General features: G+C 43.8%; 38 protein-coding genes. 14 read left to right on the top strand and 24 right to left on the bottom strand.

Going from position 1 to position 41,845, the window contains the following annotated elements:
- The first annotated feature begins 751 nt into the window (after positions 1-751).
- Positions 752-2,509 carry a bifunctional ornithine lipid synthase OlsF gene (locus BM021_RS09855; protein WP_090720872.1) on the top strand — a complete coding sequence of 586 codons (1,758 nt, stop codon included), beginning with the start codon at positions 752-754 and terminating at the stop codon, positions 2,507-2,509.
- 23 nt (positions 2,510-2,532) lie between these two features.
- Here the strand turns inward: BM021_RS09855 and BM021_RS09850 are convergent, their stop codons facing one another.
- From BM021_RS09850 to BM021_RS09835, 4 genes are all read right to left on the bottom strand, one after another.
- The gene (locus BM021_RS09850) at positions 2,533-3,816 is read right to left on the bottom strand and encodes a diguanylate cyclase (RefSeq protein WP_090720871.1); all 1,284 of its coding nucleotides are present in this window, start codon (positions 3,814-3,816) and stop codon (positions 2,533-2,535) included.
- A gap of 223 nt (positions 3,817-4,039) precedes the next feature.
- The gene (locus BM021_RS09845) at positions 4,040-4,870 is read right to left on the bottom strand and encodes a metal ABC transporter permease (protein WP_090720870.1); all 831 of its coding nucleotides are present in this window, start codon (positions 4,868-4,870) and stop codon (positions 4,040-4,042) included.
- Positions 4,870-5,688 (bottom strand): metal ABC transporter ATP-binding protein, encoded by an 819-nt coding sequence (locus BM021_RS09840; protein WP_256207866.1) that lies wholly within the window; start codon positions 5,686-5,688, stop codon positions 4,870-4,872. Before BM021_RS09840 ends, BM021_RS09845 begins: the two co-directional genes overlap by 1 nt.
- The gene (locus BM021_RS09835; protein WP_256207865.1) at positions 5,666-6,529 is read right to left on the bottom strand and encodes a metal ABC transporter substrate-binding protein; all 864 of its coding nucleotides are present in this window, start codon (positions 6,527-6,529) and stop codon (positions 5,666-5,668) included. The genes BM021_RS09840 and BM021_RS09835 overlap by 23 nt, the downstream gene beginning before the upstream one ends.
- Before the next feature lie 292 nt (positions 6,530-6,821).
- Here BM021_RS09835 and BM021_RS09830 point away from each other — a divergent pair, with 292 nt between their 5' ends.
- Complete coding sequence (locus tag BM021_RS09830; protein WP_090720867.1) at positions 6,822-8,900, top strand: TonB-dependent receptor; 2,079 nt, start codon at positions 6,822-6,824, stop codon at positions 8,898-8,900.
- A gap of 93 nt (positions 8,901-8,993) precedes the next feature.
- The gene (gene nikR, locus BM021_RS09825; protein WP_090720866.1) at positions 8,994-9,455 is read left to right on the top strand and encodes a nickel-responsive transcriptional regulator NikR; all 462 of its coding nucleotides are present in this window, start codon (positions 8,994-8,996) and stop codon (positions 9,453-9,455) included.
- Between the two features lie 144 nt (positions 9,456-9,599).
- Here nikR and ureG read toward each other — a convergent pair whose 3' ends face one another.
- From ureG to BM021_RS09790, 7 genes are all read right to left on the bottom strand, one after another.
- Positions 9,600-10,235 carry an urease accessory protein UreG gene (ureG, locus tag BM021_RS09820; protein ID WP_090720865.1) on the bottom strand — a complete coding sequence of 212 codons (636 nt, stop codon included), beginning with the start codon at positions 10,233-10,235 and terminating at the stop codon, positions 9,600-9,602.
- 17 nt (positions 10,236-10,252) lie between these two features.
- Positions 10,253-10,930 (bottom strand): urease accessory protein UreF, encoded by a 678-nt coding sequence (locus BM021_RS09815; RefSeq protein ID WP_090720864.1) that lies wholly within the window; start codon positions 10,928-10,930, stop codon positions 10,253-10,255.
- Positions 10,931-10,932: 2 nt separating this feature from the next.
- Positions 10,933-11,463 (bottom strand): urease accessory protein UreE, encoded by a 531-nt coding sequence (gene ureE, locus BM021_RS09810; RefSeq protein ID WP_090720863.1) that lies wholly within the window; start codon positions 11,461-11,463, stop codon positions 10,933-10,935.
- A 13-nt stretch (positions 11,464-11,476) separates the two neighbouring features.
- A complete protein-coding gene (ureC, locus tag BM021_RS09805) occupies positions 11,477-13,183 on the bottom strand; it encodes an urease subunit alpha (RefSeq protein WP_090720862.1) in 1,707 nt (568 codons plus the stop codon).
- A gap of 32 nt (positions 13,184-13,215) precedes the next feature.
- The gene (locus BM021_RS09800; protein ID WP_090720861.1) at positions 13,216-13,536 is read right to left on the bottom strand and encodes an urease subunit beta; all 321 of its coding nucleotides are present in this window, start codon (positions 13,534-13,536) and stop codon (positions 13,216-13,218) included.
- Positions 13,537-13,561: 25 nt separating this feature from the next.
- Complete coding sequence (locus BM021_RS09795; protein ID WP_090720860.1) at positions 13,562-13,864, bottom strand: urease subunit gamma; 303 nt, start codon at positions 13,862-13,864, stop codon at positions 13,562-13,564.
- A 95-nt stretch (positions 13,865-13,959) separates the two neighbouring features.
- Positions 13,960-14,784 (bottom strand): urease accessory protein UreD, encoded by an 825-nt coding sequence (locus tag BM021_RS09790; protein ID WP_090720859.1) that lies wholly within the window; start codon positions 14,782-14,784, stop codon positions 13,960-13,962.
- 380 nt (positions 14,785-15,164) lie between these two features.
- Here BM021_RS09790 and BM021_RS09785 point away from each other — a divergent pair, with 380 nt between their 5' ends.
- The gene (locus tag BM021_RS09785; protein WP_090720858.1) at positions 15,165-15,509 is read left to right on the top strand and encodes an exosortase system-associated protein, TIGR04073 family; all 345 of its coding nucleotides are present in this window, start codon (positions 15,165-15,167) and stop codon (positions 15,507-15,509) included.
- 152 nt (positions 15,510-15,661) lie between these two features.
- On the opposite strand, the gene htpX is transcribed toward BM021_RS09785, so the two are convergent.
- From htpX to argH, 6 genes are all read right to left on the bottom strand, one after another.
- Positions 15,662-16,546 carry a protease HtpX gene (gene htpX, locus BM021_RS09780; RefSeq protein ID WP_090720857.1) on the bottom strand — a complete coding sequence of 295 codons (885 nt, stop codon included), beginning with the start codon at positions 16,544-16,546 and terminating at the stop codon, positions 15,662-15,664.
- A 209-nt stretch (positions 16,547-16,755) separates the two neighbouring features.
- Positions 16,756-17,070 carry a cell division protein FtsB gene (gene ftsB / locus BM021_RS09775; protein WP_090720856.1) on the bottom strand — a complete coding sequence of 105 codons (315 nt, stop codon included), beginning with the start codon at positions 17,068-17,070 and terminating at the stop codon, positions 16,756-16,758.
- Positions 17,070-18,353, bottom strand: a complete 1,284-nt coding sequence (gene eno, locus BM021_RS09770) for a phosphopyruvate hydratase (RefSeq protein ID WP_090720855.1) — start codon at positions 18,351-18,353, stop codon at positions 17,070-17,072. The genes ftsB and eno overlap by 1 nt, the downstream gene beginning before the upstream one ends.
- A gap of 115 nt (positions 18,354-18,468) precedes the next feature.
- Complete coding sequence (locus BM021_RS09765) at positions 18,469-20,145, bottom strand: CTP synthase (protein ID WP_090720854.1); 1,677 nt, start codon at positions 20,143-20,145, stop codon at positions 18,469-18,471.
- Between the two features lie 93 nt (positions 20,146-20,238).
- The gene (locus tag BM021_RS09760) at positions 20,239-21,123 is read right to left on the bottom strand and encodes a fructosamine kinase family protein (RefSeq protein ID WP_090720853.1); all 885 of its coding nucleotides are present in this window, start codon (positions 21,121-21,123) and stop codon (positions 20,239-20,241) included.
- A complete protein-coding gene (argH, locus tag BM021_RS09755; protein WP_090720852.1) occupies positions 21,107-22,537 on the bottom strand; it encodes an argininosuccinate lyase in 1,431 nt (476 codons plus the stop codon). Before argH ends, BM021_RS09760 begins: the two co-directional genes overlap by 17 nt.
- A 232-nt stretch (positions 22,538-22,769) precedes the next feature.
- Here argH and BM021_RS09750 point away from each other — a divergent pair, with 232 nt between their 5' ends.
- Positions 22,770-23,432 (top strand): hypothetical protein, encoded by a 663-nt coding sequence (locus tag BM021_RS09750; protein WP_256207864.1) that lies wholly within the window; start codon positions 22,770-22,772, stop codon positions 23,430-23,432.
- Between the two features lie 68 nt (positions 23,433-23,500).
- On the opposite strand, the gene murA is transcribed toward BM021_RS09750, so the two are convergent.
- Positions 23,501-24,754, bottom strand: a complete 1,254-nt coding sequence (murA, locus tag BM021_RS09745; RefSeq protein WP_090720850.1) for a UDP-N-acetylglucosamine 1-carboxyvinyltransferase — start codon at positions 24,752-24,754, stop codon at positions 23,501-23,503.
- A 162-nt stretch (positions 24,755-24,916) separates the two neighbouring features.
- Between murA and BM021_RS09740 the strand changes: the two genes are divergently transcribed.
- From BM021_RS09740 to BM021_RS09710, 7 genes are all read left to right on the top strand, one after another.
- Complete coding sequence (locus BM021_RS09740) at positions 24,917-25,303, top strand: RidA family protein (RefSeq protein WP_090720849.1); 387 nt, start codon at positions 24,917-24,919, stop codon at positions 25,301-25,303.
- 45 nt (positions 25,304-25,348) lie between these two features.
- Positions 25,349-27,388, top strand: a complete 2,040-nt coding sequence (gene recG / locus BM021_RS09735; RefSeq protein ID WP_090720848.1) for an ATP-dependent DNA helicase RecG — start codon at positions 25,349-25,351, stop codon at positions 27,386-27,388.
- A gap of 93 nt (positions 27,389-27,481) precedes the next feature.
- A complete protein-coding gene (locus BM021_RS09730) occupies positions 27,482-28,414 on the top strand; it encodes a bestrophin family protein (RefSeq protein ID WP_090720847.1) in 933 nt (310 codons plus the stop codon).
- A 166-nt stretch (positions 28,415-28,580) separates the two neighbouring features.
- A complete protein-coding gene (locus BM021_RS09725) occupies positions 28,581-29,123 on the top strand; it encodes a chorismate--pyruvate lyase family protein (RefSeq protein WP_090720846.1) in 543 nt (180 codons plus the stop codon).
- Positions 29,120-29,989 carry a 4-hydroxybenzoate octaprenyltransferase gene (gene ubiA / locus BM021_RS09720; RefSeq protein ID WP_090720845.1) on the top strand — a complete coding sequence of 290 codons (870 nt, stop codon included), beginning with the start codon at positions 29,120-29,122 and terminating at the stop codon, positions 29,987-29,989. Before BM021_RS09725 ends, ubiA begins: the two co-directional genes overlap by 4 nt.
- A 12-nt stretch (positions 29,990-30,001) precedes the next feature.
- Positions 30,002-31,465 (top strand): 4-hydroxy-3-polyprenylbenzoate decarboxylase, encoded by a 1,464-nt coding sequence (gene ubiD / locus BM021_RS09715; RefSeq protein WP_090720844.1) that lies wholly within the window; start codon positions 30,002-30,004, stop codon positions 31,463-31,465.
- A 3-nt stretch (positions 31,466-31,468) separates the two neighbouring features.
- Positions 31,469-31,813 (top strand): DMT family protein, encoded by a 345-nt coding sequence (locus BM021_RS09710; protein WP_090720843.1) that lies wholly within the window; start codon positions 31,469-31,471, stop codon positions 31,811-31,813.
- Positions 31,814-31,816: 3 nt separating this feature from the next.
- Here the strand turns inward: BM021_RS09710 and truB are convergent, their stop codons facing one another.
- The 5 genes from truB to rimP all read right to left on the bottom strand — a co-directional run bounded on the left by truB (position 31,817) and on the right by rimP (position 37,855).
- A complete protein-coding gene (truB, locus tag BM021_RS09705) occupies positions 31,817-32,767 on the bottom strand; it encodes a tRNA pseudouridine(55) synthase TruB (RefSeq protein ID WP_090720842.1) in 951 nt (316 codons plus the stop codon).
- A gap of 14 nt (positions 32,768-32,781) precedes the next feature.
- A complete protein-coding gene (rbfA, locus tag BM021_RS09700) occupies positions 32,782-33,165 on the bottom strand; it encodes a 30S ribosome-binding factor RbfA (protein WP_090720841.1) in 384 nt (127 codons plus the stop codon).
- A gap of 27 nt (positions 33,166-33,192) precedes the next feature.
- Positions 33,193-35,838 (bottom strand): translation initiation factor IF-2, encoded by a 2,646-nt coding sequence (gene infB / locus BM021_RS09695; RefSeq protein ID WP_090720840.1) that lies wholly within the window; start codon positions 35,836-35,838, stop codon positions 33,193-33,195.
- An 89-nt stretch (positions 35,839-35,927) separates the two neighbouring features.
- Entirely contained in the window at positions 35,928-37,400 is a 1,473-nt protein-coding gene (gene nusA / locus BM021_RS09690; RefSeq protein WP_090720839.1) for a transcription termination factor NusA, read from the bottom strand.
- 26 nt (positions 37,401-37,426) lie between these two features.
- Positions 37,427-37,855, bottom strand: a complete 429-nt coding sequence (rimP, locus tag BM021_RS09685) for a ribosome maturation factor RimP (protein ID WP_090720838.1) — start codon at positions 37,853-37,855, stop codon at positions 37,427-37,429.
- 295 nt (positions 37,856-38,150) lie between these two features.
- On the opposite strand from rimP, the gene acs reads away from it, so the two are divergent.
- Both acs and BM021_RS09675 read left to right on the top strand, forming a co-directional pair.
- Entirely contained in the window at positions 38,151-40,121 is a 1,971-nt protein-coding gene (acs, locus tag BM021_RS09680; RefSeq protein WP_090720837.1) for an acetate--CoA ligase, read from the top strand.
- Positions 40,122-40,168: 47 nt separating this feature from the next.
- The gene (locus BM021_RS09675) at positions 40,169-41,137 is read left to right on the top strand and encodes an MBL fold metallo-hydrolase (RefSeq protein WP_090720836.1); all 969 of its coding nucleotides are present in this window, start codon (positions 40,169-40,171) and stop codon (positions 41,135-41,137) included.
- 110 nt (positions 41,138-41,247) lie between these two features.
- Here BM021_RS09675 and BM021_RS09670 read toward each other — a convergent pair whose 3' ends face one another.
- A complete protein-coding gene (locus BM021_RS09670; protein WP_090720835.1) occupies positions 41,248-41,466 on the bottom strand; it encodes a C4-dicarboxylate ABC transporter in 219 nt (72 codons plus the stop codon).
- Between the last annotated feature and the right edge of the window lie 379 nt (positions 41,467-41,845).

Genomic DNA, 41,845 nt, shown 5'->3' with positions numbered 1-41,845 from the left:
ACCGCCTTGATCAGACGCTTCCTGAGATCATTCGATAAGGGTTTTGGCATATGTCACCTCCTCATAGCAAGATCATCAACTATATCTCATCCTTTGAGAATCCTTATCGACTCTATTTAAGTGCAGAATGCTCTAGTACTTTCTCTGCCATTTGGTAGAAGTCTGGGTTTGATTGCTTTAGGGATCATCATAGGGCAAATCATCTGGATTTATCCCAATATAGTCTGGCTCCGGCGTTTTTATGAACTGTACCGCCATAATGTGAGATTGATTTTGTAGCATAGCTTTAACAACACGATGCATTCCATCCATAACTCGGCCATCTGCGGAAAGAATGATGGGATAAATCAGGTCTGTCTTTTACAAGTCTCATGTGCTCAATCAAGTCACGACAAGTCGGTAATGAGTCTTTCGCATCAAACTAATATGGTTCGTCAATCTCTCGAATGGAAGAAAGTGCAACCGGATAGGGTATAAGCACATGCGCTAGCTTAACGAGAGGATGCACATCCCATGCCAGGAGTCCTCTGGTGCTTTTCCAGAAGTGATATTGCTTACGCATGCTTAGTGTGTTAAGTCTGTCTGCGCGAAGAATAGATTAGAGTTGCGTAGCTGTATGCGAATATGCCACTCAGATGTTTCTATTAATTCATCTTATTTTAGAAAAACAAGGAAATACTTAACGTCATTTTTTTGTCATATTAATCCTATATCTTGACCGCATTCAATTTGCAGGATGGAGTACAGCGTTATGCTTGATGTGGATGCTTTGCTGAAAGATTATTTTCAGCATACGGATGAGAACAGTGATAAGCCTTTGATGAAGACCGCTTCTTCGTTATTAAAGAAGCTGCTGCATCAGGAAGAGATTAATTCTTTTATTGAAACGCATCGGCATCTGGAAGGATTGGAATTTAACGATGCCGTGCTGGAGCATTTTAATTTTACTTTTCAAGTTTCCAGTAAAGACCGGGCACGCATTCCAGATCAGCGTCGTGTATTGATTGTTGCTAATCATCCGCTGGGTTCGCTGGATGGGTTGGCGCTTCTTAAGTTGATATCAGAGATCAGGAGCGATGTGAAGATTGTCGCAACGACGATGTTGAATTGTATTGATCCACTGCAAAGCTTGCTTTTATCGGTCGATAATTTGTCAAAATCGGCCAATCATCGCGGCAGCATGAATCAAATCATCGAAGCACTGGAAGCAGATCAGGCGGTTATTCTGTTTCCAACCGGAGAAGTTTCACGGATTTCTCCGATGGGTATTCGCGATGGTAAATGGAAAACCGGTTTCTTATCTTTGGCTAAGAAAACCAAGACACCCATTGTTCCAGTCTATATTGGCGGTAAGAATTCAACACTGTTTTATGGCCTTTCAAGTATTTACAAGCCCTTGGGAACGATGATGCTGATCAATGAAATGTTCAATAAAAAAGGCAGCGAAATTTTATTCAGGATCGGCAAACCGATTCCATGGGAATCTATCGCAGCCATGGATTTATCCAAAAAAGCCGTGGCAAAATTAATGCGCAAGCAGGTCTATTTATTAGGCAAGAAAAAGAAAAAAGAACTGTTCAAGCCGATTGAAAATATTATCCATCCAGTTCGTACCCAATCAATCCGCAAGGAAATGAAAGCCTCGCAATTGATCGGTAAAACCCAGGATGGAAAGCATATCTATCTGTTTGACTATCTGCCAAATTCCAGTGTAATGCGTGAAATAGGGCGGCTGCGCGAATTATCCTTCCGGCAGGTGCAGGAAGGAACAGGCAATGCCCTGGATATCGATAGCTATGATCGCTATTACCGTCACCTGATTCTCTGGGACGAAGACGAACTGGAGATTATCGGCTCTTATCGAATCGGAGAAGCCTCTAGAATCCTTAAGGAATATGGGGAAACAGGTTTATACACCAATAGCTTATTTACCTTCAACAAGACATTTATGCCTTATCTTGAACATGCGATTGAGTTAGGGCGCAGCTTTATTCAACCCAGATATCAGGGAAAGCGCAGCCTGGATTATCTCTGGTATGGGATTGGTGCTTATCTTTATCAGCATCCAGAGGTACGCTACTTGTTTGGTCCGGTTTCACTGAGTACTTCCTGGCCTGAACCCGCTCAAAAAGTGATCGCAAGTTTTTACACAACGCTTTTTGGCAATGACAGATCGATTGCTAAACCTAGAATGCCTTTTAATTTTGATCAGATTAAAGATTTTGTACCATTCAGGCATGTTACAGATGAAGTTGAATATAAGAAGGCTTTTAGCATTTTTAAGGAAAAAATGGATGATCTGAATGTCAAAGTGCCTGTTCTGTATAAGCAATATGTAGAATTATGTCAGCCGGGAGGCTGCGAATTTTTCGGTTTTAATGTTGACCCCAAATTTTCAAATTGTATTGATGGCTTGATTCTGGTGCATATCAATACTATTAAAGAAAAGAAATATCAGCGCTACATTGAAAGCCATGCAACCGCTATGCGGAATTTGAATACCGCATAGTCTCATGTCTTATAAATATTTTATCAACGATAACGGGTAATGACTTTATTGCCGCCATCTGATTTTGCTTCATAGACGGTTTCTGTAACAACTCTTAATAATCCGGAAAAATCACCTTGCCAATCTCGGCGGAATTCAGTAACTCCCACACTTGCGGTGACATCCAAGTCTGCGAGTCGCAAGCTTTCAATTAATAGGCGTATTTTTTCCGCAATAGCTGTTGCATTGGATATATCGCAGTGAGACATCAGCAGTACGAATTTCTCCTCGCCATAACGGACAAGGATATCTTCTTTACGGGTAGATCTGGTCATTACAGAAGCAATTTCCTTTAGCACAATGTCACCGCTTGCATGACCATAATGATCATTGATTGATTTGAACCGGTCTATATCGACCATGATCAGGCTGCATGGAATGCTATGCCGAAACGCTTCACTTAATTTTGACGGTGCAATCTCCATGAGATAATAGCGATTATATAAACCGGTCAATGGATCTTTAATTGCTAGCTCTTGTAACAGGTCTTGTTGTGCGATTGCCTTGTCTATTAATTTTTTGCTGGTAATCAGGTTACTGACTCTGACAAGCAATTCTTCTTGAATTAATGGCTTGGTAACATAATCACTGGCTCCCAGGCGCAGCAATTCGATCTTGTGCGCAGTATCATTCAGGACCGAGAACACCAGTAGGGGTACAAATCTTTTATTGTCATCCTCTAAATGACGTATTGCTTTTACAGTGCCATGGCCATTTAATTTGCCTTTGAGCAATATGTTCGTGAGCACTAAATCGTAAGTATTTTTCTGAAACGCTTCTATACCTTCCTCGCCAGTTGCGAAGTGATCGACTGTATAGCCGTTGTCTCTTAGTACTGCTGAGGTCAAGCTTGCAGCTGATGGGCTATCTTCAATATACAAGATATGCCCAGATATCGTTTTACTGCCTTTTTTTCTGAAAAATTGTGCAGTATAGCTTGTGATTTTATCCAATTCATGTTTGGCAAATATTTCAGTTACGCCTGCTGAGAATGCCTCATCAAGTAATTTTTTATCTTCATTTGAAGTAACCATAATGACTGGTATTTGCCGAGTGCGCAAATCAGCTCGAAGATGCGATGAAAACTTGGGTGCATCCATATCTTGCAAATGCATCGCCACAAACACAACGTCAAAAGATTGTTTTTGCAGCAGCATCAATGCTTCACTGCCAGTTGAAGCTTGTTTGGTTTCAAGTCCTCCCAATTCAATCGCAGACGATAAAAGTTTTTGATACATTCTGGATGGTTCAACAATAAGTCCTTCCATATTTCTCCTTTAATTGCCAAAATTTGGCTGTCCGTAAGATCAAACGTTTCGCTGCAAAAACTCATGTTTTGATAGCGACATAACGATTGAATTTTTTAGGGAAATTTTTTCGGAAATGATGAAGAAAACAGAAGAAGTCTTACAAATTATCAGATAACTTTATGAACTAACAGGATATTTATTAAAAGCCCTGCTATGCAGCAGAAACGTTGTAGTGCCAGATTTATTCGGTACCTTTTTGGCAATTACGAAGCGGTTTTGCGAATAGGGATAGACTGAATAACAATGCGCCAAACAAAACGATGGTTGCACCAGAAGCTACATTAAAAATATAGCTTAAATACATACCGGTCATACCTGTTACAGAACCTATCAGTGCTGAATAAATGATCATTTTGCTAAAACTGTCTGTCAGCATTCTCGCAGTCATGGCAGGCGCAATGAGTGTCGCAGCAACCATGGTGACACCAGCTACGTTTAGGGACGCGATAACGAAGAGAGTAAGTAAAAACAAGAATAGCAGTTGTACCGACTCGGTTCTGATTCCAAATATGTGGGCAGCTTCGCTATCAAATGTAGAAAAAAGCAGCGCCCGATACAAAAAAAACATTGTGATCAGTGTGAGGGTTGTGACAAGCCCGATAACCACCAAATCTTGCTCAGTGATTCCAAGGATATTGCCGAACAGGGCAGCCTCGAAGTTTTGTCTAAAATTTCGCAGCTTGCTTACGATTGCCACACCCAACGCAAACATGGCGGTTGTGACAATCCCGATTGCGGCATCCAATTTAATCTTGTTATTTTTAGTAATTCTGTCGATCGCCAGGGCAGCGAGTAAACCTATCGTGCATGCACCGGCATAGAAATTGAGGTTCAGCGCGAAGCCTAGCACGGCTCCGCCAATTGCCGCGTGAGATAAACCATGACCGACATAGCTCATGCCACGCAGCACTACATAGACACCGATCAAGCCGCCTGAAGCGCCAACCATCAGTGCTGCAAGCAAGCCACGACGAAAGAATTCATACTCGAATGGTTCGAGAAGAAATTCCATTATTGATTTTGATTCTCAAAGTTGAGAGGGGTGCTATTGGCGATCAAAAGATGCCCTTCGTGTTTAACGATGACAATGTTACCGCCATAGGTCTGAGTTAGGATTTCATTGGTAAAAATGTCATAAGGCCGGCCTTGCGCGACAACGCCTCTATTAAAGCAGATAACCCAGGGCAGGTGAGAAGCGACCGCATTGAGGTCATGAGTGGTCAATAAAATGGTGATCCCTTCATTGTTGATATCACTCAATAGCTGCAATACCTCATGCTGGGTTTTGATATCGACTCCCGAAGTGGGCTCATCAAGTATCAGAAGTTTGGGATTGCTGATTAGGGCACGTGCAAGGAATGCACGCTGCCGCTGGCCGCCTGATATATTGCTAATATGCTGTTTCAGGCAGTCATCAACGCCCAATCGATCAGCCAGATCATGAACACTTCTGCGCTCCTCTTTGCTGAGCCAAGGCCAGATACGCCTACTGATGTAGAGTCCCATCATGATCACTTCTTCTACAGTCACCGGAAAATTCCAGTCGACACTGCTAAGTTGCGGCACATAACCAACAGTCCCTGGCTTTGCTTTTATTGGATGATCTTGGTGCAATTGTACTTGACCGGAAATAACAGGGTGTACACCTAAGATAGTTTTGAGAAGAGTAGTTTTGCCACAGGCAGTAGGGCCTACGATACCGGCAAATTGACCTGCGGTGATTTCCAGGAAGAGATTTGTAAATACCACATTTTGCTCATAAGCGGCAGTAACATTGCTTAAATTGACGACAGAATGCAATTGCAAATCAGAAGGCGCTATTGCTTGCATCAACATTGGCCATACAGGTTGGGTTGCCGCTGAGCGCCTCTGTCATGACAGTCATGTTGCTGACCATCATGCCAATGAAAGAATGATTGGGTGGGGCAGGTAACTCATCATCAGAGAGTTGATCAATGAATTTGACATTCGCTTCGCGCGCAATTTGTTCCATTACTTTACTGGGAAAGACATCGGAACCGAATATTGCCGGCACGCCTGTTTTTCTGATTTGCTTAATGATACTAATGACTTCCTGCGGACCAGGTTCGGAGAAATCAGCAGGCTGCACGGCCGCAATCACTGTCATGCCATACCGGGGAGCGAAATAAGCGAAGGAATCATGATAGGTAATCAGTTTTCGATTGCTCTCGGGAATTGTTGCAACACATTTAAAAATTGCTTGATCCAGTTTCTGCAGCTTGGCGAGATAAGTTGCCGTATTTGCCAGATATCCTTGCTTGTTCGCCGGATCAAGCGCAATAAGATTTTCCTTGATTATTTCAGCATACCGCATGACCAGTTCGATGTTTAACCATAAATGAGGATTGGGATGCCCGTGTTCGCGCGGAAAACTAAAATCGTACTGCCAGTCTTCTTCCTTGAGTACACGGTTTCCCAGTTGCAGGATTGGAGTTCCGGCTTTTTTTATTTTCTTTGCCAATATTAAAGTGGGTAGCTCCAGATCAAGGCCATTAACAATAATCATGTCGGCTGCTCGCAGCGTTTTTACATCGGAAGGAGCAGGTTCATATGTATGAGAATCGGTTCCAGCGGGCACAAGGCCGGTTACATTAATATAAGTTCCGCCAATATTTTGCACCATATTGGTGATGGGAGAAACGGTGGTCACGATTTCGAGCTTCTTATGCTTATTCGATGCAGAAACTGCAGTTTGAAAGGAGAAAGTTATTAAGAATAATAAGAAAATTGCAATATAGTTAATGGGCATTCTCATCACGGTTCCCTGATTTCTCTCTTCAAAAATATATATTGCAAGTCGTGTGCTGAGTGAGAAATCCCTATTCACAGTTCACAGAGGCTTATTTCAGAATGTATGAAAATAAATAAATTTATCATACATTCTGGGCTAATATAAAGATTCACGCAGCTTTAAAAATATCTGAATTGACGGGAGAATAAGCGTGAAAGAAGCGACAGGATTTGCTACAGCACTATTTCGAACGATAATTTTATGCAGTGTTCTTGCGCTGGTCGAAGTGCCTTCTTTAGTTAATGCTGCGGGCGTACCGGCACTTAGAGAGGTAACGGTACGTGCCAATGCGAAAGAGTTGATAGGCAGTGCAAATTCTGCCAATGAAGGCACTGTTCTGAAGCAGCAACTCGATCTGCGCACAGTTTATCGGCCAGGAGAATTGCTGGAAAGTGTGCCCGGCCTAATCGTTACCCAGCATAGCGGTGAAGGGAAGGCTAATCAGTATTTCTTGCGTGGGTTTAATCTTGATCATGGCACCGATTTGCGCATTACCGTCGATGGCATGCTGGTCAATCAGCGTTCGCATGGCCATGGGCAGGGCTGGGCAGATACTAATTTTATTATTCCGGAACTGGCCGGCAATATGCAGTATTTGAAGGGACCGTATTATGCGGATCAAGGCGATTTCTCCTCAGCCGGCGCCGTCAGCATGAATTACGTTGATAAGCTGCCAAAGGGCATTGCCAGTTATGGCCTAGGACAGCAGGGATTCATGCGGGGTTTAGTGGCAAAATCACATGCAGTGGGAAGTGGCAATGTTCTGTATGCTATGGAACTGTTCACTAAAGATGGCCCTTGGGTCAAGCATGAGGATTTCAAGAAGTTTAACGCGGTATTACGCTATAGCCAGGAAGCGGGATCGACCAAATTCAACATCACGGCAATGGGCTATGGTGGAAACTGGAATTCAACTGATCAGATTCCACAGCGGGCAGAAGCAAGCGGCTTGGTTTCCCGATTGGGCACCATTGATCCGAGTGATGGTGGTGAAGCGCATCGCTTCAGTCTTTCAAGTGCGCTGCAGCATACTAGCCGTTTCGGTGTTACGCAACTAAACCTGTATACGCTCCATACCAATCTGGCATTATTTTCAAATTTTACTTATTTCCTGGATGATCCTGTAAATGGGGATCAATTTTCCCAAGTTGATAAGCGTTTTCAGTCTGCCATAAATTTGAGTCACCTGTGGGTAAATAAAATTGCTGGGTTTGAAGTTGAAAATACGGTGGGTGCTCAGTTCCAGAACGATGTAATCGACAATGGCCTGCTCAGCACAAAACAGCGCCAGACACTATCGACTACTCGCAAGGATCATATTAACCAGAATAGTGTGGGAATCTATTATCAGAACAGCATACAGTGGCTGGAAAAATTTCGCAGCGTGGCGGGTGTACGCTCGGACTATTATTGGTTTGACGTCAACAGCCAACAAAGCGCTAACTCGGGTAATCGCTATGACAGTATGACGAATCCCAAGCTGAGCTTGATTTTTGGGCCTTGGGCACAAACTGAATTTTATTTTAATTATGGCAGTGGCTTTCATAGTAATGATGCGCGAGGAACAACCTCCACTGTGGACCCCAAATCAGGTGACCCCATTAACAGAGTAAACCCGCTGGTACGTTCGACGGGCTATGAAGTCGGACTGCGCACTGCCATTGTTCCCGGCTTGCAGGCTTCCTTCGCCTTGTTTCGTCTGGATTTGGATTCAGAACTGCTATTCGTTGGCGATGCCGGAACGACTGAAGCAAGCCGCCCGAGCAAGCGGGAAGGGTTTGAGCTATCAGCATTCTATATGCCAGCTCATTGGTTAATGATCGATTTGGACTATGCGCTGGCACGTTCGCGTTTTAGTGATTCCGATCCGAATGGTGATCACATACCCGGGGCAATCAGAGGGGTAGGTAAGCTGGCAATTTCAGTAGACAACACTGGCCCTTTTCTGGGGAGCATGCAACTGCGCTATTTTGGCAAGCGCCCGCTCATCGAGGATAACAGCGTGCAATCCAATCACACCGTGACGCTGAATGGTCAGATCGGTTACAAGATCAGCAAAAATGTACGTGTGTTATTGCAAGGATTCAATCTATTGAATACGCATGCGCATGCAATCGACTATTACTACACTTCCAGGCTTCCTGGTGAGCCTGCTGCTGGGGTAGCTGATTTGCATTTTCATCCGATTGAAAGCCGCTCATTTCGCGTCAATTTGGTGGCTAATTATTAAGTCAGTAAATGAATTTACAATTTCTGTTCATTGGTGGATAAAATCGGGTTATTAGGTGGGAAATTTTGTAAGTAGATTCAGGGGAAATTATTGATGGAACGTTTTACTGTTTCGATGGATGATCAGCTTTTTGAGCAATTCGACAAGATGGCGCATGCACAGGGTTATATTAATCGCTCAGAGGCAGTCCGCGATCTTATCCGTAACTATCTTGAGACTGCCCGGTTGCAGAAAGATAATAAAGGTTATTGTATTGCTACCCTTAGCTATATTTATAACCACCATCAAAGGGATCTGGCCAGTCATGTGACGTCTGTACAGCACCAGCATCATGACTTGACGCTGTCGAGTATGCATGTTCATATGGATCACGATAACTGCCTTGAAGTCGTTATTCTGCGGGGCACCATTCAGGATGTCAGACGTTTCGCCAATCAGGTGATTGCAACCAATGGTGTACGGCACGGCAAGCTGCATATTGTGCCAATCGAACTCTCACAGCAAATGCACGAGCATTCATCTGTACCTCATATACATAGCAGTCCGCTCACTTAACGATTACTATTGACCCGGCTGCGTGAAGTTTTCATGCAGATCGTATGAGTAATGCCATGTATTTATTGGTTTTTAAATAGTTATCGATTAAAACATCATCCAATTGAATCAATATCTATCAATTTAGTTAATGAAAGAAGTCAATCAGCTTCGCTGTTGTTTTACTTCTTCCAGTAGCCCTTGTTTCACAATGAAATCCACAATTTGCTCAACGCCTTCGCCAGTATGTAAATTTGTAAATACAAATGGCCGGTCTCCGCGCATTTTTTTTGCATCCTGCGCCATCACTTCCAAGCTTGCACCGACGTAAGGAGCAAGATCGGTTTTGTTGATGACAAGAAGTGCTGAGCGCGTGATGCCGGGGCCGCCTTTGCGCGGTATTTTTTCACCGGCGGCAACGTCGATTACATAAATGGTCAGATCGGACAGTTCGGGGCTGAAGGTAGAGGCGAGATTATCACCTCCAGATTCGACCAGAATAAGATCAAGATCGGGAAAATCGGCAGTCATGCGCGCAATGGCTTCAAGGTTGATAGATGCATCTTCCCTGATCGCCGTATGCGGGCATCCACCTGTTTCTACGCCCATCAAACGCTCAGGCGGCAGGGCATTGGCGCGCAACAGGATCTCCATATCTTCTTTGGTGTAGATATCATTGGTGATGACAGCCATTTCATAGCGATCGCGCATTTTTTTACTCAATGCTTCACATAAAGCAGTTTTTCCCGATCCAACGGGACCACCGATGCCAACGCGAAGAGGATTTGATTGTTTGTTCACGCTTCCATTCCAAAAAATTACGATCGATAAATTCTACTGTACTGCGTTTCGTGTTGCATGGACAGCAATGACAACCCCGGCGACCAATTGGATAATTCATCATCCTTGAGCTGCTGCGCGCGTAACGATGCGGTTTCAATCATGGCGTGCAGGGAAAATAAAAGGCGTTGCCCGGCGACTTGGCCGAGTGGAACGGACTTAACACAAACTAACACTTGATTTTCAACCAGAGAAAATAGCATGCCCAGCAATGCAGCTTCATGCGGTACAGCAAGCGCTTCTGCAGCACAAGCAAAGGCAGTGGGTAAAGGGATTTCTGATTGGCTTGCCAATATCGCCTGCAGTGATTCGTCTGCAATCTTCAAATCCATGATGAGTTTGCCTAAGGAATATCCCATCTGAATGGTTTCTGCACGAAACTCGGCAGTATCACGTGCGGCAATAAAGCATTCGGTCCAATAATTGACCGTTGCAGCATCACGTGCCGCAAAAGCTCTCAGCAGGCGCCATACGATGGGTGCTTCAAAATCTGCAACAATACCTAAAGACTCAGTAATCCACGCGCGCGCCGAGCGCTCATCATAGACTGTACCTTTTTCAATAGCTGATTCCAGGCCTTGCGAATAGGTATAGGCACCGATGGGTAATGATGGACTAGCCAGTTGCAGCAGGCGAAGCAATAGGGCAGATTGCAAGATTATTCCTTGGATTGTGTATCGGAAGGTCGATGAATCTTTTGTCGTGCGGGTATGGGTGCAAGGGGGCCATGCGCATGATAATGACCATCGCCATGGTGATGATGTCCTCCGCCACCATAAGCGCCTGATTCCGGCTCGAATTGTGCATTTTCTGCTACGACAGTAGCACCTAAACCTTCCAGCATTTGCTTTAATACCGTATCTTGGTGAATCCGCAAGAAAGCTTCACCAACCTGGGTTTGTGTATGGCGGTTTCCCAAATGAAAGGCGCAGCGCAGTAAATCATGAGGTGTGCGGCAGGTAATCCGGTAAACAGGTTCGCGGGCAGCGATGATTTGCACTACGCGTCCATCATTGCTTTTGAGCAGATCATTGTTGCGCAATATGGTGCCCCGTACGGTAAAAATCGCAACTTCCTCACCCGACGCAAGTACCGTTCTTAGCCGGCTATTCTCGCGCATTTCGTAGGGTAGAATGAGTTGCGCAAAAACTGATTCTGTGTGATCTATTTTAGTATTCAGCGTAAGCATTTATTTTTTATTCCTAGAACAGGAAATAGCGCTGCGCCATAGGCAGCACATCTTCTGCACCACATGTCAATAATTGTCCATCAGCACGTACTTCGTAGGTTTCCGGATCAACTTCCATTTTAGGCGTTGCGCTGTTGTGAATCATGTCTTTCTTGCGCAGATTCCGGGTATTCTTTACGGGAATGATATTTTTATCCAACTTTAGCTGATCGACTAGGTCAGCACTGAGCGCTGCTTGTGAAGCAAAGGTGAAACACGATGTTTTGATCCCTCCGCCATAGCCGCCAAACATATAGCGGTAATGCACCGGTTGCGGTGTTGATATCGAAGCATTGGGGTCACCCATCAGCGCTGCAGCGATCATTCCGCCCTTTAAGATCATGGATGGCTTTACACCGAAGAAAGCAGGTCTCCACAACACCAGATCAGCATACTTGCCGACCTCAATAGAGCCGACTGCATGCGAAATGCCGTGCGTAATGGCGGGATTGATGGTGTATTTGGCGATATAGCGCTTCACCCGGAAATTATCATGTTTGGAATTATCTTCTTGCAATGTGCCCCGCTGTATTTTCATCTTGTGCGCCGTTTGCCAGGTACGCAGGACAACTTCACCGATGCGTCCCATTGCTTGAGAATCAGAAGACATCATCGAAATAGCGCCCATATCATGCAAAATATCTTCGGCGGCAATCGTTTCTTTCCGGATGCGTGATTCCGCAAAGGCAAGATCTTCTGCAATATGAGCGTGCAAATGATGGCACACCATCAGCATGTCCAGATGCTCATCAAGTGTGTTTACAGTATAAGGGCGGGTTGGATTGGTCGATGAAGGTAAAACGTTATCCTGACCTACAACTGCAATGATATCCGGCGCATGACCCCCGCCAGCGCCTTCGGTATGGAAGGTATGAATAGTCCGGCCCTTCATGGCAGCGATGGTGTTTTCCAGATAGCCGCCTTCATTGATGGTATCTGTGTGAATAGCAACCTGGACATCATATTTATCTGCAACAGTCAGGCAATTATCGATGGCCGCATAAGTGGAACCCCAGTCTTCATGTAGTTTCATGCCGCATGCTCCAGCCAGAATCTGTTCTTCCAGCGGTGTTGGCAAGCTGGCATTACCCTTACCGAAAAGGCCTGTATTCATGACCAATCCATCCGATGCTCTTAACATTGAATGAATATGCCAGGGTCCTGATGTACAGCTTGTTGCTGTTGTACCAGTCGCAGGGCCTGTGCCGCCGCCGAGCATGGTAGTGATGCCATTCATCATCGCTTCTTCAGCTTGCTGTGGTGAGATGAAATGAATGTGCGTATCGACAGCCCCGGCTGTAACGATCAGATTTTCACCCGCTATAATCTCAGTAGCAGCACCAATATTCATGGTAATGTCAGGCTGAATGTCCGGGTTCCCGGCTATGCCGATCGCTGCGATTTTGCCATTCTTGATGCCGATATCCGCTTTAACAATCCCCCAGTGATCAATAATGATTGCATTGGTGATGACGGTATCCATAACGTCTGCATGATTACGCTGGGACTGGCCCATGCCATCGCGAATCACTTTTCCACCGCCAAACTTCACTTCTTCCCCATACGTGGTGAAGTCCTTTTCAATTTCTATAAAAAGTTCTGTATCGGCTAGACGGACGCGATCGCCAGTCGTTGGACCCATCATTTCAGCATAGATGTGCCGGGAAATTTTTAAGCTCATTTTTTACTCCTGTGAAATCAACGTGATATTAACTATTTCAGTTTCCCCATCACTTTTTGATTGAATCCATAAACGATCCGGTCCCCCGCAAGCTCAACGAGTTCAACGGTTCTTTCTTGTCCCGGTTCAAAGCGAATAGCCGTGCCGGCCATAATATTCAAGCGCATGCCATAAGCAGCTTCCCGATCAAATTTCATGGCAGAATTAACTTCGTAAAAGTGAAAATGAGAGCCAATCTGTATTGGGCGATCCCCTGCATTAGAAACGGTTAAGGTTTTGGTTTTTCTGCCAGCATTCAGCTCGATTTCACCCGGTTCAGTAAATACTTCGCCTGGCACTAATGGTAATCTCATGTAGATCTCCTGTAATTCTGATCAGTTAGATAATCGGATGATGCACAGTAACCAGCTTGGTTCCGTCTGGGAAAGTTGCTTCAACTTGAATGTCCGGAATCATTTCGGGAACACCTTCCATGACGTCAGCGCGGGTCAATATTTTCTGACCGGCGGTCATCAGTTCTGCTACTGTCCGGCCATCTCTGGCTCCTTCCAAAATCGCACAAGTGATCAGCGCAACAGCTTCTGGGTAATTAAGCCGCAGGCCGCGGGCTTTACGCCTTTCAGCAAGTAATCCGGCAGTAAATATCAGCAACTTGTCTTTTTCTCTCGGTGTCAAGTCCATAGTTTTTCTCCTGGATAAAATAACATGTTTTATTTCTTATAAGTTACTGCAGCATCTGATATTTTAAAAATTACCTTATGTTAACAAGTAATGAATCAGGTATTCCACATGCGGGGAATGATTGCAGAGCGTCCGAGAATCTCCGGGCGAAACAGGCCCCAGATGCATAGCATGACGTGCCGCGCTATTTCACTCGAGTTACCTAAATAGCGCGCTACGGCAATCGATTTAAGCTGCGTGATGCCGATTTGGCCGCTACCCTTGGCAATCTTTTCTGCTTCTTCTCTTGCCAAATCAATCAATGGTTGAGGGATCGTTTTTCCTGTCAGAATAAGCGTAGCGCACACTGTTTTGCCTGATAGGGCTAAGGAGCCATGCATGGCTGTGCTTTCGCCTTGTAGCCGAATTTGTTCTAACCAAATCATTTTTCCATTTCGTTGGATGCTGGTACGTTGCTTGATTTGTCCGTTATTGAATGTTTCTCCTGAAGCAGTGCGGCCAAAACATAATATTTCACAACCAATGTAGGTTGCATCATCTTTCAAGGTAACTTGATGATCGATTTCTATATTGGCGTTGTTATAAAAAATAGTTTCCTGAGGCGCCCATTCAAGTGCGCCGCCTTTATTTATATTAATTCTGATCGTTTGCTGCGAGGTGCGCCCATTGGCTTTGTACCATTTAGTAGCGCCTGGGGTCGTAATTTGCGCATTTGCGAATGCATCAATATGAGTCGTAATTTCCAATTGATCGCCGCTTACAACGCCGCCCGGTGGATGGATAATTACTACATGGCAAATCTCTCGTCCTTCCGGATAAAGCGGTTTTTGTACTACTAGCGGACCGAAGTGATCTCGCGCCACTAGGCGTGTTGTTCCATCAATTTTGGCGAACTTGAGCGATAATTTTGCCTGTAGCATTTGGTATTGACTTCAAGTAAGAAGATAGGATTTTTGTAAATTGGATAATTGAGAAATATCGTTCATACCTAAAGCTAGGTTAGTGTATTTTATTGTGAAATTTTGAATTAATACTTTTGTAACATTTTCTTATTTTTATGTGAAAGTGATAGTCTTTGAAAGCGCGCCTTATTCGCTATGCTATGTTTTATTTGGTAGATATGGTAACTGAAGCAGGATAATTTCTAATCCTTAACTATGATTTATTTAATCCTTTCTGAGTATTGAATCAGAAATTGTCTGTTTAGTTATGAAGAGGTAAACTTCGGATAAATTTCTGTTCACTGCTTAACCGGAAACAGAAATTTAATAATCTTACCACCGAATAAGGAGTTTTCCTGATGCAAAGAATTGTTAAATTCTCTTTAATATTATCCATGCTCTTCCTTTTCTCGTCCCAAGCAATTGCTGCTGACAGCTATTTTAGTAACTCGGCTGAGAAATTTGTTAGTGGCGTTACGAATGCAGTTACTGGGTGGGTGGAGTTACCCAAGAATATCATTTTGACCAGCCAAAATGAGGGACCACTTTATGGCGTTTCAATTGGAACAGCAATGGGTATCATGCATACAGTGGGTCGTACTTTGATAGGTGTCCTGGACGCGGCCACTTTTTTTATTCCGACTAAACCATCTGTTAATCCGCCTTTTATCTGGCAAGATTTCTCAAGAGAAACTTCTTATTAATCAATAGATAGTATTATTGATTGTATTGTATTAATTTATCTTAAGTAATACAGTTCTAGAAAAATTGTTTATTACAACATCAAAAAATTAAATTATAAAAACAAACGCCGCATGGGAAAATGCGGCGTTTATTGGTGAAAAATTAGAAAATATTAGCGTTGAGCTTCAAGAGCTGCGATTCTTTCTTCTAATGGGGGATGAGACATAAATAAGCTTGCTAAGCCAGAACCAATTTTTCCTGAGATACCAAAAGCGGCTAACTGGTCGGGCAAATGAACTTCCTGTCTGCTTAATTGCAGGCGACGCAAGGCCGATATCATTTTATTTTTCCCTGCCAGGCTGGCTCCGCCCGCATCAGCACGAAACTCACGCTGACGGCTAAACCACATCACAATAATAGTGGCCAGTACGCCCAAGACAATTTCTGCGACAATGGTAGTAATCCAGAAAGCAGGGCCGTGACCCTCTTCTGTTTTGAATACGACACGATCGATGGTATGGCCGATAACGCGTGACAGAAAGATAACAAAGGTATTGACAACACCTTGAATCAACGCCAATGTCACCATATCGCCATTAGCCACATGACTGATTTCATGAGCCAGAACAGCTTCAGCCTCATCTTGATTCATACTATTTAGCAAACCGGTACTTACAGCTACCAATGCATCATTTTTTGACATACCTGTTGCAAAGGCATTGATGTCTGGCGCATTATAAATGGCTACTTCTGGCATATTGATACCTACTATTTTTGCCTGTCGTTGCACCGTAGTGACTAACCAGTGTTCTTGAGCATTACGAGGTATTTCAATGACTTGTGCACCAGTGAATCTCTTTGCAGTCCATTTTGACATCATCAATGACATCAGCGAACCACCAAATCCAAATACTGAAGCAAATAATAGTAAGGAATTAATGTCCAGGCCAGTTCCCTGTTCATCAAGGATTCTTTCAAAGCCCAGCAATCGTAGTGTAATGCTTAAAACAACGATAATAGCTAAGTTAGTTGCTAAAAAGAGAATAATTCTTTTCATTTATTTACTCCATGGTATAGTCCAAACTGAAGTGGGGTATATAGGATTGAATTGCCTATTTTCAAGAGATCAAGGCTTAGATTATCGTATTCGTATGATTCAGCTTACTCCGCTTATGATAAAGGGCTATCGCCTGATAATTAGGTATAAAATTTTTAAGAGAGTTCAGATTAGCCTGATAGAAGAAATTCAGAATAAAAGTAATTTAATTAATGCTGGGTTGATTGGCTGATATTGGAAATTTTGGACTGTGTACTTTTAACAATCTGAAATAATATCTCATCTTGTTTAGTCATGCCCAGATCATTGCGAGCACGTTCTTCAATTGCCTCAAGGCCCTGTTTCAGATCATTAACTTCCGCTTCAAGCATGTTATTACGATTCTGAAGTATCAAGTTATTTTCACGCGCTGCAATGACATCTTGATCTACTTGCCAGACTTTTCTCCAGCTTGCTTTACCAAACCATAATGGATATTGCATGAGGGCTATCAGCAGAAGCAGTATAAAAGCCAGAATCTTCATTATCGAAGTTGGTAAAATGCTCTCCGAGCTGCATAGTTTGCCGACTCTCCCAAATCTTCTTCAATACGCAGTAATTGGTTGTATTTAGCTAGACGATCAGAGCGAGACAGTGATCCTGTTTTTATTTGTAGTGCGTTAGTTGCAACGGCAATATCTGCGATGGTGGTATCCTCAGTTTCTCCGGAGCGGTGCGAAATGACAGCGGTATAGCCAGCGCATTTTGCCATTTCAATAGCAGTGAGTGTCTCAGTCAAAGTGCCAATCTGATTCACTTTGATAAGTATGGAATTTGCAATATCCCGTTTAATCCCTTCTTGCAGAATTTTTGCATTGGTCACAAATATATCATCACCGACTAATTGAATCGATTTGCCCAATTTATTAGTAAGTAATTCCCAGCCATCCCAATCATGTTCACTCATACCATCTTCAATACTGATAATTGGATATTTATCTACCCAAGAGACAAGATAATCAACAAATTGCGCTGAAGTCAGATACAGCCCATCGGACGCCAAATGATATTTACCATCCTGGAAAAATTCAGAACTAGCACAGTCGATACCAATCGCAACATCTCTACCTGCTTGATAGCCCGCTTGATCAATAGCTTGAACCATTAATTGCAGGGCTGCTTCATTATTTGCCAGATTAGGCGCGAATCCACCTTCATCACCCACTGTTGTAGGCATATTTTTTTCGTTGATAAGTTTTTTCAGTGCGCTAAAAACTTCTGCGCCACAACGAATGGCATCACGAAAGTTTGAAATTCCTAATGGAACAATCATGAATTCCTGCATACTGATATTATTATTAGCGTGCGCACCGCCATTAATCAAATTCATCAAAGGCACCGGCATGGACATCAGGCCGGCACCGCCTAAATAACGGTATAGAGGTAAACCGGATTCTTCAGCGGCCGCTTTGGCGACAGCCAGTGATACCGCCAGAATAGCATTAGCGCCCAGTCTGGATTTGTTTTCTGTGCCATCCAGGTCAATTAAAGCCTGATCGATGAAACTTTGATCGACCGCATCTAAGCCCATGAGTGTTTCGGAAATTTCGGTATTGACATGCTCAACTGCCTTGAGCACCCCCTTGCCTGAGTAGCGTTGTGCATCACCATCTCTCAGTTCTACTGCTTCCCTGGTTCCAACGGATGCTCCGGAAGGAACAGAGGCGCGGCCTAATACGCCTGATTCCAGCAGTACATCTGCTTCAATGGTTGGATTACCGCGAGAATCAAGAATCTCACGGGCGATGACATCGACGATTGCACTCATACTACTTTTCCCTGTTATTTACTGTTGTTAAGTTAGTGTTATTTTTGCTATCCTGGGTATAGCTATAGATAGCTGGATATTATTCTCGGTATGGATCATGAATTTTCCTGATCCATCAGTTGTTGCGCACAACGTGTATTTTTTCATCTCCTGCGCGGCGATGTTTACTGGAAAAATGAATAGCCGCTTGGACATAAGATTTGAACAACGGGTGACCTAATCGCGGCGTAGAAGTAAATTCCGGATGAAATTGACATCCCAAGAACCATGGATGCTCGGTTTCAGGAAGTTCTATCATTTCACATAGCTTTTCTTCTTTGGATAAGCCGCTGATGCAAAGCCCCGCTTCTTCTAATTGGGGAATGTAGAGACTATTGACCTCATATCGATGACGATGGCGTTCAATAATCTTATCCACACCATAGGTTTTCCAAGCCAGTGAACTTTTCTTCAGAATACATTCCTGACCGCCCAAGCGCATACTGCCACCGATGTCGGAGTTTTTATCTCTTGTTTCAAGCTGCCCATCGCGGGTACGCCATTCAGTGATCAATCCAATGACGGGATAATGGGTATTAGGATTAAATTCCGTGCTGTGAGCGCCTTTCATACTGGTTTTGTTACGTGCATATTCAACGACAGCCAGTTGCATACCCAGACAAATACCCAGATATGGAATACGGTTCGTACGGGCAAAGTGGATAGCCATGATTTTGCCTTCCACACCCCGCTTACCAAACCCTCCAGGGACTAGAATTGCATCCATATTGACTAAACAGTCGGTGCCTTCCTTTTCAATATTTTCTGAATCGATATAGGTGATGTTGATCCGGCTATTCGTATGAATACCTGCATGAATCAGGGCCTCGGATAGGGATTTATAAGACTCGATCAAATCTACATACTTGCCAACTATTGCAATAGTCACCGCATATTTAGGATGTTCCAGGGCATAAACCAGCTTTTTCCAGACACTCAAATCAGCCGGCTTAGCCAGAATATTCAGTTTATGGCAGATAATTTCATCTAGCATTTGCTCATGGAGTAAGGCGGGAATTTTATAGATACTATCTACATCAGTCGCCGATATAACAGCTTCTTCCTGCACATTGGTAAAGAGGGCTATTTTTCTGCGCTCTTCTTTCGGTAATTCACGATCTGATCGGCATAATAAGACATCAGGTTGTATACCGATTTCACGCAATTCTTTTACCGAATGCTGCGTTGGTTTAGTTTTTAGTTCGCCCGCTGAACCAATATAGGGCAGTAACGTGAGGTGAATAAAACAGGTATCGTGGCGTGGATGCTGCACAGCCATTTGGCGAATCGCTTCCAGAAAAGGAAGGGATTCAATGTCACCGACTGTGCCGCCAATCTCAATGATGGCAACTTGCGCATCACCAACGCCCGCCTGTATATATCTTTTTATTTCATCGGTAATATGCGGGATAACCTGTACGGTGCCACCGAGATAATCACCACGTCTTTCTTTGCGGATAACACTCTCGTAGATTTGACCCGTAGTAAAGTTATTGTGCCGGGTCATGCGCGTGCTGATGAAGCGCTCGTAATGCCCCAGATCAAGGTCTGTTTCAGCACCATCTTCCGTCACAAAAACTTCACCATGCTGAAATGGACTCATCGTACCAGGATCTACATTAATGTACGGGTCCAGTTTAAGCATCGTCACTTTGATGCCCCGCGTCTCAAGAAGCGCGGCCAGAGATGCTGCAGCAATGCCTTTCCCCAAGGAGGATACAACACCGCCTGTCACAAAAACATACTTGGTCATATATGACTACAGAAACAGAAAGCAGAATAATCTAAAGAAATAATCAGATAGTTTTTGTATAACATTTGAGCGGACAGTATTATCCAATGGTTATTAGTGAATCTCAGCAAGTAATAAACTCATCATTTGTTCAGCTTGATGGTGATAACCACTGCCAAAAAGATTTAAATGATTGAGGATGTGATAGAGGTTATAAACTATCTTGCGCAAATTATACCCCGAATCCAAGGGATAATCATTTCGATAAGCAGAATAAAAATCGACTGAGAATCCCCCAAAAAGTTCGGTCATGGCGATGTCAGCTTCACGATCCCCATAATACACCGCAGGATCAAATAAAACCGGATTCCCCATTTCCCTATAAGCGTAATTGCCATTCCACAAGTCGCCATGTAAAAGCGAGGGAAGTGGCGTTACACCCGGAAAAAATTTATCCAGATCAATTAATAGCCGTTCTCCTAGCTTCTGCAGTTTACCGTCAAAACCATTCTTTTGGGCGAGATCTAACTGATAACCTAAGCGATGCGTTTTCCAGAAATAGACCCAATCTGAAGATGTTGTATTTATTTGTGGGGTTTGTCCGATCGTATTATTGCGGACCCAGCCAAACTGCCTAGCCGTGATGCGATGCATGGAAGCAAGTTGTATCCCTAACTCTGATGCATTGCCACGCATACTACGGTGAATGTCCAGATATTCCAGAACTAACCATGCGGTATGTTCGTCTTGCCCATAACAAATAGGCAGTGGTACCCGTATGGTATGCGACTGATGAATTTCCATTAAGCCAGCAGCTTCAGCTTCAAACATGGCAAGACTGTCAGATGTATTTAATTTGACAAAATAACATCGATTGCCATCTGTGATACGGTAAGCTTGATTAATACAGCCGCCACCGATTGCTTGGCTTTCTTTTACCTTGAAGTGACTATTGATAGCAGCAGAAATTTGTGCGCTAATTTCATGCCAGGCATGCATGTTTCGGATCTTCTATGGCTAACCATTGTTTGGCTTGATGGATAGCTGCTTGTACTTGTTCAGGTGCGGTGCCACCGATATGTTTTCGGCTTTTCAAGGAACCTTCCAGCGATAAGACAGCAAAAACATTGGATTCGATTTGAGCAGAAAATTGTTGCAGCTCATTTAATTCAAGGTCGTTAAGATCACAGCCTTTTTGTTCTGCAAACTGTACGGTTTTTGCCACAATTTCGTGCGCATCGCGGAAGGGAATGCCTTTTTTAGCCAGATAGTCAGCCAAATCAGTGGCTGTCGCATGGCCGCGTAATGCCGACTGACGCATGGCTTCTTGGTTAACCTGAACGCCCGTGAGCATGTCGGCATAAATTTTTAAAGTAATCATCAATGTATCGACCGTATCAAAAAGGGGTTCTTTGTCTTCCTGATTATCTTTATTATAGGCAAGCGGCTGCGCTTTCATCAGTGTCAGCAGTGCAATCAGGTGGCCATTGATACGGCCCGTCTTTCCTCGCACCAATTCGGGCACATCTGGATTTTTTTTCTGCGGCATAATGGAAGAACCGGTACAAAATCGATCGGCCAATTGAATGAAACCGAACGATGGATTCATCCATATAATAAATTCTTCCGACATACGAGATAAATGCGTCATGATGAGTGCTGCGCAGGCGCTAAATTCAATAGCAAAATCTCGATCTGAAACTGCATCCAACGAATTCGCACAAATTCCTTCAAAACCTAATATTTCAGCCACCAGTTCACGGTTAATGGGATAACTGGTGCCTGCCAGTGCAGCAGCGCCCAACGGTAACTGATTCACGCGTTTTCTGCAGTCAATCAATCGTCCAATGTCGCGTTTCAACATTTCAAAATAAGCCATCAGATGATGACCAAACGATACAGGTTGCGCCACTTGCAAATGGGTGAAACCTGGCATAACAGTATGAACGTGTTGCTCTGCCAGATTTAGTAAAGCATGCTGCATGGCTTTGATCAAATGAATAATTTCATCAATCGAAGCCCGTAAAAACAAGCGAATATCAGTAGCGACTTGATCATTGCGTGATCGGCCGGTATGCAATCGCTTGCCAGCGTCACCGATTAAGGCGGTCAGGCGTTTCTCAATATTTAGGTGAACATCCTCCAGCTCTACGAGCCAAGAAAATTGTTGATTACGGATTTCATCACGAATTTGATTTAAGCCTTGCTCAATCGCTATTAAATCTTTATTGCTAATAATTCCTTGAGCTGAAAGCATCTGTGCATGGGCCAACGATCCTTGGATATCATACTCGGCTAATCGTTGATCAAAGTCTATTGAAGCTGTATATCGTGCTACCAGCTCAGAAACCGGCTCATTAAATCGCCCTGACCAGGTTTTCTTGTTATTTTTCAATGCTGAACTATTATCCATCGGATTGCTATGCTTTCTTGTTTTACTGCTACTTAAATAGATGCGATTATAAAACATAAATGAAAACCCGGTGATGTTGTAGTCAAGCAGTACTTCAGGCTTAAATAGTTATCTATCTGTTTTATAAATCTTATATCTTAAGAGCCATGATCATCATTTAGATTAAATTTTAACTATGCAGTGAGATAAAAAATTTTATTAATATGCTCTACTTTTCCTTCAGTAAGTATTAGTGGATAATTTGGGTTTTTACTTTGCTACATATCACAAGGAGTTATCCATGACGGATCAGAACAAGCAAAACCAAAATCAACAACCTAAGGCTGATACCTTATTTTCATTATTAAATGCTAAGTTTGAATGGGTAAATAAAATTCCAACTATGCAATTGCCCGCCAAGTATGTTGCAGTGCTGATGGGACTCATCGTAATAGCCTTTGCTTGGAAGATCATCGCTGTTAGTAAAGTAGAATCTGACATGGCCAAGAAACTTGAAAACGAGCGTCTGTTAATTACCCAACAAGCCCGTGAATATGCTGATAAGCAATATATTAAGGAAGAAGAGCGTTTTGGACAGGTTTTATCCTGGGCAGTGCGCGGTGAGCTGATTCGTAACAATATTGATCAAATTGATCAGTATTTGAGCGAAATCGTAAAAATGAGAGACACGGAAAGAGTCGTGCTGATTAATGATGACGGTCAATTACTGGTTTCAACGGATAAACGACTTGAAGAAGCAAACGGAACGGAAATTTTTCCTAAGGAAATTCTGAATCTTCAGAAAATAACCGTCAAGTCAGATGTGGATGGCAAAAAGGTTCTGGTTGTTCCAGTAATGGGATTGAACAAGAAAATTGCCACGGTTGTGGTAAGTTATAAACAAACAAAATTATAAGAACTTAATCAAATACCAGTTCAGCAATTACTTAAAAAGCCTTTGATAAACCCAAAGGCTTTTTCTTTTTAATGGGCACGTCTAATTTGTGCGCCCAAAGCAGATAATTTACCTTCAATATTTTCGTAACCACGATCCAGGTGGTAAATACGGTCAATCACAGTTTCACCTTGCGCTATCAGTCCAGCAATCACTAAGCTTGCCGATGCGCGCAAATCAGTCGCCATCACATGTGCACCGTCCAGTTTTGGAATGCCGCAGATAATAGCCGCATTACCTTCCACTTCAATATTTGCGTTCATGCGCTTTAATTCCTGCACATGCATTAGCCGATTTTCAAAAATAGTTTCAGTGATAATCGCAGTGCCGTCTGCAATGCAATTTAACGACATGAACTGTGCTTGCATGTCGGTCGGGAAAGCCGGGTAAGGTGCTGTGCGCAAGTTGACCGATTTAGGTTTTGTGGGCATTTTCAGATGTATCCAGTTTTCAGCAGAGTCAATTTGAGCACCGGCTTCGACCAGTTTATCTAAAACAGCATCAAGTAAATGAGCATCAGTATTTTTTAAGTAAATTTCGCCACCTGCAGCCGTGGCTGCAACCAGGAAAGTGCCAGTTTCGATCCGGTCGGGCATTACCGTGTGTTCTGCACTATGTAATGAAGATACACCTTCAATCGCAATAATGTCGGTACCAGCACCCTGAATGTTGGCACCCATCGCATTCAAGCAGTGAGCAAGATCCACTATTTCAGGTTCCCGGGCCACATTTTCAAGAATCGTGGTTCCCTCAGCCAATGTCGCTGCCATCATTAAATTTTCTGTTCCAGTCACAGTGACAATATCAAATATAATACGTGCACCACGCAGTTTCTTGGCAGTAGCATGAATATAACCATGTTTAATGCTGATCTCCGCTCCCATCGCCTGCAAACCTTTGATATGCTGATCCACTGGCCGTAGACCGATTGCACAGCCACCAGGCAATGAAATAGTCGCTTCTCCCGCGCGAGCCAGTAATGGACCCAGCACCAGGATGGCTGCGCGCATGGTTTTAACCATTTCATACGGAGCTACAGGATGAGTCAATTGTGAAGCAGATAGCACGACCTCAGATGAATAGGGTTCTATAATGTCTGTTCCCATTTGCTTGAGCAATGACAACATAGTAGTGATGTCCCGAAGTACGGGAACATTATTTATTTTCAAAGATTCTTTAGTTAAAAGTGCAGCACACAAAAGAGGAAGTACAGCATTCTTTGCACCCGAGATAGTAACTTCTCCGTGCAGTGACTTACCCCCTTGGATAATCAGTTTTTGCATTAAATGAAAATCTTAAATAAAAATTTAATTAAACCTCGCCCGGATTACTTAATATCAAGGGACAAACAGTATCTAATCGGTTGAAATATGTAAAAGTTCACTGCATCATAGCGCAAGTATCTATGAAAACAAAAAGTATGAATAAATTTTTCAGGAGAAAAAATGACAAAAAAAATCATCCAGGCCACGAATGCTCCTCAAGCAATCGGTACTTATTCCCAGGCTGTTCGAGTCAGCGGTGGTGATACCGTCTATTTGTCGGGTCAGATTGGGCTGGATCCTGCAAGTATGCAAATGGTCAGCGGAATTGAAGCACAAATTCAGCAAGTATTCTCGAATCTGAAAGCGGTGGCGACAGCCAGTGGGGGTAATTTGAATGATATTGTGAAATTAAATATATTCTTAACCGATCTCGATAATTTTGCCTTGGTCAATGAAATAATGGCCAATTATTTCGTTCAACCTTATCCAGCACGCGCAGCCATCGGTGTTAAAGCCCTACCGCGGGGCGCTTTGGTAGAAATGGATGCAGTGATGGTATTGCAATAATAAATTTTCAATCAACTAAATGACGCAGTATCATCAGTCTTAGCAATGACTGTCAGCAGCAATGTGCAGGAAAAATTATCCCGTTTAGGCATTCAAAATAAGCTGGATCTGATTTTGCACTTACCCATTCGCTATGAAGACGAAACTCATCTGTTTCCGATTAATGATGCTCCCCAAGGCCAGGTGGTGCAAGTTGAGGGTATCATCATTCATAGCGAAGTAGTAACTCGTCCGAGACGGCAATTCGTCTGTCAAGTAGAAGATAGTAGCGGTATCCTCATCATGCGCTTTCTGAATTTCTACGGCAATCAGATCAAAACTTATGCCGTCGGAAAGCGAGTACGGCTGCTGGGCGAGATTCGGAGGGGATTTTTTGGTACAGAAATGGTTCACCCTAAATGTCGTATTGTGCATGAAGGCGAGTTACTTGCCGATACCATGACGCCAATTTATCCTACTACTGCCGGCTTAACGCAAAAGATTCTGGGCAAGCTGATTAGAAAAGTTTTGCAGGATGTGCACCATGTGCAAGTGTTGGTCGAAACGCTGCCTGACAAAATCATAACAAAATACCGGCTGGCAGGTTTTCAGGACAGCATCATGTGCCTGCACAATCCACCTCCCGATGTGTCGGTGGAAGCCCTGCAAGCACGCACACATCCTGCATGGCGGCGTATCAAGTTTGATGAATTGTTGGCGCAGCAGTTATCCATGCGTCTGCATTACCGGCAGCGGCGTAGCCGTTGTGCACCAGTGCTTGCGAAAAAGAATCAATCGACGAATCAATTTATTGAGCAACTTGCCTTTAAACTGACTGCCGCGCAAACCAAAGTATCTGCAGAAATCAGCCGTGATCTGGCAGCACCTTATCCAATGCAGCGCCTGCTACAAGGCGATGTCGGCAGCGGCAAAACCATCGTGGCTGCACTGGCTGCCTTGCAAGCAATCGAGAATGGTTTTCAGGTAGCCATTATGGCACCGACTGAAATTCTTGCTGAGCAGCATTTTCACAAATTATCCAGCTGGTTTGATCCACTGGGGATACGCGTTGTCTGGCTATCCGGTAGCCAGAAAAAGAAACACAAGCAAGCGATATTGGATGAGATTGCACTTGGTACTGCGCAACTCGCCGTAGGTACGCACGCCTTGTTTCAGGATCAGGTGTTATTTCACCAATTGGGCCTGGCGATTATTGACGAGCAGCATCGCTTTGGCGTGCATCAGCGTTTGGCGCTGCGCATGAAAGGCTCACAATCCGATTTTGTACCGCATCAGTTAATGATGAGTGCTACACCGATCCCGCGCACACTGTCGATGAGTTATTTTGCCGATCTGGATGTGTCAATCCTTGATGAATTGCCACCTGGCAGAGCGCCTATCGTGACCAAATTGATCGCTGACTGTCGCCGTGACGAAATCATTACACGTATCCAGCAGGCCTGCCAGCAAGGTAAACAAGTGTACTGGGTGTGCCCGCTGATCGAAGAATCCGAAACATTGCAGCTTCAAACCGCTATCGAAACCCATGAAAGCTTGAGCAAGATATTTCCGGATTTAAGTATTGGCTTAGTGCATGGGCGCTTGCCTACCCAGGAAAAAACTGAGGTAATGATGTGCTTTAAGCAAGGAGACATTCAATTATTAGTCGCTACGACTGTTATTGAGGTGGGTGTGGATGTGCCGAATGCGTCTTTGATGGTGATTGAAAATGCCGAACGCATGGGGTTGTCACAATTACACCAATTGCGCGGCCGCGTGGGGCGTGGGTCAGAGGCCAGCATTTGCATCCTGATGTTTCAGCAACCCTTGTCGGAAATTGCCCGCAAACGACTCAAAATCATTTTTGAACATACCGATGGCTTTGAAATCGCCCGCCAGGATTTACAGTTAAGAGGCCCCGGTGAATTCCTGGGTGCGCGTCAGAGCGGAGTGCCAATGCTACGTTTCGCTGATCTGGAGCAAGATGATGAGTTACTTACGGCAGTACAAGCAGCAGCAGATGAAATACTCAACGACTATCCTGAGTTGGCGCAACGGCATATTGAGCGCTGGCTGGGGGATAAAACCGAATATTTGCGGGTATAAGTCATGAATTTAAAGAAGGGTAATAAGCGCTGCAATTGCTTGCTGGTTAAAGGATGGATCAATGCTTCGATCAAAGAGGAATGATTAGCTGTCATGATTGTTAAAGGTAAAGTTTCATGGATACGCTTGCTGTTTCATTTCAGGGGCAGCAGTTTTATGGAAACGTGGCCGCGGATTCTTACCGCTACGGTAGTCGCAATCGTCGTTACTTATGTCGAGCTGTACTACAGTATCCAAGAATATACCCTTACAACAATACCTTTCACTCTAATAGGCGTAGCACTCGGTATTTTTTTGGGTTTTCGTAATAATGCTGCTTACGATAGATTCTGGGAAGGGCGCAAACTTTGGGGGGGAGTGGTCAACACATCGCGTAGTCTGACACGCCAAGCCTGCTTTGTTTTAAATTCTTCGAATAGCAGTGAGGAATTGCAGCATTTCCGGCAAGTTTTTGTCAAACGCGTGATTGCGTTTGCGCATGCGTTGCGTTGTCACCTGCGCAATGAAAATCCTGCAGAGGAAATTAAAAAATTTTTACCAAACGAAGATTGGGTTAGTGTTCTAAAATCCACACATCGACCGCTTGCTATTTTGCAGCAATTGGGTCGTGATCTTGCGGTTGCACGCAACCGAAGCTGGCTACATGAATTTAATTTTCCATTGATGAATAACCAGCTTAATGAACTATCCAATATTCTTGGTGCCTGTGAGCGCATCAAAAATACGCCAATACCGTTCAGCTATTCCGTTTTGATTCACCGCATCGTGGCTTCCTATTGTTTATTCCTGCCGTTTGGGCTGGTTGAAACGACCGGCATGCTGACACCGGTGGTTGTGCTGCTGATTTCTTATGCGTTCTTTGAGTTAGATGCCATTGGTGATGAAATTGAGGATCCGTTTGGCTTGCAACCAAACGATTTGCCACTGAAAGCAATTTCTAGGAATATTGAAATTAACTTGCTTGAATTGATTAACGATCCTGATCGTTCGGAACCTATCAAACCTGAGGATGGTATTTTGATGTAATAATACAAAAGCATGTAACCGCCGATAGTCTTTCTCTGCACTTCGAACATTCAAGTATCAATTGATTGTATAATCCCATTCCAATATTTTCTCAAAACAACTTTGCTTGTCCTTTCTTCATATAAGAATTTCACATGCAACAATCCCATTTGCTCGCTTTGCCTCGATGAACAGCGCTTCTTCGTCGGCGTGGAATGCTACTTTAGTATCTGTTTCATACCGCCAACGCAATTGGCTGCAGGATTGCGGCTCACTGACGCGCCGTATCCAAGATCGCTGCACTCACTTTCGTGTTCAGCCGGTATTTCAGTCGCTTAACAAAATATATGACGATGAATTAGATATTATGGGATTGCGCCAGTGTGAGCTGGCGATGGTGCGGGAAGTTTATCTTTATTGTGGAAGTATGCCGGTAGTGTTTGCACATTCCGTTGTGGCGCGCAAGGATTTGCGCGGTGCGTGGCGAGGGTTAAGCGGATTAGGCAATAAATCTTTAGGAACGGTTTTGTTTACTAATCCCAAGATCAAACGCACACCGCTGGAATTTAAGAAAGTCAGTCGCGGCCATTTTCTTTATGATCGTGCGTGCGCCCAATTGCCAGCAAAACCGGCAAATCTGTGGGCGCGGCGTTCATTGTTTACGCTGCATGGACAATCGATTTTAGTAACGGAAGTATTTTTACCAAGTATTTTGGATTTACCATTGTGAGCACTGCAGATCGAATTAAAATTTACGCGCAATTGATGCGTCTGGACAAGCCGATCGGAATATTGCTGTTGCTATGGCCGATGCTGTGGGGGCTGTGGTTTGCAGCGAGAGGATTGCCTGATTGGCACATTCTCATCATTTTCATTCTGGGTACGATATTGATGCGCTCGGCTGGCTGCGTCATCAATGATTTTGCCGATCGGAGAATCGACCCGCACGTCGAACGCACCAAAAATCGCCCCATGGCGGCTGGTCAAGTCAGTACTAGAGAAGCTTTATTACTGGCGGCGGGATTGAGTTTGATTGCATTCTTACTAATTCAACCTTTAAATCAATTAACTATTTTGCTCTCAGTACCAGCGCTTTTTCTGGCGGGAACCTATCCGTTCACCAAACGTTTTTTTGCCATGCCGCAGGCTTATTTGGGTATTGCATTCAGTTTCGGCATTCCGATGGCTTTTGCTGCGCAGACCAACAGTCTGCCGGCAGTTATCTGGATATTGATGTTTGCTAATCTATTTTGGGTAATTGCCTATGATACGGCGTATGCGATTGTCGATAAACCGGATGATCTGAAGATTGGCATCAAAACTTCTGCGATCACCTTCGGACAATTCGATGTGCTGGGTGTAATGCTGTGCCATGCCTGCTTTCTCGCAATCATGCTGGTGATCGGGCAAATGCAGCAAATGAACCTGGCGTATTACATGGGGTTGATGATTGCAGTAGGATTGATTGCATACCAATACACACTGATTCGCAATCGTGACCGAGCGCTGTGTTTTAAGGCATTTTTGCACAATAACTGGGTAGGTATGGTCGTGTTTATTGGCATTGCGCTCGATTTTGTCATTTTTCCGAGCTAAAGGATATTTCCCATGCAATATAAAGATCTGCGCGATTTTATTGCGCAACTGGAAGCGATGGGTGAGCTTAAGCGCATCAAAACGGAAGTTGATCCGGCACTGGAAATGACGGAAATCTGTGATCGTATTCTGAAGGCGCAGGGCCCGGCGGTATTATTTGAACATCCCAAGGGGCACACGATACCGGTGCTGGGCAATCTGTTCGGCACACCCAAACGAGTGGCGTTGGGGATGGGGCAGGAAACAGTCGAAGCGTTGCGCGAAGTCGGTAAGTTACTAGCCTATTTGAAAGAACCTGATCCGCCGAAAGGACTGAAAGACGCCTGGGATAAATTGCCGGTGTTGAAGCAAGTGCTGAATATGGCGCCAAAGCAATTGAACAGTGCGCCGTGCCAGGAGATTGTGTGGGAGGGTGGTGACGTCGATCTACGCCGGATTCCGATTCAAACCTGCTGGCCAGGCGATGTTGCGCCGCTAATCACGTGGGGTTTGACAGTAACTCGCGGGCCGAATAAAACCCGGCAGAATTTAGGCATTTACCGCCAACAAGTGATCGCTCCGAATAAAGTCATCATGCGCTGGCTGGCGCATCGAGGAGGGGCACTGGATTTTCGTGAATTCAGTTTGCTGAATCCGGGCAAACCGTATCCATTGGCGGTTGCTCTCGGTGCTGATCCGGCAACCATCTTGGGTGCTGTGACGCCGGTGCCGGATTCCTTAAGCGAATATCAGTTTGCCGGCTTATTGCGCGGGGCCAAAACAGAGGTAGTGAAATGTATCGGTAATAACCTGCAAGTGCCAGCGAGTGCGGAGATTGTGCTGGAAGGCGCGATTAGTGCCGGTGAAACTGCATTGGAAGGACCTTATGGTGATCACACTGGTTACTATAATGAACAGGAGACTTTCCCAGTGTTTACCATCGAGCGGATCACGATGCGCCGTAACCCGATTTATCATTCCACGTATACCGGCAAACCACCCGATGAACCTGCGATTCTCGGTGTAGCACTAAACGAAGTGTTCGTGCCATTACTGCAAAAACAATTTCCGGAAATCACTGACTTTTACTTGCCACCGGAAGGATGTTCATACCGTATGGCAGTGGTGAGCATGAAAAAGCAGTACGCCGGGCATAGCAAGCGCGTAATGTTTGGCATCTGGAGTTTTTTGCGTCAGTTCATGTACACCAAATTCATTATTGTCACTGATGACGATATCAACGTGCGCGACTGGAAAGAAGTGATCTGGGCCATTACCACCCGCGTTGATCCTGCGCGCGATACCCTGATTGTTGAAAACACACCGATCGATTATCTGGATTTTGCCAGTCCGATCTCTGGATTGGGCGGAAAGATGGGACTGGATGCAACGAACAAATGGCCGGGTGAGACGAACCGGGAGTGGGGGATGCCGATTGTGATGGATAATGCAATTAAGAAGCGGGTAGATGCAATATGGCAGGAGTTGGGAGTTTGATAGATGCGCGAGATTTGGCACACCATCATTCTTTTATCCTTCAGTAATATATTCATGACCTTTGCCTGGTATGCCCATTTGAAGGAACTGAATCATAAACCGTGGATTATTGCTGCCCTGATCAGTTGGAGCATTGCATTTCTTGAATATATGTTACAGGTTCCCGCCAACCGGATTGGCTATACTGTCCTATCGGTTGCACAACTCAAGATACTGCAGGAAGTGATTACACTGACTGTATTCGTTCCATTCGTTCTGCTGTATTTAAAGGAGCCCCTGAAACTGGATTATTTATGGGCTGCGCTGTGTATGGTGGGTGCGGTTTACTTTATGTTTCGCACTCGCTAGCCATCAAGGATTTACCAATAGGCGTTTTGCGGCTATTTTCTGCTTGTCGGTAATTTCGCCCAACCCCAGGAATTGTTGCTGGTGATCGTATAAACGCACGATATTTCCTTCGGGCATACTGTGGACATCCGGTGGGTTAGAGATGATACGCCCTTGCCGGATGTGTAGTGCTGCTGATTCATTCAAAATAACGGCTGGAAATTCTTGTAATAAACAATCAACCGGTAGTAAACAGTCATCCCGATCCATTGTATCCATTGCTTCCAATGTCGATAAAGCTTGAGCCTGAAACAAATCAAAACTGTCGATAGTCGTGCGCCGCAGTTGCGTCAAATAAGCACCGCCGCAGCCTAACGCTCTACCAATATCCTCTGCCAAGGTTCGGATATAAGTACCAGTTCCGCATTCAATATGCAATTGTAACTCATTGTCTATCAATGACTTAATTTGTATGTCATGAATGAGAACTTCACGTGCTGGACGTTCAATCACTTTGTTATTTCTTGCATAAACGTATAATGGCTTTCCCTGATGTTTCAGCGCACTGTACATCGGCGGCACTTGTCTGATTCTGCCAATAAAGCATTTAAGCACTTGCTCGCACTGAGACGGCGTTGGATTTCCAGCATTTGCTGTGAATTGGCTGATTTCACCTTCCGCATCTCCTGTCGTGCTTATAAAACCAAGTCTTAATGTCGCTTCATAGGTTTTATTAGCACCCAGTAACACCGATGAAAATTTGGTCGCTTCGCCAAAGCAGAGTGGCAGCAATCCGGTTGCCATCGGATCGAGTGTGCCAGTATGACCACACTTGGCAGCAGAAAAAATTCGTTTTGCGATTTGCACAGCTTTATTGGATGAAATACCGTATGGTTTATCCAATAAGAGAACACCGCTGATATTTCGTTTAATAGATTTAATCGTCTTGCTCGGCGGGATTTTAGCCTGCAGCATGTGCACGCTTTGTTTTAACTGTCAGAGTCTGTTGGGCGGGTAATGTTATCTTGAGCGATTGCTTCATCAATCAATTTCGACAAACGAACGCCACGTTCAACTGATTCATCATAAATAAACTGTAGCTGCGGCGTAACTCTTAATTTCATCCGATGAGATAGATTTGAGCGCAAGAAACCTTTCGCATGCTCAAGTCCGTTTTCTACCAGCAATTTCTCTTCTTTACTTCCTAGCATCGTATAAAAAACCTTGGCATGGCTATAATCACGCGTCACTTCGACAGCAGTGACTGTAATTTGCCCAACACGCGGATCTTTGATTTCGTGCTGTATCAGATCTGCTAATTCACGCTGGATCTGATCAGCTACGCGTAATGTGCGAGAATAGTCTTTAGGCATTAAGATTGTCTCTGCTTAAAGCATGTGTTATAAAGACCGGGCTGTTTCAACAATTTCATAAACTTCCAGTTGATCACCCACCTGAATATCACTGAAGTTTTTTAAGGACAAGCCGCACTCAAATCCTTCTCTGACTTCTTTAACATCATCTTTAAAGCGTTTCAGTGAGTCCAACTCACAGCTGTGTATTACCAAACCATCTCGTAATACTCTGATCAGTGAATTCCTTTTAATGATACCATCCACAACATAACATCCAGCAACTGCGCCTACCTTAGGAATGCGATAAATCTGACGAATATCAACCAGACCGATGATATGTTCTTTACGTTCAGGCGCCATCATGCCTGAAAGTGCAGCTTTAATCTCATCGACGGCTTCATAAATAATGTTGTAATATCGTACATCCACGCCGGTTGATGCGATCAACTTGCGAGCACTTGCATCTGCACGTACATTAAAGCCTATCACAACCGCCTTTGAAGCAAGCGATAGATTGATATCTGATTCAATAATTGCACCAACCCCGCTGTGAATAATATTTACCTTTACTTCATCGGTTGAGAGTTTCTGCAATGCGTAGGCCAGAGCTTCACAAGAGCCTTGGACGTCTGTCTTGATTATCAAGGATAAAACCTTAACATCTTCTTGTTGATCAAAAACATTCTCAAGTTTTGCAGCTTGCTGCTTGGCAAGTTTCACATCACGATATTTACCTTGTCGGAAGAGGGCGATTTCTCGCGCCTTGCGTTCATCATCCAGCACAAAAACGGTCTCACCGGCTTCAGGTACTTCTGATAAACCCTGAATTTCAACCGGAATGGATGTGCTTGCCTGCTTGATCGCTTTACCATTCTCATCATTCATGGCACGCACCTTACCGTAGACTGCGCCAGCCAATAAAATATCACCGCGTATTAAAGTTCCCGACTGCACCAGAATAGTGGCTACCGGACCACGTCCTTTATCCAGGCGAGATTCGATCACCACACCTTTAGCTGGTGTTTTTGTGGGTGCCTTTAATTCCAACACTTCAGCTTGCAGCAATATACTTTCCAGTAAGGCATCGATCCCTTGACCGGTTTTGGCAGATACCTCGACAAACATCGTATCACCCCCCCAATCTTCTGGAACCACTTCATGTGCAACCAGTTCATGCCTGATTCGCTCGACATTTGCTTCCGGCTTGTCTATTTTATTTACCGCAACAATGATAGGAATTTTTGCTGCTTTTGCATGATGAATGGCCTCGATGGTTTGAGGCATGACACCATCATCGGCAGCCACTACCAGAACGACAATATCGGTAATTCTGGTACCGCGTGCGCGCATTGCAGTAAATGCTTCATGTCCCGGTGTATCCAGAAAAGTAATCATGCCATGACCCGTTTCTACATGATAAGCGCCAATATGCTGTGTGATACCACCTGCCTCGCCCCCTGCAACCCGAGTACGACGAATGTAATCTAATAAAGAAGTTTTGCCATGATCAACGTGTCCCATCACTGTTACCACGGGTGCCCGAGGAAACAATTCTGCCTCAGCGATAGATGCTTCACTATCAACAAGGAAGCTTTCAGGATTATCCATTTCTGCATATTTGGCAATATGGCCCATTTCTTCAACGACAATCATGGCGGTATCCTGATCCAGCATTTGATTAATGGTTACCATGCTGCCCATTTTCATGAGCACTTTAATGACATCAGCCGCTTTAACTGACATTTTTTGAGCCAGCATGCTCACAGAAATTGTTTCTGGCACCATAATCTCGCGCACAATAGGTTCGGTAGGTGCAGAAAAGCCATGAATATTCTGATCTTCTACATGGGTGGGCTTACTATGCTTCTCTCTGCGGGTTGTACGCCATCCTAGGCCAGCGGAAAGATCGCCGCGAGTTTTAACGCTTCGTTTCTTGGTACTTTCATCCTTCCACATCACTTGCTGCTTGACTTGTTTCTTTTTTTTCTCTGTTTTTTCTTCAGATTTTCCAGCAAGCTTGTGCAGTGTTCCATCAGTAGAAGTAGCGGGCAACTGAGCTTCACTTTGCTGTTCAGGCTCAGTTTTTTTGACAGGCTCTGATTGAATATTAACTTCCGGTTCTGCAGCTACAAGGGGTACTGGTTTAGCCAACTCTGCTGCTTCAGCAGGGGCTGTTACCTGTTCACTCTTGTTTGTTTCCTCAGCAGTTTCAATTCTTTTACGTGCTCTTTTTTGTCTAATTTCCTCAGCCTGACGTGCAATTAATTCTGCTTGTTTTCTTGCTTCTTCATTACGTAATGCCAGTTGTTCCGCATCAATGACCGATTCTCTAATTGGTGGATGAATTGTTTCAGATCTGGTTGCTGCTATTGGGATGGATTCCAGATCTCCAGGAATTGGTTTTGTCAGGACACGTTTTTTTCTAACTTCCACCTGAATGGTTCGCGCTCGACCAGTACTATCAGATTTTCGGATTTCTGAAGTTTGACGGCGAGTTAAAGTAACTTTGCTTTTGGTTTCAGTGGATCCATGAGTTCTTCTAAGATAATCAAGTAGTTGAGCCTTATCTTGCTCTGTCAGACTGTCTTCCGCTAACATTTTTTTTACGCCAGCAGCTTTAAGCTGTTCCAGCAAGACTGCTGGCAACAACCCCAGTTCATTAGCAAATTGTTCTACACTCATTTGAGCCATTTATAACCTTTCAGCAATTAAAACTTCAAGCAGGTTTTCATCAAAGTAAATAGTCAACTACACTTTATAATTGATATTCATGATTTAAATCAAGTAAACCACGGTTCACGGGCCTTCATAATCAGCCGGTTTGCACGTTCCGTATCGATACCGGTCATTTCTACCAAATCATCAGCAGCTAAATCAGCCAGGTCAGCTTGCGTATTAATACCTCGGGATGCCAATTCCCGAACAATATTGATATCCATACCCTCTAATGAAAGCAAATCTTCAGCGACATGTTCTACTTTCTCTTCATTAGCAATAGCATCTGTTAAAAGTACATTACGGGCTCGATTCCTGATTTCATTTACAGTTTCTGTATCTAATGATTCAATTTCCAGCATCTCATTTAATGGCACGTAAGCTACTTCTTCCAATGTAGCAAAGCCTTCCTGGACAAGTATTTCTGCGATCTCTTCATCAACATCCAATTTTTGCATAAAAAGCTGGCAAGTCTGTGATGCCTCTTTTTCATGCTTGGCTTTAGACTCTTCCACTGTCATGATGTTCAACTCCCAGCCCGTTAACTCTGAGGCAAGTCGAACATTTTGCCCACCGCGGCCGATTGCTTGTGCCAGATTATCGTCATCTACCACAATATCCATGCTGTGTTTCTCCTCATCGACCATGATGCTGCTAATTTCTGCAGGTGCCAGCGCGTTAATAATAAAAGTAGCTGGATCATCTGCCCACAAGACAATGTCTACACGTTCACCGGCCAGCTCACTAATAACTGCCTGTACTCTAGATCCACGCATACCTACGCAAGTGCCAATCGGATCAATGCGCTGATCATTTGATTTAACTGCAATTTTAGCGCGCGATCCCGGATCTCGTGCAGCTACCTTAATTTCTAACAAGCCTTCCTCTATTTCCGGTACTTCCAGTTCAAACAGTTTCATCAGAAATTCGGGAGTAATACGGGAAAGCTTTAATTGCGGTCCTCTCGAAGCACGGTCAATTTTATATAAATACGCGCGAACTCGATCCCCCACCCGCAAGTTTTCTTTAGGTATCATTTGATCGCGTGGCAATTCAGCTTCAATTTTTCCGGATTCAATAATGGCATTGCCGCGTTCCATGCGCTTTATTGTTCCGCTGACCAGATAATCCTCTCTTTCAAGAAAATCGTTCAGTGTTTGCTCACGCTCTGCATCACGTATCTTCTGGAATATTACCTGCTTCGCTGCTTGCGCACCAATACGTCCGAACTCAATGGGTTCTAATGGTTCTTCAATATAACCACCTAGGTGAATATCCGCATTGATTTTTTGAGCATCAACTAAAGAAATTTGGCGGGCAAGATCCTCCACAGCACCGTTTTCTACCACTAACCAACGACGAAAAGATTGATAATCTCCCGTTACTCTATTAATGGAAATACGTGTTTCAATATCTTCTTCAAACCGTTTCTTTGTAGCAGACGCTAGTGCAAGCTCTAAGGCTGTGAAAATAACTTCTTTTTCAACAGCTTTTTCACGTGCTAGTGCATCAACTAACAGTAAAATCTCGCGGCTCATAGTCCTCCAGCCAAATTTTTATTTACCTACAATTTTGGAACCAAACGAGCTTTTCCAAGGTTACTCAATTCAAGGTCTAACAATTTTCCTTCGACTTCAAGTTTTATTATGCCATCATTTACTTCCCGCAAAATTCCCACAAGATTTCTTTGCCCCTGGATAGGAACGCGCAGTTTTAATTTAATCGTTTCTCCTTTAAAACGGAGAAAATCTGCTTCTTTCCTCAAAGGCCTATCAAGCCCGGGCGAAGAAACTTCTAATCGACCATAATCAATATTCTCAACAGCTAACAGCCGACTCAAATGGTTACTGATTGCAACACAATCGTCAATGCTGATGCCACCTTCTTTATCTACAAAGATTCTTAATAATTTGCTGTGCGCTAGTTGTTCCACTTCAACCAACTCATAACCCATTCCTTTCAGAGTTGTCTCTAGTAATTCTTCAAGTGTCATAGCTCCGCCACAAATAAAAAATGGGCTAAAAAAGCCCATCGCATTTATTGTTAAATTCTATCAAAAATTTATAAAATATGAAACACAAAGTTCGATAGATGAAATATCTACTTGATTCTAATGCCGATATTAACTATCGCTATTAATTCTTATTTTTCTGATAATTAATTTAATCTAACCACTAAAAATATGAAAAAGTATATGCAAAGTAGGAGGTGCAAATTACAAGCAAATTACAAAGCGTGCCAATGATACAATCCGTTTCAGCTTATCGAACAAAATACGGAGAAATAGCATGCCAACCATTGAGTCAGTTCTAAACGAAACTCGTATTTTTTCACCTTCCGGTATATTTGCTCAAAAAGCAAATATACCCGATATGCAAACATATCAAGCGCTATGTTCAGAAGCAGAACTGGATTATCAGAATTTCTGGGCCAAGCAAGCGAAAGAGCAGATTGTCTGGCATAAGCCTTTTGCAAAAATACTGGATGATCGAACTCCGCCGTTTTATCAATGGTTTGATGATGGTGTATTGAATATTTCATATAACTGCCTTGATCGACATTTAGCAACACAAGCCGATAAGATTGCTATTATTTTTGAATCTGATAATGGCGAAGTCATACAAGCAACTTATCGGGATCTTCATCAGCGTGTTTGTCAGCTTGCCAATGCGCTGAAATCAAGAAATATAAAAAAAGGGGATCGTGTCATTATCTATATGCCCATGCGCATCGAAGCGGTGGTGGCCATGCAGGCTTGCGCGCGCATTGGTGCAATTCATTCGGTGGTATTTGGTGGCTTTTCTGCCAGAAGCTTGCATGAGCGCATCACCGATGCTGGTGCAATAGCAGTCATCACGGCCGATGAGCAGTTACGCGGCGGCAAACACAATCCGCTCAAAGCTACCGTTGATGAAGCTATGGCTATGGGCGATACGGCATCTGTCAAGCTCGTCGTTGTTTATAAACGAAGTGGTGCAGCAATATCATTTGATCCAACACGAGATGTCTGGTGGCATGAAATTACACAAAATGCCAGCGCACATTGCGAACCGGAGTGGGTCAATGCTGAGCATCCTTTGTTTACTTTGTATACCTCTGGTTCAACAGGTAAGCCCAAGGGCGTTCAACATTCCAGCGCAGGTTATTTACTAGGAGCCAAAGTGAGTATGCAGTGGGTTTTTGATTACAAACCTACTGATATATTTTGGTGCACCGCGGATGTGGGTTGGATTACTGGCCACAGTTATGTTGCTTACGGACCTCTTGCCGTGGGGGCTACTCAGGTAATTTTTGAAGGAATTCCCACTTATCCGCATGCCGGACGTTTTTGGGAAATTATCGAAAAGCATCGCGTAACTACTTTTTACACCGCGCCCACTGCAATTCGTTCATTGATCAAGCAGGGAGCTGATCTACCCGCGCAATATGACTTATCTTCACTACGATTACTGGGTTCAGTAGGTGAGCCCATTAATCCCGAAGCCTGGATATGGTTTTATGAAAAGGTAGGACAATCTCGCTGTCCTATTGTTGATACTTGGTGGCAAACTGAAACAGGCTGCCATATGATCGCACCAATGCCGGGCGCTGTTGCACTCAAGCCTGGCTCATGTACTTTTCCGTTGCCAGGAATTTTTGCAGCTATTGTAGATGAAGCAGGTCATGAAGTGGAAAATGGCAAAGGTGGCTTTTTAGTGATCAAAAAGCCTTTTCCTTCCCAAATCCGCACACTCTGGGGTGATCCGGAACGCTTCCAAAAAACTTATTTTCCAGAAGAAATGGGTAGTGGAAAATATTATCTGGCAGGTGATTCTGCATACCGTGATACGGATGGTTATTTCTGGATTATGGGACGCATTGATGATGTTCTGAATGTTTCCGGGCATCGCTTAGGGACGATGGAAATCGAATCCGCCCTGGTGGCTCATCCATTGGTCGCCGAAGCTGCCGTGGTCGGTAAGCCACATGAGATCAAGGGTGAAGCAGTCATTGCCTTTGTTGTATTAAAAGGACAGTATCCGCAGGGAGAAGAAGTTGTTCAAATTACCGAGACATTGCGTGATTGGGTGACAAAAGAAATTGGTCCAATTGCAAGGCCTGAAGAAATCCGCTTTGGAGAAAATCTACCGAAGACCCGATCTGGTAAAATTATGCGCCGATTATTGCGCGCACTCGCCAAAGGCGAAGAAATAACCCAGGATATTTCTACGTTGGAAAATCCAGCCATTCTTGAACAGTTGAAACATCCATCCAAATAACGTTAAGCACGGTCACTACAGACAGCCTGCGAATAAACCAGAGAATCATGTCATTACCACTTGTTACCGATTATGAGCATGGCATCAGCGCCATTGACGCACAATTTCATCGTCCCAAACGAGCAGCGATTCACCTGCTCGTTGAAAAAGGCATGGCTGCGCTCATTGATACCGGCACATCCTTTTCCATTCCCGGTGTCATCGAATCACTTAAGCAAAAGAATATTTCAACTGAAGATGTTGCTTATGTCATATTGACGCATATCCATCTTGACCACGCCGGTGGAGCAGGTGAGTGCATGCGTCTTTTCCCGAATGCCAAATTGGTTGTTCATCCGCGTGGTGCCGGCCATATGGCAAATCCTGTGCGACTTGTAGCTGGCGCAATGAGTGTGTACGGGGAGGTGGAATTTAAACGGGTGTATGGTGAGATTCACCCGATTGATGCCAGTCGGATTATTGAAGCACCTGATGAAAGTCGTATTGACCTTAATGGTCGCTCATTACTGTTCCTCGACACTCCCGGCCATGCTCGCCATCATAATTGTATTTATGATGAGCGCAGCCGATCTTTTTTTACAGGCGATACTTTTGGTGTTTCGTATCGGGAACTGGATGTCAATGGATTGGAATTCGTATTTCCTACTACTTCACCCGTACAATTTGATCCTGATGCGGCGCATGTCTCAATCGATCTTATCATGAGCTATAAACCACATTATGCTTATCTGACACACTATAGCCGCATTGGTCATTTACCATACCACGCTGAATCTATGCACAAGCTGGTTGATGCCCATGTAGATATTGCTCAACAAGCAAAAGACGCTGGAGCTGATAAGCAGTTAGTGATCTCAGAAGCTTTGAAGTCGCTATTGATGCAAAAATTATCGAAACATGGTTGTCAATTACCACAAGCAGAAATCAATGAGCTACTTCGTTCTGATATTAAGCTTAATGCGCAAGGATTGATTTACTGGCTTGAGCATCCGACTGATAGGTTCAAAAAAATATGATTTGATGGGCTGTTAACTTTTGCTGAAGAAAAGACAAGTATTTTAGAAAATATTAGATGGGTTCTGTGTGGATAATTGAATAAACACAGAACCCATTAATCTAAGAATCTTTATACCGTAATTTTCTTTCCGCGATAATCTACTTTAGTCTTGGATGAACCAAATGCCAGCGTAATCGTCAAGTAGCTCAGATAAAGGATAGCTCCGAGAATGACATCTGAAATAACCCATTCCATCATAGAATATGGCAACTCAAACAGCGATAAAATACCAAAAAAAGTACCACTAATAACTAATGCCGAAATTGCAAATATTTGACTTGTTTTCACTAAAATCTCCTTAAATAAATTTATTAGTGTTATTAAGTTTGCGAACATAAGATAATTTTCTTCACAAAAAGTTCACACTTAATTCACATTATATTCACATTTTTAATTAATTTAAACAGAAATAATTTTTATATTTAAACTCATTAACTTATATTTCTTATGAAAAACAAATTAGATTTATAGATGAATAGAGAACTTTGCACGGTCAGAGCCAGTTTCAGATGCGATTAATGATATAATAGTGTTTTTAATCATACAATTGAGTTAATTGATATGAGCTTTTCGGAATTTGATGTCACCCGCCGCACTCGCAAAGGAAACTTTCTCAAACAAATCGATCACCTGATTGATTGGACACCGGTAGAAAAAGCAATCGCCC

This window comes from Nitrosomonas sp. Nm166 (genome assembly GCF_900112825.1).
GTDB lineage: Bacteria > Pseudomonadota > Gammaproteobacteria > Burkholderiales > Nitrosomonadaceae > Nitrosomonas.
This window is presented reverse-complemented; position numbering and strand designations above follow the sequence as displayed.

Coding starts and splice junctions, on each gene's coding strand:
- htpX (WP_090720857.1), bottom strand. CDS start 16,546: ATGAAAAGAATTATTCTCTTTTTAGCAACTAACTTAGCTATTATCGTT.
- eno (WP_090720855.1), bottom strand. CDS start 18,353: ATGAGTGCAATCGTCGATGTCATCGCCCGTGAGATTCTTGATTCTCGC.
- recG (WP_090720848.1), top strand. CDS start 25,349: ATGACTGTCAGCAGCAATGTGCAGGAAAAATTATCCCGTTTAGGCATT.
- BM021_RS09855 (WP_090720872.1), top strand. CDS start 752: ATGCTTGATGTGGATGCTTTGCTGAAAGATTATTTTCAGCATACGGAT.
- BM021_RS09800 (WP_090720861.1), bottom strand. CDS start 13,536: ATGAGATTACCATTAGTGCCAGGCGAAGTATTTACTGAACCGGGTGAA.
- argH (WP_090720852.1), bottom strand. CDS start 22,537: ATGGATAATAGTTCAGCATTGAAAAATAACAAGAAAACCTGGTCAGGG.
- ureE (WP_090720863.1), bottom strand. CDS start 11,463: ATGCTTACGCTGAATACTAAAATAGATCACACAGAATCAGTTTTTGCG.
- truB (WP_090720842.1), bottom strand. CDS start 32,767: ATGCTGCAGGCTAAAATCCCGCCGAGCAAGACGATTAAATCTATTAAA.
- BM021_RS09740 (WP_090720849.1), top strand. CDS start 24,917: ATGACAAAAAAAATCATCCAGGCCACGAATGCTCCTCAAGCAATCGGT.
- BM021_RS09675 (WP_090720836.1), top strand. CDS start 40,169: ATGTCATTACCACTTGTTACCGATTATGAGCATGGCATCAGCGCCATT.
- acs (WP_090720837.1), top strand. CDS start 38,151: ATGCCAACCATTGAGTCAGTTCTAAACGAAACTCGTATTTTTTCACCT.
- nusA (WP_090720839.1), bottom strand. CDS start 37,400: ATGAGCCGCGAGATTTTACTGTTAGTTGATGCACTAGCACGTGAAAAA.
- ftsB (WP_090720856.1), bottom strand. CDS start 17,070: ATGAAGATTCTGGCTTTTATACTGCTTCTGCTGATAGCCCTCATGCAA.
- BM021_RS09790 (WP_090720859.1), bottom strand. CDS start 14,784: ATGCTACAGGCAAAATTATCGCTCAAGTTCGCCAAAATTGATGGAACA.
- BM021_RS09845 (WP_090720870.1), bottom strand. CDS start 4,870: ATGGAATTTCTTCTCGAACCATTCGAGTATGAATTCTTTCGTCGTGGC.
- BM021_RS09760 (WP_090720853.1), bottom strand. CDS start 21,123: ATGCATGCCTGGCATGAAATTAGCGCACAAATTTCTGCTGCTATCAAT.
- BM021_RS09795 (WP_090720860.1), bottom strand. CDS start 13,864: ATGGACTTGACACCGAGAGAAAAAGACAAGTTGCTGATATTTACTGCC.
- BM021_RS09710 (WP_090720843.1), top strand. CDS start 31,469: ATGCGCGAGATTTGGCACACCATCATTCTTTTATCCTTCAGTAATATA.
- rbfA (WP_090720841.1), bottom strand. CDS start 33,165: ATGCCTAAAGACTATTCTCGCACATTACGCGTAGCTGATCAGATCCAG.
- rimP (WP_090720838.1), bottom strand. CDS start 37,855: ATGACACTTGAAGAATTACTAGAGACAACTCTGAAAGGAATGGGTTAT.
- BM021_RS09730 (WP_090720847.1), top strand. CDS start 27,482: ATGATTGTTAAAGGTAAAGTTTCATGGATACGCTTGCTGTTTCATTTC.
- nikR (WP_090720866.1), top strand. CDS start 8,994: ATGGAACGTTTTACTGTTTCGATGGATGATCAGCTTTTTGAGCAATTC.
- BM021_RS09765 (WP_090720854.1), bottom strand. CDS start 20,145: ATGACCAAGTATGTTTTTGTGACAGGCGGTGTTGTATCCTCCTTGGGG.
- BM021_RS09850 (WP_090720871.1), bottom strand. CDS start 3,816: ATGGAAGGACTTATTGTTGAACCATCCAGAATGTATCAAAAACTTTTA.
- murA (WP_090720850.1), bottom strand. CDS start 24,754: ATGCAAAAACTGATTATCCAAGGGGGTAAGTCACTGCACGGAGAAGTT.
- ureC (WP_090720862.1), bottom strand. CDS start 13,183: ATGAGCTTAAAAATTTCCCGGCACATCTATGCTGAAATGATGGGTCCA.
- BM021_RS09785 (WP_090720858.1), top strand. CDS start 15,165: ATGCAAAGAATTGTTAAATTCTCTTTAATATTATCCATGCTCTTCCTT.
- BM021_RS09840 (WP_256207866.1), bottom strand. CDS start 5,688: ATGCAAGCAATAGCGCCTTCTGATTTGCAATTGCATTCTGTCGTCAAT.
- ubiD (WP_090720844.1), top strand. CDS start 30,002: ATGCAATATAAAGATCTGCGCGATTTTATTGCGCAACTGGAAGCGATG.
- infB (WP_090720840.1), bottom strand. CDS start 35,838: ATGGCTCAAATGAGTGTAGAACAATTTGCTAATGAACTGGGGTTGTTG.
- BM021_RS09725 (WP_090720846.1), top strand. CDS start 28,581: ATGAACAGCGCTTCTTCGTCGGCGTGGAATGCTACTTTAGTATCTGTT.